This window comes from Curtobacterium sp. MCBD17_008, assembly GCF_003234475.1.
GTDB lineage: Bacteria > Actinomycetota > Actinomycetes > Actinomycetales > Microbacteriaceae > Curtobacterium.
In genome coordinates this window covers 112,327-163,359 of record NZ_QKTK01000009.1, presented here as the reverse complement: position 1 = coordinate 163,359, position 51,033 = coordinate 112,327, and the positions used below count along the sequence as shown (strand labels likewise).

52 protein-coding genes, 1 tRNA gene and 1 pseudogene (1 of these 54 only partly in view) are annotated in these 51,033 nt (G+C 71.7%); 34 read left to right on the top strand and 20 right to left on the bottom strand.

The annotated features are described in order from the left end of the window. Positions 1-128: 128 nt before the first annotated feature. The 4 genes from DEI95_RS10465 to DEI95_RS10450 all read right to left on the bottom strand — a co-directional run bounded on the left by DEI95_RS10465 (position 129) and on the right by DEI95_RS10450 (position 3,975). Positions 129-1,427 (bottom strand): PT domain-containing protein, encoded by a 1,299-nt coding sequence (locus DEI95_RS10465; RefSeq protein WP_181436274.1) that lies wholly within the window; start codon positions 1,425-1,427, stop codon positions 129-131. Between the two features lie 200 nt (positions 1,428-1,627). Then, positions 1,628-3,013 (bottom strand): adenylosuccinate lyase, encoded by a 1,386-nt coding sequence (purB, locus tag DEI95_RS10460; RefSeq protein ID WP_111060177.1) that lies wholly within the window; start codon positions 3,011-3,013, stop codon positions 1,628-1,630. Continuing rightward, positions 3,010-3,522, bottom strand: coding sequence for a low molecular weight protein-tyrosine-phosphatase (locus DEI95_RS10455; RefSeq protein ID WP_110823933.1), 513 nt, complete (start codon positions 3,520-3,522; stop codon positions 3,010-3,012). Before DEI95_RS10455 ends, purB begins: the two co-directional genes overlap by 4 nt. Positions 3,523-3,573: 51 nt before the next feature. Then, positions 3,574-3,975 (bottom strand): phage holin family protein, encoded by a 402-nt coding sequence (locus DEI95_RS10450; RefSeq protein ID WP_111060176.1) that lies wholly within the window; start codon positions 3,973-3,975, stop codon positions 3,574-3,576. A gap of 52 nt (positions 3,976-4,027) precedes the next feature. Between DEI95_RS10450 and DEI95_RS10445 the strand changes: the two genes are divergently transcribed. The 6 genes from DEI95_RS10445 (at position 4,028) to DEI95_RS10420 (ending at position 10,553) form a co-directional block, all read left to right on the top strand. Then, positions 4,028-5,125: a histidinol-phosphate transaminase gene (locus DEI95_RS10445; RefSeq protein WP_110823125.1), complete on the top strand. Its 1,098-nt coding sequence runs from the start codon at positions 4,028-4,030 to the stop codon at positions 5,123-5,125. 5 nt (positions 5,126-5,130) lie between these two features. After that, positions 5,131-6,267 carry a thiamine pyrophosphate-dependent dehydrogenase E1 component subunit alpha gene (locus DEI95_RS10440; protein ID WP_111060175.1) on the top strand — a complete coding sequence of 379 codons (1,137 nt, stop codon included), beginning with the start codon at positions 5,131-5,133 and terminating at the stop codon, positions 6,265-6,267. A gap of 86 nt (positions 6,268-6,353) precedes the next feature. Then, positions 6,354-7,313 carry an alpha-ketoacid dehydrogenase subunit beta gene (locus DEI95_RS10435; RefSeq protein ID WP_110823934.1) on the top strand — a complete coding sequence of 320 codons (960 nt, stop codon included), beginning with the start codon at positions 6,354-6,356 and terminating at the stop codon, positions 7,311-7,313. 44 nt (positions 7,314-7,357) lie between these two features. After that, positions 7,358-8,953, top strand: a complete 1,596-nt coding sequence (locus DEI95_RS10430; protein ID WP_111060174.1) for a dihydrolipoamide acetyltransferase family protein — start codon at positions 7,358-7,360, stop codon at positions 8,951-8,953. Between the two features lie 121 nt (positions 8,954-9,074). Next, positions 9,075-9,650 carry a GNAT family N-acetyltransferase gene (locus DEI95_RS10425; RefSeq protein WP_111060173.1) on the top strand — a complete coding sequence of 192 codons (576 nt, stop codon included), beginning with the start codon at positions 9,075-9,077 and terminating at the stop codon, positions 9,648-9,650. A gap of 168 nt (positions 9,651-9,818) precedes the next feature. Then, positions 9,819-10,553 carry a GntR family transcriptional regulator gene (locus DEI95_RS10420; RefSeq protein ID WP_110823133.1) on the top strand — a complete coding sequence of 245 codons (735 nt, stop codon included), beginning with the start codon at positions 9,819-9,821 and terminating at the stop codon, positions 10,551-10,553. A 7-nt stretch (positions 10,554-10,560) separates the two neighbouring features. Here DEI95_RS10420 and DEI95_RS10415 read toward each other — a convergent pair whose 3' ends face one another. Continuing rightward, the gene (locus DEI95_RS10415; protein WP_110823135.1) at positions 10,561-11,013 is read right to left on the bottom strand and encodes a PTS glucose transporter subunit IIA; all 453 of its coding nucleotides are present in this window, start codon (positions 11,011-11,013) and stop codon (positions 10,561-10,563) included. Then, positions 11,010-11,246: a glucose PTS transporter subunit EIIB gene (locus DEI95_RS10410; protein WP_110823137.1), complete on the bottom strand. Its 237-nt coding sequence runs from the start codon at positions 11,244-11,246 to the stop codon at positions 11,010-11,012. The genes DEI95_RS10415 and DEI95_RS10410 overlap by 4 nt, the downstream gene beginning before the upstream one ends. Positions 11,247-11,424: 178 nt before the next feature. On the opposite strand from DEI95_RS10410, the gene DEI95_RS10405 reads away from it, so the two are divergent. The 13 genes from DEI95_RS10405 (at position 11,425) to DEI95_RS10345 (ending at position 23,224) form a co-directional block, all read left to right on the top strand. Continuing rightward, a complete protein-coding gene (locus DEI95_RS10405) occupies positions 11,425-12,693 on the top strand; it encodes a PTS transporter subunit EIIC (RefSeq protein ID WP_110823139.1) in 1,269 nt (422 codons plus the stop codon). Between the two features lie 121 nt (positions 12,694-12,814). Further along, positions 12,815-13,729, top strand: a complete 915-nt coding sequence (locus DEI95_RS10400; RefSeq protein WP_111060172.1) for a metal ABC transporter solute-binding protein, Zn/Mn family — start codon at positions 12,815-12,817, stop codon at positions 13,727-13,729. Then, on the top strand, positions 13,726-14,619 hold the full coding sequence (locus DEI95_RS10395; protein ID WP_110823143.1) for a metal ABC transporter ATP-binding protein: 894 nt from the start codon (positions 13,726-13,728) through the stop codon (positions 14,617-14,619). Before DEI95_RS10400 ends, DEI95_RS10395 begins: the two co-directional genes overlap by 4 nt. Then, the gene (locus DEI95_RS10390; RefSeq protein WP_110823145.1) at positions 14,619-15,539 is read left to right on the top strand and encodes a metal ABC transporter permease; all 921 of its coding nucleotides are present in this window, start codon (positions 14,619-14,621) and stop codon (positions 15,537-15,539) included. The genes DEI95_RS10395 and DEI95_RS10390 overlap by 1 nt, the downstream gene beginning before the upstream one ends. After that, positions 15,536-15,958 (top strand): Fur family transcriptional regulator, encoded by a 423-nt coding sequence (locus DEI95_RS10385; protein WP_110823147.1) that lies wholly within the window; start codon positions 15,536-15,538, stop codon positions 15,956-15,958. Before DEI95_RS10390 ends, DEI95_RS10385 begins: the two co-directional genes overlap by 4 nt. Positions 15,959-15,968: 10 nt before the next feature. Beyond that, complete coding sequence (locus tag DEI95_RS10380) at positions 15,969-16,655, top strand: alpha/beta fold hydrolase (RefSeq protein WP_111060194.1); 687 nt, start codon at positions 15,969-15,971, stop codon at positions 16,653-16,655. A gap of 74 nt (positions 16,656-16,729) precedes the next feature. After that, positions 16,730-18,178, top strand: coding sequence for a lipase maturation factor family protein (locus tag DEI95_RS10375; protein ID WP_111060171.1), 1,449 nt, complete (start codon positions 16,730-16,732; stop codon positions 18,176-18,178). Between the two features lie 344 nt (positions 18,179-18,522). Then, positions 18,523-18,759 (top strand): 50S ribosomal protein L28, encoded by a 237-nt coding sequence (gene rpmB, locus DEI95_RS10370; protein WP_110823151.1) that lies wholly within the window; start codon positions 18,523-18,525, stop codon positions 18,757-18,759. Continuing rightward, entirely contained in the window at positions 18,759-18,929 is a 171-nt protein-coding gene (gene rpmG / locus DEI95_RS10365; protein WP_110823153.1) for a 50S ribosomal protein L33, read from the top strand. Before rpmB ends, rpmG begins: the two co-directional genes overlap by 1 nt. A gap of 3 nt (positions 18,930-18,932) precedes the next feature. After that, on the top strand, positions 18,933-19,238 hold the full coding sequence (gene rpsN, locus DEI95_RS10360; protein WP_111050903.1) for a 30S ribosomal protein S14: 306 nt from the start codon (positions 18,933-18,935) through the stop codon (positions 19,236-19,238). Positions 19,239-19,542: 304 nt separating this feature from the next. After that, positions 19,543-19,830, top strand: coding sequence for an HU family DNA-binding protein (locus tag DEI95_RS10355; protein WP_110823157.1), 288 nt, complete (start codon positions 19,543-19,545; stop codon positions 19,828-19,830). Positions 19,831-19,940: 110 nt separating this feature from the next. Continuing rightward, complete coding sequence (locus DEI95_RS10350; RefSeq protein WP_111060170.1) at positions 19,941-21,905, top strand: cytochrome c oxidase assembly protein; 1,965 nt, start codon at positions 19,941-19,943, stop codon at positions 21,903-21,905. Next, a complete protein-coding gene (locus DEI95_RS10345) occupies positions 21,902-23,224 on the top strand; it encodes an ATP-dependent RecD-like DNA helicase (RefSeq protein ID WP_110823161.1) in 1,323 nt (440 codons plus the stop codon). Before DEI95_RS10350 ends, DEI95_RS10345 begins: the two co-directional genes overlap by 4 nt. 54 nt (positions 23,225-23,278) lie before the next feature. On the opposite strand, the gene DEI95_RS10340 is transcribed toward DEI95_RS10345, so the two are convergent. After that, complete coding sequence (locus tag DEI95_RS10340) at positions 23,279-23,725, bottom strand: DUF4383 domain-containing protein (protein ID WP_110823163.1); 447 nt, start codon at positions 23,723-23,725, stop codon at positions 23,279-23,281. Between the two features lie 247 nt (positions 23,726-23,972). Here DEI95_RS10340 and DEI95_RS10335 point away from each other — a divergent pair, with 247 nt between their 5' ends. Both DEI95_RS10335 and DEI95_RS10330 read left to right on the top strand, forming a co-directional pair. After that, positions 23,973-24,884 (top strand): phosphatase PAP2 family protein, encoded by a 912-nt coding sequence (locus DEI95_RS10335; protein WP_181420404.1) that lies wholly within the window; start codon positions 23,973-23,975, stop codon positions 24,882-24,884. Positions 24,885-25,041: 157 nt separating this feature from the next. Beyond that, positions 25,042-26,181, top strand: a complete 1,140-nt coding sequence (locus DEI95_RS10330; RefSeq protein WP_110890625.1) for a CE1758 family FMN-dependent luciferase-like monooxygenase — start codon at positions 25,042-25,044, stop codon at positions 26,179-26,181. 104 nt (positions 26,182-26,285) lie between these two features. Here DEI95_RS10330 and DEI95_RS10325 read toward each other — a convergent pair whose 3' ends face one another. Both DEI95_RS10325 and DEI95_RS10320 read right to left on the bottom strand, forming a co-directional pair. After that, complete coding sequence (locus tag DEI95_RS10325) at positions 26,286-26,672, bottom strand: multidrug efflux SMR transporter (RefSeq protein WP_110890626.1); 387 nt, start codon at positions 26,670-26,672, stop codon at positions 26,286-26,288. Then, a complete protein-coding gene (locus DEI95_RS10320; protein ID WP_110823171.1) occupies positions 26,672-26,986 on the bottom strand; it encodes a multidrug efflux SMR transporter in 315 nt (104 codons plus the stop codon). Before DEI95_RS10320 ends, DEI95_RS10325 begins: the two co-directional genes overlap by 1 nt. A gap of 89 nt (positions 26,987-27,075) precedes the next feature. On the opposite strand from DEI95_RS10320, the gene DEI95_RS10315 reads away from it, so the two are divergent. The 4 genes from DEI95_RS10315 to DEI95_RS10300 all read left to right on the top strand — a co-directional run bounded on the left by DEI95_RS10315 (position 27,076) and on the right by DEI95_RS10300 (position 30,975). Beyond that, the gene (locus DEI95_RS10315; RefSeq protein WP_110823173.1) at positions 27,076-27,657 is read left to right on the top strand and encodes a TetR/AcrR family transcriptional regulator; all 582 of its coding nucleotides are present in this window, start codon (positions 27,076-27,078) and stop codon (positions 27,655-27,657) included. Positions 27,658-27,784: 127 nt separating this feature from the next. Then, positions 27,785-28,804, top strand: a complete 1,020-nt coding sequence (locus DEI95_RS10310; protein ID WP_181419441.1) for a permease — start codon at positions 27,785-27,787, stop codon at positions 28,802-28,804. Continuing rightward, positions 28,791-29,576 carry a TIGR03943 family putative permease subunit gene (locus tag DEI95_RS10305; RefSeq protein WP_110823175.1) on the top strand — a complete coding sequence of 262 codons (786 nt, stop codon included), beginning with the start codon at positions 28,791-28,793 and terminating at the stop codon, positions 29,574-29,576. The genes DEI95_RS10310 and DEI95_RS10305 overlap by 14 nt, the downstream gene beginning before the upstream one ends. Continuing rightward, entirely contained in the window at positions 29,566-30,975 is a 1,410-nt protein-coding gene (locus DEI95_RS10300; protein WP_111060169.1) for a hypothetical protein, read from the top strand. The genes DEI95_RS10305 and DEI95_RS10300 overlap by 11 nt, the downstream gene beginning before the upstream one ends. Before the next feature lie 46 nt (positions 30,976-31,021). Here DEI95_RS10300 and DEI95_RS10295 read toward each other — a convergent pair whose 3' ends face one another. The 3 genes from DEI95_RS10295 to DEI95_RS10285 all read right to left on the bottom strand — a co-directional run bounded on the left by DEI95_RS10295 (position 31,022) and on the right by DEI95_RS10285 (position 34,359). Then, on the bottom strand, positions 31,022-31,984 hold the full coding sequence (locus DEI95_RS10295) for a helix-turn-helix transcriptional regulator (protein WP_110823179.1): 963 nt from the start codon (positions 31,982-31,984) through the stop codon (positions 31,022-31,024). 217 nt (positions 31,985-32,201) lie between these two features. After that, positions 32,202-33,248, bottom strand: a complete 1,047-nt coding sequence (locus tag DEI95_RS10290) for an NAD(P)-dependent alcohol dehydrogenase (RefSeq protein WP_111060168.1) — start codon at positions 33,246-33,248, stop codon at positions 32,202-32,204. 112 nt (positions 33,249-33,360) lie between these two features. Beyond that, the gene (locus DEI95_RS10285) at positions 33,361-34,359 is read right to left on the bottom strand and encodes a LacI family DNA-binding transcriptional regulator (RefSeq protein ID WP_220036649.1); all 999 of its coding nucleotides are present in this window, start codon (positions 34,357-34,359) and stop codon (positions 33,361-33,363) included. A gap of 167 nt (positions 34,360-34,526) precedes the next feature. On the opposite strand from DEI95_RS10285, the gene DEI95_RS10280 reads away from it, so the two are divergent. Beyond that, a complete protein-coding gene (locus DEI95_RS10280) occupies positions 34,527-40,448 on the top strand; it encodes a GH92 family glycosyl hydrolase (protein WP_220036648.1) in 5,922 nt (1,973 codons plus the stop codon). A 250-nt stretch (positions 40,449-40,698) separates the two neighbouring features. On the opposite strand, the gene DEI95_RS10270 is transcribed toward DEI95_RS10280, so the two are convergent. Then, entirely contained in the window at positions 40,699-41,808 is a 1,110-nt protein-coding gene (locus DEI95_RS10270; RefSeq protein ID WP_111060167.1) for a glycerate kinase, read from the bottom strand. Between the two features lie 120 nt (positions 41,809-41,928). Further along, the gene (locus DEI95_RS10265; RefSeq protein WP_110823185.1) at positions 41,929-42,657 is read right to left on the bottom strand and encodes an NYN domain-containing protein; all 729 of its coding nucleotides are present in this window, start codon (positions 42,655-42,657) and stop codon (positions 41,929-41,931) included. Positions 42,658-42,773: 116 nt separating this feature from the next. Here DEI95_RS10265 and DEI95_RS10260 point away from each other — a divergent pair, with 116 nt between their 5' ends. Continuing rightward, entirely contained in the window at positions 42,774-43,616 is an 843-nt protein-coding gene (locus DEI95_RS10260; RefSeq protein WP_111060166.1) for a formate/nitrite transporter family protein, read from the top strand. A gap of 26 nt (positions 43,617-43,642) precedes the next feature. Here DEI95_RS10260 and DEI95_RS10255 read toward each other — a convergent pair whose 3' ends face one another. Next, the gene (locus DEI95_RS10255; RefSeq protein WP_111060165.1) at positions 43,643-44,773 is read right to left on the bottom strand and encodes an FAD-dependent oxidoreductase; all 1,131 of its coding nucleotides are present in this window, start codon (positions 44,771-44,773) and stop codon (positions 43,643-43,645) included. 76 nt (positions 44,774-44,849) lie between these two features. Between DEI95_RS10255 and DEI95_RS17105 the strand changes: the two are divergent. Further along, positions 44,850-44,906 (top strand): annotated as a pseudogene (locus DEI95_RS17105) (hypothetical protein); the annotation flags it as partial. On the opposite strand, the gene DEI95_RS10245 reads toward DEI95_RS17105, so the two are convergent. Next, on the bottom strand, positions 44,885-45,466 hold the full coding sequence (locus DEI95_RS10245) for a TetR/AcrR family transcriptional regulator (RefSeq protein WP_111060164.1): 582 nt from the start codon (positions 45,464-45,466) through the stop codon (positions 44,885-44,887). The pseudogene DEI95_RS17105 and the gene DEI95_RS10245 overlap by 22 nt on opposite strands. Positions 45,467-45,574: 108 nt before the next feature. Here DEI95_RS10245 and DEI95_RS10240 point away from each other — a divergent pair, with 108 nt between their 5' ends. Then, complete coding sequence (locus tag DEI95_RS10240) at positions 45,575-45,937, top strand: DUF4267 domain-containing protein (protein ID WP_111060163.1); 363 nt, start codon at positions 45,575-45,577, stop codon at positions 45,935-45,937. A gap of 83 nt (positions 45,938-46,020) precedes the next feature. After that, on the top strand, positions 46,021-46,485 hold the full coding sequence (locus DEI95_RS10235; protein WP_111060162.1) for an ester cyclase: 465 nt from the start codon (positions 46,021-46,023) through the stop codon (positions 46,483-46,485). A gap of 178 nt (positions 46,486-46,663) precedes the next feature. Here the strand turns inward: DEI95_RS10235 and DEI95_RS10230 are convergent, their stop codons facing one another. Beyond that, positions 46,664-46,858, bottom strand: coding sequence for a hypothetical protein (locus DEI95_RS10230; RefSeq protein ID WP_110823197.1), 195 nt, complete (start codon positions 46,856-46,858; stop codon positions 46,664-46,666). Between the two features lie 182 nt (positions 46,859-47,040). Here DEI95_RS10230 and DEI95_RS10225 point away from each other — a divergent pair, with 182 nt between their 5' ends. Further along, positions 47,041-47,556 carry a DUF6578 domain-containing protein gene (locus DEI95_RS10225; protein WP_146243645.1) on the top strand — a complete coding sequence of 172 codons (516 nt, stop codon included), beginning with the start codon at positions 47,041-47,043 and terminating at the stop codon, positions 47,554-47,556. Between the two features lie 630 nt (positions 47,557-48,186). On the opposite strand, the gene DEI95_RS10215 is transcribed toward DEI95_RS10225, so the two are convergent. Both DEI95_RS10215 and DEI95_RS10210 read right to left on the bottom strand, forming a co-directional pair. Next, on the bottom strand, positions 48,187-48,420 hold the full coding sequence (locus DEI95_RS10215) for a hypothetical protein (protein ID WP_110823201.1): 234 nt from the start codon (positions 48,418-48,420) through the stop codon (positions 48,187-48,189). Then, on the bottom strand, positions 48,420-48,653 hold the full coding sequence (locus DEI95_RS10210) for a hypothetical protein (RefSeq protein WP_146243644.1): 234 nt from the start codon (positions 48,651-48,653) through the stop codon (positions 48,420-48,422). Before DEI95_RS10210 ends, DEI95_RS10215 begins: the two co-directional genes overlap by 1 nt. 82 nt (positions 48,654-48,735) lie before the next feature. Here DEI95_RS10210 and DEI95_RS10205 point away from each other — a divergent pair, with 82 nt between their 5' ends. Next, positions 48,736-49,290 (top strand): GNAT family N-acetyltransferase, encoded by a 555-nt coding sequence (locus DEI95_RS10205; protein ID WP_111060158.1) that lies wholly within the window; start codon positions 48,736-48,738, stop codon positions 49,288-49,290. A gap of 108 nt (positions 49,291-49,398) precedes the next feature. Continuing rightward, complete coding sequence (locus DEI95_RS10200; RefSeq protein WP_111060157.1) at positions 49,399-49,929, top strand: hypothetical protein; 531 nt, start codon at positions 49,399-49,401, stop codon at positions 49,927-49,929. A gap of 203 nt (positions 49,930-50,132) precedes the next feature. On the opposite strand, the gene DEI95_RS10195 is transcribed toward DEI95_RS10200, so the two are convergent. After that, positions 50,133-50,203 (bottom strand) — tRNA-Gly (locus DEI95_RS10195). A gap of 217 nt (positions 50,204-50,420) precedes the next feature. Here DEI95_RS10195 and DEI95_RS10190 point away from each other — a divergent pair. Beyond that, a protein-coding gene (locus DEI95_RS10190; protein ID WP_111060156.1) for a DUF6177 family protein crosses the window boundary here: on the top strand, positions 50,421-51,033 show its 5' portion. The gene runs 461 nt beyond the window's last position; only the first 613 of its 1,074 coding nucleotides appear in the window; the start codon lies at positions 50,421-50,423; the stop codon falls past the right edge of the window.

Sequence of the window (51,033 nt, the reverse complement as noted above, 5' to 3'; positions counted from 1 at the left end):
GGCCGGGGCCGGGGCCGGGGTGAGCGTGCCGGTCAGCACGACGGCGACCACCCCGGCGCACACGACGGCCACGGCGGCGGCGACCAGGGTCGCGCGCCGTCGTGGGTCGGTCGGGAGGCTCGGCACGGTCAGCCGGTGAAGGTCGCCCGCCCCGGCACGGGCGTGGCGACGGGTGCGACCACACCGTCGGTGATGCGGATGCCCGGGGCCGCGACCTGGCCGGACGCGGTGCCGAGGAGCTCGAGGTTCCCCGGCCCGGGCACGGTCCCCGCGGGGAGGACGACCGTGGCGGTGAAGGCACCCTCGGCATCGGCGACCGGCCCGACCGGGAACACGGCGCCGGTCTCGCTCACCGTCAGGGACACGCTGATCCTCTCACCCGGGGCGAAGCCGGACCCGGAGACGGCGAACCCGGTGCTCGTCGCCTCGGCGACCGTGAGCTCGGGGTCCGCGACCGTCGCCGTGGCGGTCGGCTGCGGCGTGAAGTAGGTCGTCGTGTCGTCGAAGCGGAGGCTCGCGATGTGGGCGTCGGCAGCGGCAGCGGCAGCGGCGTCGGCGTCGGCCGTGGCGCGGAAGGCCGCGGCACCCTCGGCAGCGCCGCCCTCCGTCACCTGCGGGAGGAGGCGACGGAGCGTGTCGTCGAGCGGGGTCGTCGGCGCGGTCGGAGCGCTCGTGGGGGCGTCCGTCGGCGCTGCCGTCGGTGCGTCGGTCGGCGCGGTGGTGGGCGCGTCCGTCGGCTCGGTGCCCGGCGCCTCGGTGCCGGGCTCCTCGGTGCCGGGCTCCTCGGTGCCGGGCTCGACCGTGCCCGGGTCGATCGACAGGATGTCGCTGCCGATGAGCGCGACGAAGTACCCCGTCACGACGCGGTGGTCCGACGCGAGGTCGGCCGCGAGCTCGGACGTCGTCTCCTCGCCGGAGTCGGTGTAGGCCCAGGTGGTGTCCGCGCCGTGCAGGCCCTCGAGGGCGAAAGCCGTCGTCGCGAGCACGTCCGGGTCGGACTCGTCGGCGACGATGAGCCCGACGAGGGCGTTGTCCCCGGTCGCCGCCGTCGCGTCCGCCACGACCGACTGCAGCAGCTCGGGGACGACGGGCCGCGTGGTCGGGTGCAGGAGGAACACGCTCGAGTCGTCGTGGACCGTCAGACCGTCCTGGCCGAAGTCGACCACGTCGTCGAGCGAGCGGGCGGCGTCGCCGGACTCGAAGGCCCCGCCGAACCAGGACCACCCGTCGGGCAGGCTCAGGTCCGTCGACTCCGGCGCGAGGCGAGCGAAGTCGTCGGCCCCGTCCGCCCAGGTGACGACCGGCGGGAGGGCGGCGAACGACGTGGCGCCGGAGACGGAGGGGACGAGCCCGGCGGTGACACCGAGGACGGTGGCGCCGACGGCGGCTGCGGCGATGCGGGAGCGGAGCACGGGGTGGGGGTCCATCCTGTCGAGCGAGCGGGGCACGTCAGCACTGCCGCCCCCGTGCTGAGCAGTACTCAGCGAGGTGAACCTAGCAGCAACCTGAGCACCCGTGAAGGCCACGGGTCCGGCGCTGCTGTGCCGAGCCTCCCGTCCGACCGCGGAGACGACGACGGCGGCGGGACGCACCGGTGCGACCCGCCGCCGTCGCGACGCCGTGCGGCTCAGACGTCCAGGTGGTCGACCAGCTCGTCCGCCAGGCCCGTGTAACCGGCCGGCGTCAGGTTCGTCAGCCGGGCCTTCGCACCGTCGGAGATGTCCAGGCCGTTCACGAAGGCGACCAGGTCGTCGCGTCCGATCCGCTTGCCGCGCGTGAGCTCCTTGAGCATCGCGTACGGGTCCTCGATGTCGGACTGCCCGGCGGTCACCTCGGCGCGGATCACGGTCTGGATCGCCTCCGCGAGCACCTCCCAGTTGCCGTCGAGGTCCTCGGCCAGGCGGGTCTCGTTGACCGCGATCTCGCCGAGCCCACGGCGCAGGTTGTCGAGCGCCAGGAGCGAGTGCCCGAACGCGACGCCGATGTTCCGCTGCGTGGTCGAGTCGGTCAGGTCACGCTGCAGGCGGCTCGTGACGAGGGTCTCGGACAGTGTCGAGAACAGCGCCGACGAGATCTCGAGGTTCGCCTCGGCGTTCTCGAACCGGATCGGGTTGATCTTGTGCGGCATCGTCGACGACCCCGTGGCGCCGGCCACCGGGATCTGCGTGAAGTACCCCATCGAGATGTAGGTCCACACGTCGGTCGCCAGGTTGTGCAGGATCCGGTTCGTGTGGCGGACCCGGTCGTACAACTCGGCCTGCCAGTCGTGCGACTCGATCTGCGTGGTCAGCGGGTTCCACGTCAGGCCGAGGCCCTCGACGAACTCCCGGGACAGCGCGGGCCAGTCGGCCTCGGGGTCCGCGGCCAGGTGCGCGGAGAACGTGCCGGTCGCGCCGGAGAACTTGCCGAGGTACTCGCCGCGCTCGACCTGGGACAGGACGCGCTCCAGCCGGTAGACCACGACCGCGATCTCCTTGCCGAGCGTCGTCGGCGTCGCGGGCTGGCCGTGCGTGTGCGAGAGCATCGGGACGGCGCGGAGGCTCGTGGCCATCTCGCGCAGGCGCTCCACGACCGCACGGGCGGACGGCAGCCACACCTGCTCGACGGCGTCGCGCACGGTGAGGGCGTACGACAGGTTGTTGACGTCCTCGCTGGTCGCCGCGAAGTGGGTGAGCTCGGCGACGGCGTCGAGGCCGAGGTCGCTGAGTCGACGGCGGACGAAGTACTCGACCGCCTTGACGTCGTGACGGGTCGTCGCCTCGATCTCGGCGAGCTCCGCGATCTGGGCCTGCCCGAAGTCGTCGACGATCGCGCGGAGAGCGGCCTTGTCGTCGACCGAGAGCGGCGAGGTGGTGAACATCGCGTGGTCGGTGAGGAAGACGAGCCACTCGACCTCGACCCGGATCCGGGCACGGTTGAGACCGGCCTCGGACAGGTGCTCGCCCACCGTGTGCACGATCGGGTAGTAGCGCCCGTCGAGCGGGCTGATCGGCTGCGGGGGAAGGGGGGTCATGGGGCTCCCTGGCGGACTGCCGGCTCGAGCTGGTGGAAGAGCGCCCGGCAGGCCCGTTCGACCGTGCTGAGCACCCGGTCGAACTCGTGTCGGTCCGCGTAGTACGGGTCCGGCACGTCGGCCTGCTGGGGCCAGGCGTCGTCGTACCGCAACAGGAGCGTCACCTTGGCGGCGTCGTCCATGGTCGGGGCCCACGAGCGCAGGATGCGTTCGTGGGAGCGGTCGAGTGCGACCACCAGGTCGAGGTCCGGGAACCGGTCCGGGTCGAACTGACGGGCGCGATGCCTGCTGCCATCGTATCCGCGCGCTGCGAGCGCTGCGATCGTGCGCTCGTCGGCGGGTTCGCCGACGTGCCAGTCCCCGGTGCCCGCGGACACGACCACGAACCGGTCCGCCATGCCGGCATCGGCGGCGATCTGCGCGAAGACGATCTCGGCCATGGGGGACCGGCAGATGTTGCCGCTGCAGACGAAGGAGACACGGAAGGGCGACGGGGCGCCGGCGTCCATGGTCATGTGCACATCATGGCGCAGCCGGGGTGCGGACGCGACGCCCGTCCGTCAGGCGCGACCGCGACCGCCGAGCACCGGGCGGGCGACGAGTCCGACCAGCCAGGAGCACACCGCGAGCACGAAGGCGCCGACGATGCCCCAGCCGAAGGACTCCACCGACAGGCCGAAGCCCAGCGCGGTGGACACCCCCGCGACGATGAGCAGCAGGACGCCGTTCACGACGAACGAGATGAGCCCGAGCGTCAGCACGTAGAGCGGGAACGCCACGATCCGGATGAGCGTGCCGACGACGGCGTTCACGATGCCGAAGACGAACGCGACGAGCAGGTAGGTCAGGACGGTCTGGACGGGGCCGGCGTCCCCGAAGGCGTCGACGGACACCCCCGCGACGACGAGCGTGGTGAGCCACAGGGCGACGGCGTTGACGACGAGCCGGACGATGAACCGCATGCACCCATGATGCCGGTCCTGCCCGCGAGACTGCCGCCGGTACGCTGACCCGGTGACCGACAGCCCCGTCCACATCAGACCCGAGATCGCGGTCCTCCCGCCCTACAAGCAGGGACGCCAGGCCGCGCCGGACGCCCTCAAGCTCTCGAGCAACGAGAACCCCTTCCCGCCGCTGCCCGGCGTGGTCGAGGCCGTGCAGGCGCAGACGTCGTACAACCGCTACCCGGACGCCACCGCGCTCGCCGTCCGGGCGGTGCTCGCGAACCGGTTCGGCGTCACGGTCGACGAGGTGCACGTCGCCCCGGGCAGCGTGGCGATCCTGCACGAGCTGGCGAAGGCCACCTCCGGTCCCGGCGACGAAGTCGTGTACGCCTGGCGCTCGTTCGAGGCGTACCCGGGCGTCGTCACGGTCGCCGGCGCGACGAGCGTGCAGGTGCCGAACCGGCCCGACGGCGGGCACGACCTCGACGCGATGGCGGCGGCGGTCACCGAGCGGACGCGCATGGTGCTCGTGTGCACCCCGAACAACCCCACGGGACCGATCGTCACCGGGGCGGAGTTCGAGTCGTTCATGGCGCAGGTGCCGTCCTCGGTGCTCGTGGTGCTCGACGAGGCGTACGCCGAGTTCGTCACCGACGTGGACGCCGTCCGCGGTCCGGCGCTGCTCGAGCGGTACCCGAACCTCGTGGTGCTCCGGACCTTCTCCAAGGCGTACGGCCTCGCGGGCCTGCGGGTCGGGTACGCACTCGGACCGGCATACGTCCTCGACGCCGTCCGTGCGTGCGCCATCCCGCTGTCCGTGACGGCGCAGGGTCAGGCGGCCGCGCTGGCCAGTCTGGAGCGCGAGGGCGAGCTGCTCGAACGGGTCGCCGAGCTCGCCGACCGACGGGACCGGATCCGCGCTGGGCTGCTCGCGCAGGGCTGGGACGTGCCGGAGGCGCAGGGCAACTTCGTGTGGCTGCCGACGGGCGAGCACACGGCGGTCGTGGCCGAGGCCCTCGAGCACGCCGGGCTCATCGTCCGGGCCTTCGCGCCCGAGGGCATCCGTGTCTCGATCGGCGAGCACGAGGCTGTCGCAAAGCTCCTCGAAACCACGGGTGCCGTTGTGGGACGTCTCACAACGGGGGCTTCGGACCGGCCGGTACGCTGACCGACATGTTGTTCCGCGCCGCGGCTCCTGCGACGACCCCCGTCCAGCTCCTCGACCCCGAGGGCCGGTTCGTGGAGACCGACGAGAACGCCGAACTCGCCGCCGTCGCACAGGCCCTCCCCGACGAGACCCTCCTCGCCATGCACCGTCAGATGGTGCTCACCCGACGCTTCGACCACGCCGCCGCGAACCTGCAGCGCACCGGTCAGCTCGGGCTCTGGGCGCCGAGCCACGGGCAGGAGGCGGCGCAGGTCGGTTCCGCGTTCGCGCTCCGCCCGCAGGACCACGTCTTCCCCTCGTACCGCGAGCACGCCGTCGTCCTGCAGCGCGGGGTCGACCCGATGGAGATCATCTCGCTCTTCCGCGGGCAGGCCCACGGCAACTGGGACCCGGACGAGCGCGGCAACACGCACATCTACACGCTCGTCATCGGCGCGCAGACGCTGCACGCCACCGGCTACGCGATGGGCCAGGCGCTCGACGGCGTCGTCGGCACGGGCGACCCGACGGTCGACGAGTGCTCGATCGTGTACTTCGGCGACGGCGCGACCAGCCAGGGTGACGTGAACGAGGCGTACGTGTTCGCCGCGTCGCACACCGCCCCGGTCGTCTTCTTCCTGCAGAACAACCACTGGGCCATCTCGGTGCCGGTGTCGGTGCAGTCGCCGACCCCGCTCGTCGACCGGCCGCGCGGCTTCGGCATCCCGAGCATCCGGGTGGACGGCAACGACGTGCTGGCCTCGTACGCGGCCAGCGTCATCGCGACCGAGCACGCCCGGACCGGGCAGGGCCCGGCGTTCGTCGAGGCGGACACCTACCGCATCGGCGCGCACACGAGCTCGGACGACCCGACCCGGTACCGTGCCGACGACGAGCTCGCCGGTTGGGTCGCCCGCGACCCGATCACCCGGTCCGAGGCGTACCTCCGCAGCCGTGGCGCCACCGACGCCCAGTTCGCGGAGTTCGACGACGAGGGCGAGCAGATCGCCGTCGACGTGCGCACCCGCACGAACGCCCTCCAGGACCCGCCGATGGAAGCGATGTTCGACAACGTGTACCGGGAGCCGCACCCGCGCATCGACGAGCAGCGCGCGTGGCTCCGGGACTACGAGGCCGGCCAGGACGCAGGAGCCCACGCATGAGCACGACCGAGCAGCTCTTCGACTACACGCTGCGCGCGCACCCGGGCGCCGGCGAGGTCCCCGCGGACCCGACCCCGACCCTCCCGATGGCCAAGGCGCTGAACGCCGGCCTGGCGAAGGCGATGGAGGCGGACGACAAGGTCCTGCTGATGGGCGAGGACATCGGCCGTCTCGGCGGCGTCTTCCGCATCACCGAGGGCCTGCAGGACCGTTTCGGCGCCGACCGTGTGCGGGACACCCCGCTCGCGGAGTCCGGCATCGTCGGCACCGCGATCGGACTCGCCCTGCGCGGCTACCGTCCGGTGATCGAGATCCAGTTCGACGGCTTCGTCTGGCCGGCGTTCAACCAGATCACCTCGCAGCTCGCGAAGATGGCGAACCGCCTGCCGGCGCACATGTCGCTGCCGATCGTCATCCGCATCCCCTACGGCGGTCACATCGGCGCGATCGAGCACCACCAGGAGAGCCCGGAGGCGTACTTCGCGCACACCCCGGGCTTGCGCGTCGTGAGCCCGAGCACCCCGAACGACGCCTACTGGATGATCCAGGAGGCCATCGCGTCGAAGGACCCGGTGGTGTTCTTCGAGCCGAAGTCGCGCTACTGGCCGAAGGGGCAGGTCGACCTCGTCGACGGCCACGTGCCGATGCACACGACCCGCGTCGCCCGCACCGGCACCGAGGTCACGCTCGTCGGTCACGGCGCGATGGTCGCGACGCTCATGCAGGCCGCCGACATCGCCGAGGCCGAGGGCACGAGCTGCGAGGTCGTCGACCTCCGCTCGATCTCGCCGATCGACTGGGAGCCGCTGCTCGCCTCGGTGCGCAAGACCGGTCGCCTGGTGATCGCGCAGGAGGACTCGGGCTTCATCAGCGTCGGCAGCGAGATCGCCGCGACCGTCGCCGAGCGGGCGTTCTACACGCTGCAGGCACCGCCGCTGCGGGTCTCCGGGTTCGACGTCCCGTTCCCGCAGTCCAAGCTCGAGCACTTCCACCTGCCGGACGCCGACCGCGTCCTCGAGGCCGTCGACCGCGCCCTCGCCTACTGACCCGCACCGCACCCGTACGAACGAACCCTGCTGAAGGAGCCGACGTGGCCGTCGCCGAATTCCCCCTGCCCGACGTGGGGGAGGGCCTGACCGAGGCCGAGATCGTCCAGTGGCGCGTCGCCCCCGGCGACGAGATCGCCGTGGACCAGGTGCTCGTCGAGATCGAGACCGCGAAGTCGCTCGTCGAGCTCCCGTCGCCGTTCTCCGGCACCGTGACCGGGCTGCTCGTCGCCGAGGGCGACACGGTGGAGGTCGGCAAGCCGATCATCCGCGTCGAGTCCGACGCGACCGCGGGCGTGCCGGGAGGACCGGCACCCGTCGCCGACGCAGCCCCCGTCGCGCAGACCTCCGTCGCGCAGACCCCCGTCGCGCAGACCCCCGCTCCGGCTGCCCCCGCTCCGGCCGCACCGGCTCCCGCGCCGGCCTCGGCTGCGCCGGCACAGACCGCCGCCGTCCCCGCGCCCGCCGCTGCCCCGGCCGCTGCCGCCGCACCGACGGCCCCCGCTGCGCCCGCACAGGTCGCCGTCGACGCCGGCGTGGTCGGCACGGACGAGGGCTCCGGCGCCGTCCTCGTCGGCTACGGGTCCGCGACCTCCGCACCGTCCCGCCGCAAGCCGGGTGCCCGCCGGGCCGCAGCGGCCGCGGCGCAGGCGAGCCGGGCCTCCAGTCGGGAGGCCGACCTCGACCTGGTGACCGACGACGGCGAGGCCACCACCGCCGACGCCGTCGCCGCGCAGGGCCGGCGCCCCGCCCGCCCGACGATGCCGAGCGGCTCGGCGCTGCAGGTCATGGCGAAGCCGCCGATCCGGAAGCTCGCGAAGGACCTGGACGTCGACCTGACGACGGTCGTCCCCACCGGGCTCGCCGGCGAGGTCACGCGGGACGACGTGATCCGGCACGCGAAGCAGGCCAGCGTGTTCCGCAACATCGAGACGCCGGAGTGGGGCGGTGTCCGCCAGGAGACCATCCCGGTGAAGGGCGTCCGCAAGGCCATCGCGACCGCGATGACGACCTCGGCGTTCACCGCACCGCACGTGTCGCTGTTCGTGGACGTCGACGCGACCCGCACGATGGAGTTCGTCAAGCGCCTCAAGGAGTCGCCGACGTTCGCCGGGGTGAAGGTGTCCCCGCTGCTCGTGATGGCGAAGGCCGTGATCTGGGCCGTCCGGCGCAACCGCTCGGTGAACTCGTCGTGGACCGACCGCGAGATCATCGTCCACCACTTCGTGAACCTCGGGTTCGCCGCGGCCACCCCGCGCGGGCTCCTCGTGCCGAACATCAAGGACGCGCAGGACATGTCGCTCCTCGAGCTCGCCAAGGCGATCGAGGAGATGACCCTGACCGCGCGTGACGGCAAGACGAGCCCCGCGCAGATGGCCGACGGCACGATCACGATCACGAACATCGGCGTCTTCGGCATGGACACCGGTACGCCCATCCTCAACCCGGGCGAGGTCGCCATCGTCGCCATGGGCACGATCAAGCCGAAGCCGTGGGTCGTCGACGGGGACGTGCGGTCGCGCATGGTGACGACGATCGGCGCCTCGTTCGACCACCGTGTGGTGGACGGCGACGTGGCCTCGCGGTTCGTGCACGACGTCGCCTCGGTCCTCGAGGAGCCGGCGCTCCTGCTGGACTGACCTCCCGGACACCGGAGCGCGACGCTGCTCCGTCCCGGCCGGGCCGGTCGTCGTGGTCCGGGTCGCGCGGTCCCGGTGTGCCGTCCTCGCCGTTGTCGGCGGCGCGGGGGAAGATCGAGCCATGGTCCACCAGCTGCTCGTCCCGCAGCAGGAGATCCGGACGGGTCGCCTGGTGCTCACCCCCGTCACGCCCGCGGACATCGACGCGGTGCACGAGCTCTTCTCGGACGCCCGCACCTGGACGCACCTCCCCGCCGGACGGCACACCTCCCGGGCCCAGACCGAGGACCTCGTGCAGCGGAAGATCGGCGGTCGGGTGCGGTACGGGCTCGGCTCGTGGGTCGCGCGGGCGGCGGACTCCCGCGCCTTCATCGGGCTCGGCGGGGTCGACCGCACCGCCGGCGGCGTGTGGAACCTCGGGTACCGGCTCGCCCCGGAACACCACGGGTACGGCTACGCGACCGAGCTCGCACGGGCTGCGGTGGACGCCGCGCGCGACGTGCGCCCCGAGCTCCCGGTCACGGGCCGGGTCCTCACGAACAACCCCGCCTCGGCTCGGGTGCTGGCCCGCGTCGGGCTGACGCAGGTCTGGCAGGGTCCGTCGGCGGCCGCCGGGTCGGACGACGTGGAGTGCCAGGCGTGGAGCGACCGCGAGCTGACGCGGGACCAGCTCGACTGGCTCATCGCCAACGCGTAGCGGTGCCGCGGTGCCGCGGTCACGCGTCGGACCGCACGGCGCCCCAGCCGACCGTGCCTATCGTGCCTATCGTCGACCGGGCTCCGTTGGACCGTGCAGCGTCGGACGGTACTGTGGAGGGACTGGTCATGTCCGCACAGGACCACCGCCGCAGCCCGAGGAGCCCGCTTGTCCCGCCGCATCACCGAGGGTGCTGAACCGAAGCACCAGCAGCTGCGGCGGATCCTGCTCGACCTCATCACCACGCGACTGGCGCCCGGTGCCGCGATCCCCTCGGAGCGCCAGCTCATCGCCGAGTACGGCGTCTCCCGCATCACGGTCCGGGAGGCCCTCGGGCAGCTCGTGAACGAGGGGCACCTCGAGCGCGTGCGTGGCAAGGGAACGTTCGTCGCGCACCGCCCGATGCAGTCGACGCTGCACCTCGCCTCGTTCACCGAGGAGATGCGGGCGATGGGGCACGTGCCGACGACGGTGGTGCTGGTCCGCGAGGAGCGGGAACCGCCGGCCGCGACGGTCGCCGCGCTCCGGCTGGCCGAGGGCGAGGCCGCGTACCACCTCAAGCGACTGCGGATGGCTGACGGTGCGCCCGTCTCCGTCGACGACGCCTGGCTCGCCGCCGCGGTCTTCCCCGGCCTGCTCGACCACGACCTGTCGGGCTCGGTGTACTCGATCGCCGCCGACGTGTACGGGCACCCGATCGACCGGGCGCAGCAGACGGTCGCGGCGAACCCGGCCGCGGACGAGATCGCGACGCTCCTGGGCACACGGACCGGAGCGCCCCTGCTCGAGTTCGACCGGGTGTCCTACTCGGGCACCCGGCCGGTCGAGCACGCGCGCAGTTGGTACCGGTCGGACCGGTACCGGGTGCAGATGGAGGTGACGGCCGCGCGGGCGATCGCCTGACCGGCCGTCAGACCTCGAACAGCCCGTCCCCGGTGGCGACGTCGCTGCCGACGGTGTCCTGCGGGACCGAGTCCGGCGTGGACCCGAGCACGACGACCGGCACGACGGGGGAGTAGCCCGCGGCGATGATCGCCGACGGGACGAAGCGCACGACGGGGTCACCGGCCGCGACGGTGTCGCCCTCGGCGGCGAGCAGTTCGAACCCCTCGCCCTTGAGCTTCACCGTGTCGATGCCGACGTGCACGAGGACGTCGGTCCCGGCCGCACCCTGCAGGGCGAACGCGTGCGGGTGCAGCTTGACGATGGTCCCGTCGACCGGGGCGACCGCGGTGACCGGGCCGGTCACGGCGGACGGGTCGACCGCGACGCCCGCGCCGACGAGCTGCTCGGCGAACACCGGGTCCGGCACGTCGGCGAGTGCGACGACCGGTCCGGCGAACGGCGTGCGGACGACCGTCACAGTTCGTCCTGGATGTCCTGCGCGAGGTTGTCGGCGATCGGGCCGACGATGACCTGCCAGCCGGTACCGCCTCCGACGACGGCCTGGGCGCCGGCGGCCTTGAGGGCGTCCTTGTCGACCAGGTCGCCGTCCTCGACCTCGACGCGGAGGCGGGTGATGCAGCCCTCGACCTCGTCGATGTTGTCGGTTCCGCCGAGTGCGGCGATGATGTCGGCTGCCTTGATGTCGGCCATCTGTTTCCTCCTCGTTACGGGTTCGCTCACAGGTTGACACGACCGTCGTGGTCATCGACACTACGAACTGGTCATGACCGGACAGGACCGGACCTGGCGACACTGCCGAGGGTACCTGCGCCGACCACACGACTCAACTCACCCCGACCAGCTCCACCCGATGACGAGAGGACCGCCGATGAGCACCGCTGCCCCCACCGACGTGCCGGAGAAGAAGACGCCGAAGAAGCAGAGCAAGCTCTTCGCCAACGCCCAGCGGCTCGGCCGCAGTCTGCTCCTCCCGATCGCGGTCATGCCCGCGGCCGGCATCCTCCTCCGCCTCGGTCAGTCCGACATGCTCGGCGCCATCCCGGGCTTCGAGCAGGGCGCGACGATCATCGCCGCGGCGGGCAACGGTGTCTTCACCTGGCTCCCGCTGCTCTTCGCGGTCGGCATCGCGATCGGCTGGGCGAAGAAGTCGGACGGCACGACGGCACTCGCCGCGGTCGTCGGCTACATGGTCATGTACCAGGTGTTCGCGGCCATGTCGCCGATCGTGCTCGCCGGTGTCGAGGACGCGAACGGCAACCAGGCGACCATCAACTTCGGTGTCCTCGGCGGCATCGTGATGGGCCTCGTCTCCGCGGTCCTCTGGCAGCGCTTCCACCGGACGAAGATGCCCGACTTCCTCGGGTTCTTCTCGGGCCGTCGTCTCGTGCCGATCCTGACCGCCGCCGCCGCACTGGTCATCGCCGTGGTCATGTCGTTCTTCTACCGGTACTTCGACATCGCGCTGACCTGGGCCGGGCAGACCGTCGCGGACAACGCCGTCCTCGGTGGTGGCGTGTTCGGGTTCGTCAACCGCATGCTCATCCCGGTCGGCCTGCACCAGCTGCTCAACTTCTTCCCGTGGTTCCAGCTCGGCAGCTTCACCGGTGCCGACGGCACGATCGTCCACGGTGACATCCCGCGCTTCCTCGCGGGCGACCCGACGGCGGGCATCTTCCAGACCGGCTTCTTCCCGATCATGATGTTCGCGCTCCCGGCCGGGGCCCTGGCGATCTGGCGGAACGCCAAGCCGCAGAATCGCAAGCTCGTCGGCGGCATCATGCTCTCGGCCGCGCTGACGTCGTTCGTCACCGGCATCACCGAGCCGCTCGAGTACTCGTTCATGTTCGTGGCGTTCCCGCTCTACGTCATCCACGCGGTCCTCACCGGGACCTCGCTCGCGCTGGTGAACGCCCTCGGCATCAACGACGGGTTCTCGTTCTCGGCGGGGGCGATCGACTACGTGCTCAACTTCGGCAAGGCGGACGGGGCGATCTGGCTCATCCCGATCGGCCTGGCGTACGCGGTCGTCTACTACTTCCTCTTCAGTTTCGTGATCAAGAAGTGGAACCTCCGCACCCCGGGGCGCGAGGAGGACACGATCGCCGAGAACTCGATCGACGCGGCGACCAAGCCGTAGCCGTCGGGACCGCCCACCGGGAGGCCCGTCACCAGCTGGTGACGGGCCTCCCGTCGGTCCGTGGACTGCCCGGTGCTCGCGCTTTTGACAACCGTTATCACCTGGCGCTAGCGTCCTCCCCATGCACTCCCGCCGCCTCCTCGCCCTGCCGCTCGTCGTCGGCGCCGCCGCGCTCGCCCTGACCGGCTGCGCCACCTCCTCCACGCCCTCCGACGACAGCAGCGACGGCACGATCCGCGTCGTCGCCTCGACGAACGTCTACGGCTCGATCGTCGAGACGATCGGCGGCGACCACGTCGACGTGACGAGCGTCCTCGAGGACCCGTCCCAGGACCCGCACTCGTTCGAGTCGAGCGCGAAGACGCAGCTCGCCGTGTCAAAGGCCGACCTGCTCATCGAGAACGGCGGCGGCTACGACGACTTCATGACGACGCTCGCGAAGTCGTCGAACACGGAGGCCGACCTGATCAACGCCGTCGACGTCTCCGGGCTCGACTCGGGCGGCTCCGACGAGTTCAACGAGCACGTGTTCTACAGCTACCCGGCCATGGTGAAGCTCGTCGACGAGGTCGCGAAGCGCCTCAGCGACCTCGATGGGGCGGACAAGAGCACGTTCGCCACGAACGCCGACGCACTCACCGAGAAGCTGCAGGACCTCGAGTCGCAGACCGCCGACATCGCGCGGACGGTCGACGGGGACAAGGTCGCCTACACCGAGCCGGTGCCGGGCTACCTGTTCGACGCGATGGGCCTCGACAACGTGACCCCCGGTGACTTCTCAGAGGCGATCGAGGAGGGCGACGACGTCCCGCCGGCAGCGCTCAACGACACGCTCAAGCTCTTCACGGACGGCGGTGCGGAGCTCCTCGCCGTCAACGAGCAGACCTCCAGCCCGGAGACCGAACAGGTCCAGAAGGCCGCCGAGGACGCCGGTGTCCCGGTGGTCGGTGTGACGGAGACGCTCCCGAAGGGGGAGGATTACGTCTCGTGGCAGCAGGCGAACATCGACGCGGTGCAGGCGGCACTGACGAAGTGACGACGGTCCAGGAGCCGAACCGGACCGCCACTGCCGCGCGCAGTGGCGGTCCCGCTGTGCTCGCGCTCCGCCAGGCCGGGCTTTCGTACGGGAGCCGCGCGCTCTGGGACGGCCTCGACCTGGACGTGGCACCGGGTGAGTTCGTCGCGGTCCTCGGACCGAACGGTGCGGGCAAGACCTCGTTGCTCCGGACCGTGCTCGGCCAGCAGCGTCTGACGAGCGGCTCGATGTCGTTCCTCGGACGACCGGTCCGCCGGGGGCACCGGAAGATCGGGTACATCCCGCAGCAGCGGCTCATGGAGTCCGGCACCCCCCTGCGTGCCCGCGACATGATCGCGCAGGGCGTGACAGGGCACCGCTGGGGCCTCCGACCCGAGCGGAAGGCCGAGCGCGAGCGCATCGACCGGATCGTCCACGAGGTCGGTGCCACCGAGTTCGCCGACGCACCCGTCGCCGAGCTGTCCGGCGGCGAGCAGCAGCGCACCCGTGTCGGCCAGGCGATCGCCGCCGACCCCGCGCTCCTGCTGTGCGACGAGCCCCTCATCTCGCTCGACCTCCGGCACCAGCGCGGCGTCACCGAGCTCATCGACCGGCAGCGCCGTCAGCAGGGCGCCGCGGTGCTGTTCGTCACCCACGACGTCAACCCGATCCTCGACGTCGTCGACCGGGTGCTCTACATCGCCGGCGGACGCTTCCGGATCGGCGCTCCCGACGAGGTCCTCCGCGCCGACGTGCTCAGCGACCTGTACGGCACGCCCGTCGACGTCGTCCGCACGATGGGTCGGATCGTCATCGTCGGCGCGAGCGACGCGCACGACACCGCGGGCGTCGGCCACCACCACTGTGAACCAGCCCCGCACGGGGTCGGCCCGGACGAAGGACGGTTCTGATGGACCTCTGGTCGACCGTCTTCTCGTTCCAGGACTACGGCGAGCTGCTCGTGCTCGTGCGGAACTCGATCCTCGCGGGCGCCGTGCTCGGTGTCGTCGGCGGGCTCATCGGGCCGTTCGTCGTCGCCCGGAACATGCCCTTCGCCGTGCACGGCATCAGCGAGCTGTCCTTCGCCGGTGCCAGCGCCTCCCTGTTGCTCGGCGTCAACGTCGTCAGCGGCTCCGTGGTGGGGTCGCTCGTCGCCGCGCTGCTCATCGGGCTGCTCGGCAGCCGTGCCCGCGACCGCAACTCGATCATCGCGGTGCTCATGCCGTTCGGCCTCGGCCTCGGGATCCTCTGCCTGGCGCTGTACAAGGGCCGGGCGGCGAACAAGTTCGGCCTGCTCACCGGCCAGATCGTGTCCGTCGACAACCCGCAGCTCGGGTTCCTCGTGCTCATCTCGGCCGTCGTCGTCATCACCCTCGTCGTGATCTGGCGCCCGCTGATGTTCTCGTCCGTCGACCCGGACGTCGCAGCCGCCGCCGGGATCCCGGTCCGCACGCTCGGGCTCGTGTTCATGCTCGTGCTCGGCCTGGCCACGGCGGTGTCCGTGCAGATCGTCGGGGCGCTCCTCGTGCTCTCGCTCCTCGTCACGCCGGCGGCCGCGGCCCTGCGGGTGACCGTCAACCCGGTGCTGGTCCCGCTGCTCTCCGTCGTGTTCGCGGTGACGTCGGTGGTCGGCGGCATCCTGCTGGCACTGGGCGGCGGCCTGCCGATCAGCCCGTACGTGACGACCATCTCGTTCCTCATCTGGGTCGTCTGTCGGGTCATCGGCGCCCGGCGGGAACGCCGGGGACGCGACCGGGTGACGGACCGCGAGCAACAGACCGGTGGCGGGACGAGCCTCCCGGCCACCACGAAGGAAGGGGTCACAGCATGAACGCCGTGCAGAAGCCACGACGCAACACCTGGCAGCGCGAAGCGGTCCGCGGCGCCCTCTCCGAGACCGAGGGGTTCGTCAGCGCGCAGGCGCTGCACGCGCACCTGCGCGACGGCGGGTCGACGATCGGCCTCGCGACCGTGTACCGGGCGCTCTCCGACCTGGCGAACGACGGGGACGCGGACTCGCTGCAGCAGGACGGCGAATCGCTGTACCGGGCCTGCACGACCGACAAGCACCACCACCACCTCATCTGCCGGGTGTGCGGCCGGACGGTCGAGATCCAGGCCGACCCGGTGGAGGAGTGGGCCCGTGCGACGGCCGCGGCGAACGGCTTCTCGAACGCCAGCCACGTGGTCGACGTCTTCGGCGAGTGCGACGTCTGCACCGCCCGTGCCGCTGTCCGTGGTGGCGCGTAGTCTCCCGGACATGCACGTCGTCCTCGTCCCCGGGTTCTGGCTCGACGCGAGCGCGTGGGACGACGTCGTCCCGGTCCTCCGGGCCGCCGGCCACAGCGTCGATGCGGTGACCCGGAACGGGGCGACGCTCGACGAGCAGGTGGCCGACCTCGTCCGACGTCTCGACGCCGCACCGGAACCCGTCGTGCTCGTGGGCCACTCGGGCGCGGGCCCGATCGCCGCCATGGCCGCCGACCGACGCCCCGGCCGGGTGCGGCACCTGGTGTACGTCGACACCTTCCCCGGCCCCGAGGGCGGGTGCGTCAACGACGAGCTGCCGGTCGTCGACGGACAGGTCCCGCTGCCGCCCTGGGACGTCTGGGAACCCGCGACCGTCCGCGACATGACGCCGGAGGTCCGCGCGGACCTCGAGCGTCGGGCGGTCGCCGAACCCGCGCGGGTGGCCTCCGACCGGTTCCACTACACCGACCCGGCCCGGCACCGGATCCCGGCGACGGTCATCACGTGCGAGATCGCGGCGGACGAGCTGGCCGGCATGGTCGCCGACCACCAGGCCTGGGCCGCGGAACTCGTCGCGACCGAGGAACTCGAGATCGTCGGGCTGCACGCCGGGCACTGGCCGATGCTCACGGTCCCGCGGGAGCTCGGTGCGCTGATGGTGCAGGCGCTGGCGCCGCGCGCGACCGACGGCGTCTAGCCGGGCGGCCACCGGACGGCCGGACCGCGCGGACCAGGACGCACCCGCGGAGACGCCCGCGTAGCGTCCGGCGCGTGGACCTGCAGACGTGGACGAGCTGGGCGGGCGCGGAGGACTACGACGTCGCCCGCTTCGTGCTCCAGCGCGGGGTGGCGGCGATCGCGTGCCTGGCGTTCCTGTCCGCCGTCGCGCAGTTCCCGGCGCTCCTCGGTGAGCGGGGTCTGCTCCCGGTCCCGCGGTTCATGGAGCGGCGGTACGCGCAGACCCTGCCCGTCGTCTGGCGGTGGTGGCGGTACACCGACCGGCGTCTACGGATCCTGGCCGGGAGCGGGGCCGTCCTGTCGGCCGGCATCGTCGTCGGGCTGCCGCAACGGGGGCCGGCGTGGGTGCCGGTCCTGTGCTTCCTGCTGCTCTGGCTCGCCTACCTGTCGATCTCCGACGTCGGGCAGACCTTCTACGGGTTCGGGTGGGAGTCACTCCTGCTCGAGTCGTTGTTCGTCGTCGCGTTCCTCGGTTCGGACGAGGTCGCGCCGCCGATCGTCGTCCTCGTCGCGATCCGGTGGCTGGTGTTCCGGCTCGAGTTCGGCGCCGGGATGATCAAGATGCGCGGCGACCGGTCGTGGCGGGACCTGACGGCGCTGTACTACCACCACGAGACACAGCCGATGCCGAACCCGATGTCCCGGACGGCGCACCTGCTGCCCCGTCCCGTGCACCGACTGGAGACCCTGGGCAGTCACGTCGTCCAGCTCGGCGTCCCGTTCCTGCTCTTCGCCCCGCAGCCGGTCGCCTCGATCGCGGCGGCGCTCGTGCTGCTCACCCAGGTGTGGCTCGTCGTCACGGGCAACTTCGCCTGGCTCAACTGGATCACCCTGGTGCTGACGTTCGCCGCGATCGACGACCGTTCCGTGGCGACGGTGTTGCCGTTCCTCCAGGGCATCGCGGAGACCGGACCGACCGCGACCCCGGCGTGGTTCGTGGGACTGACGGTCGTGGTCGGCCTGCTGCTGCTCGTGCTGTCCTGGCCCTCGGCGAAGAACCTGGTGTCGCGGCGGCAGCTCATGAACGCCTCCTTCAACCGGTGGCACCTCGCCAACGCCTACGGTGCCTTCGGCAGCGTGACGCAGGAGCGGGACGAGGTCATCGTCGAGGGGACCCTGGCGGAGGACCCGGACGAGGACGACTGGTCCCCCTACGAGTTCAAGGGGAAGCCCGGTGACCCGCGGCGGCGTCCGGCCCAGTTCGCGCCGTACCACCTGCGGCTCGACTGGCTCATGTGGTTCCTGGCGCTCGGAGCGGACGACGGGTGGTTCCGGGTGTTCGTCCTGCGACTGCTCGAGGCCGACCGGCCGACGCTCCGGCTGCTCCGACACGACCCGTTCGACGGGCAGCGGCCGAGGTGGGTGCGGGCGCGGGTCTTCCGGTACCGCTTCGCGACCAGGGCGGAGCGGCGAGCGACCGGTCTCTACTGGATCCGACAGGAACGCGGGCTGCTCCTGCCGCCATCCGGTCTGCGGCGCTGAGCCGGCCGGTCCCGGCGGGACCCGGCGGGCACGGACGGGAGGCCCGGCTTGCGACGCGCCCGGCGGTCGCGTAACGTGAGTGGCTGGTTCTCCGCGCCTGCGCGGAGCACCCGTTGTTCTGCCCTCCGACCGTCGCGAACGCCGCGGTCGCGTGGTGCCGGATCCGAGCCTCCAGGCCCGACTGAACCTCCGGGTTCAGCTGGGTCGCCGGGAGCCGGCACGCCGGTCTGGGCGGTGCGCACAACCCCCTCGCTCAGCCACCTCCGGTGGTGCAGCGCGTGCGCGCCAGGCAAGTGACCTTGGGTGCAGCCGATCGGCTGCACGGTATTCATCAGGAGGAAACCATGGCTGCAGTGTGCCAGGTGACCGGCGCCGTTCCCGGCTTCGGACACGCCATCTCGCACTCGCACCGTCGGACGAAGCGTCGCTTCGACCCGAACGTGCAGAAGAAGACCTACTACGTGCCGTCGCTGCGTCGTAACGTGACGCTCAACGTCAGCGCCAAGGGCATCAAGGTGATCGACGCTCGTGGCATCGAGTCCGTCGTGGCGGGCATCCTCGCCCGTGGGGAGAAGATCTGATGGCGAAGCGCGGTCAGGACATCCGTCCGATCATCAAGCTCCGTTCCACCGCGGGTACCGGGTTCACGTACGTGACGAAGAAGAACCGCCGGAACAACCCCGACCGTCTCGTGCTGAAGAAGTACGACCCGGTCATCCGCAAGCACGTCGACTTCCGTGAGGAGCGCTGAGTCATGGCGAAGAAGAGCAAGATCGCGAAGAACAACCAGCGCGCCGTCGTCATCGAGCGCTACGCCGAGCGTCGCCTCGAGCTGAAGAAGGCCCTCGTGGACCCGAACGGCACCGACGAGTCCCGTGAGGCCGCCCGCGTCGGCCTGCAGAAGCTGCCGCGCGACGCGTCGCCGGTCCGCTACCGCAACCGTGACGCCATCGACGGCCGACCCCGTGGCCACCTCGGTGAGTTCGGCATCAGCCGTGTCCGCTTCCGCGACATGGCCCACCGTGGCGAACTGCCGGGCATCACGAAGAGCTCCTGGTAAGCACCAGCACCCCCGACGCCCCCGCGACCTCCCGAGGTCGTGGGGGCGTCGTCGTCGTGCGGGAGGCGTGCGCTGCGGGCGACGAACCACACATCGGTCGTCACATCCGCCCCACCAGTCCCTCCTGTTGCTCCGCAGGCCCGGAAAACCGGGCGAGTCGACGGGAAACCCCGGGACCGGCTGGTAGGTTCATCACCGGTTCCACGGGCCCTCGGCCCGCCGGGCCTGCAGCACGGGACAACCGTCCCGGGCATTCGGACGTCCGCGTCCGACCCATACGCAAGAAGTCCGAGGAGGACATCCAATGGCTGACAAGTCACTGAACCGCACCGAGCTCGTCGCTGCCGTCGCCGCCGAGTCCGGCCAGAGCCAGGCCACCGTCAACGGCGTCGTCGACGCGCTCTTCGCCGTCGTCGGCAAGTCCGTCGCGGACGACACCAAGGTCACGATCCCGGGCTGGATCGCCTTCGAGAAGACCCACCGCGCCGCGCGCACCGGTCGCAACCCGCAGACGGGTGAGGCCATCGAGATCGCCGCGAGCGACTCGGTCAAGGTCAGCGCCGGCAGCAAGCTCAAGGCGTCGGTCAAGTAAGACCCCGCAAGCTCCACGGAAGGGACGGCGTCCGCGCCGTCCCTTCCGTCGTTCCCACAGCAGGCCGGCGTGGTCGTCGGCGTGCCCGGGGCAGCGCCTAGGCTTGACGGGTGAACCGCATCGCGCGCATCGCCGGCCCCGGCGTCCTGTTGCTCGTGGCGTTCGTGTCCCTGCTCGTGGCGCTCGTCGTCGGTGGTGGAGCCGATGCCGCGCTCATCGCCGACCCCGGCGCCGTCGTCCGCTTCGGACTGCCGCTCGCGCGCATGCTGGTCGACCTCTCGGCGGCCGCGACCATCGGCGGACTCGCGCTCGCCACGATCGGCCTGTCCCGCACCGCGCCGGAGTGGGACCGCGCGATCGACGTCGCCGCCGGGGCAGCCGGTGTCTGGACCGTCACCGCGGCAGTCACCACCTTCTTCACCTACCTCAGCGTCGCGGGCGGGGCCGTCAGCCTCGACGCCGGCTTCGGGCAGTCGATGGGCGTGTTCCTCACGGGCACCGACCTCGGGCTCGCCTGGCTGACGACCGTGCTCGTCGCGGCGGTCGTCACGGTGCTGTGCTTCGCGGTGCGGTCCCGGGGGATGGTCGCGCTCACCACGGCGGTCTCGCTCATCGGCCTCGTCCCGCTCACGCAGCAGGGACACGCAGCCGGCACCGCGAGCCACGACGCAGCGGTCACCGCGCTCGGCCTGCACCTGGTCGGGGCAGCGCTGTGGGTCGGCGGACTCGTCATGCTCGTGCTCGTCCGCGACGTCCTGCCCGGCGCACGCCTGGCCGCCGTGGTCGGCCGGTACTCCAGCGTCGCCCTCGGGTGCTTCGTGCTCGTCGCCGTCTCGGGTGTCGTCTCCGCCCAGATCCGGATCGGGGCGTTCGACGAACTCGGCAGCCCGTACGGCGTCCTGGTGCTCGTCAAGGTGGGCGCCATCGTCGCGATGGGGGTCATCGGGGCGGTGCACCGTCGCCGGGCGATCGCGTCACTCACGACCAGCCCGGCGCGCGTCCGGCCGTTCTGGACCCTCGTGGTCGTCGAGCTCGCCGTGATGGGGGTCGCGTCCGGGTTCGCCGCCGCCCTCGGCCGGACCGCCACCCCGGCCGGGCAGGTCGCACTGAGCAAGACCAGCGACCCGACCCCGGCCGAGATCCTGACCGACGACCCGCTCCCGGCCGCACCCGGGACGTGGGGGTGGCTCACGAACTGGAACGTCGACCTCTTCTGGCTCATGGCGGCGGTGTTGCTCGTCGCCGCGTACGCCGCCGGGGTCGTCCGCCTGCGCCGGCAGGGCCGTGCCTGGCCCGTCCGCCGGTCCGTCGCCGCCGGCATCGCGATCGTGGCGCTCGTCGTCGCGACCTCCGGTGCGCTCCACACCTACGACCGCTTCCTGGTCTCCGCGAACGTCGGCGCCCACGTGCTGCTCGGCCTCGTCGTGCCCGCGCTCGTCTGGGCGGCAGCGCCCGTCCAACTCATCCGCGCGGCCGTGCTGCCGCGGGAGGACGACAGCGCCGGCGTCCGCGAGTGGACCGCCGTCCTCGTCGACAACGCCGTCGTCCGCTACCTCGTCCAGCCGTTCCCGGCGTTCGTGCTGCTCGCCGGCATCTGGTGGGGCCTCTACGCCACCGACGTGCTCCGCTGGTCCGTCAGCGACGCGACGGGCCGCACCGTCGTGGACCTCGTGTTCCTGGTCGTCGGCCTCCTCGCGCTGCCCACGCTCCTCACGCCGGTCGCCATCGGTGCCCGCCGTCCGTCGACTGCGGCGTTCCTGGTGCGCGGCGCCGGAGCCGTCGTGGTCGCCGCGGGCACGGTGTCGCTCGGGATCGCCATGCAGGGGCCGCTCGGGCTGCTGCAGGCGTCCTGGTTCGGAGCGATGGGCCGGACCTGGGGACCGGACCCGCTCGTCGACCAGGCGCGGGGCGGTGCCGTGCTCATCGTCGCCGGGGTGCTCGTGGTGGTGACCGTGGTGGTGGTCGGACTCGTGCGCCTCCGCCGCACGCAGCAGACCGGCGGGGACGCCCTGGCGGGACCGCACACGGGCCTCCCGGCCGTGGCACCCGTCCCGAGCGGGTCGAGCGCACCGTGAGCGTCGAACTCTCCGCGGAGCAGCGCGCCGTCTTCGAGTACATCGAGTCGACCCGCGACCACGTCTTCATCACCGGCCGCGCCGGCACCGGCAAGTCGACGCTGCTCAACCACCTGTCGTGGAACACTGAGAAGCAGGTCGTGATCTGCGCGCCCACCGGGGTCGCTGCGCTGAACGTCGGCGGACAGACCATCCACTCGCTGTTCCGCCTGCCGATCGGCCTGATCGCCGACGCCGAGCTGCGGCAGGGGCCCGACACCCGCAAGCTCCTCAACACCATCGACACCCTGGTCATCGACGAGGTCTCGATGGTGAACGCGGACCTGCTCGACGCCATGGACCGGTCGTTGCGCAAGGCCCGCGGACGCCAGTCCGAGGCGTTCGGCGGCGTGCAGGTCGTCATGTTCGGCGACCCGTACCAGCTGCCGCCGGTGCCCGGTGACGGCGACGAGCGTGCCTACTTCACCGACCACTACCGGTCGATGTGGTTCTTCGACGCGAAGGTGTGGCTCGAGGCCGAACTGCACATCATCGAGCTCGCGACGGTGCACCGCCAGCGCGACGACGCCTTCGCCGCCATGCTCACGGCCGTCCGCCACGGCCGCGTCACCGCCGACGTCGCGGGGCAGCTCAACGCCGCCGGCGCCCGTCCTGCCCCGGACGACGCCATCACCCTCGCCACGCGGAACGACACCGTGGCGCGGATCAACAAGGCCGCCCTCGAACGGCTGCCCGGCAAGCTGAAGACCGCCAGGGCCGACGTCAACGGCGACTTCGGCGGGCGGAACTTCCCCGCGGACGAAGCGCTCGAACTCAAGCCGGGCGCGCACGTCATGTTCCTCCGGAACGACCCGGACCAGCGCTGGGTGAACGGCACGCTCGGCATCGTGCGGAGCATCCGGGACACGGTCTGGGTCAGCGTCGACGGCGAGGACTTCGAGGTGCAGCCCTCGGTGTGGGAGAAGTTCAAGTACTCCTACGACCCGGACAAGAAGGAACTGAAGAAGGACACCGTGGGGGAGTTCCAGCAGTTCCCCCTCCGGCTCGCCTGGGCGGTCACGATCCACAAGTCGCAGGGCAGCACCTACGACCGTGCGGTGGTGGACCTCGGCAACCGGGTGTTCAGCGCGGGCCAGACCTACGTGGCGCTGTCGCGGTTGACGTCACTCGACGGGCTGTACCTGACGCGCCCCCTCCGCCCGGCGGACATCATCGTCGACCTGGACGTGCGGCGGTTCATGTCCGAGTCACCCCGCGTCGTCGCGACCCAGCTCGAGGCGCCGAAGCCCGCCGGGACGCCGGAGTCCGACGCCTCCTGAACGACGACGCCCGCCTGCCTGATCGGCAGACGGGCGTCGTCGTGGAGGTACGGGTCAGGCGCGGGCCGCACGCAGCGCGCGGAGGTTCTCCTTGTCGGCACCCAGCGCGGTGAGGACCAGGACGACGCCGACGATCGCGTGGAAGACGTTGTCCGTCGTGTTCAGCGCGAGGACGTTCGCCGAGGTGGCCGAGAACACGAAGCCGTAGACGGCGAGCACGAGCAGCACGACACCGATGACCAGGTTCACCGCACGGGACCCGATCGTGTTGCCGAGGCCCACGATGAAGAACGCGGCGGCCAGGAGCGCCCAGATCGCGCACAGCGCGGGGTTCAGCATGAAGGAGTTCCAGAGGAACCCACCCTCGCGGCTGAAGAACTGTCCACCGTTGTCCTGGGCGAAGAAGAAGCCCAGGAAGCCCCAGATCGCGAACAACGTGCCGGCGGTCATCGCCAGTGCGCGGTTCGGCGAGGCGGTGATGCCCGGTTCCTTGATGGCCACTTCGGTCTCCTCTTCCTGCGCGACGATCGCGCTGTACGGCTGCCCGCCACCGCGACCTGTGTCACGCTGTCCGGAGGCGTGCTGTCCGGACACCTGTCGCAGGAGGGCCGTGGCCCCGCTCCGGAGGCCGGTGCTCCCAGCTCCCGACGGGCGCTGCAACGGTATCGTGTCGGACCCCGACCGACCGAATCGCTTCCCGCCCAGCAGGCGGACGGCGAGACCGACGACGATGACTCCGAGGAGGACGATGCCCGTGATCCGGACCCCCGAGCGCACCGCGCCGGAGTCCCGCGACGACGGACGTGGACCGAGCGTGTCCCGGAGGTTCCGGTGGGCGCTGCTCGCGGCTCTGGGGTTCGTGATCGTGCCTTCCGTCTACGCGGTCGCGGTGTTGACGCCGACGGGGCAGCGGATCGAGGACGCCGCACTCGGCGGTGTCCGCGAGTCCGACCTGTTCGGGTCGGACACCGCCCTCAACGTCATCTCGGTCCCGGTGATCCTGCTGTTGGTCGTCGTGATCGCCGCCGTCGCGTTCGCACGCAGGCGGCTCGCCGTGGGGCTCGGAGCGGGCTTCGTGGTGCTCGCGTCCGCGGCCACCTCGACGTTGCTCAAGCGTATCGCCGAGCGCCCGGAGATCGCCCAGTCACCGACGCCCAACTCGTTCCCGTCCGGGCACGCGACCATCGCCCTCGCCGCGCTCTTCGCCGTGCTCATGGTCACGCCGCGACGTCTCCGGCCGGTGGTCCTGGTCGTGGGAGCGGTGTACGCCGTCTTCGTCGCGAACCAGACGGTGGTGTACGGCTGGCACCGGGTGAGCGACATCATCGGTGCGTGTGCGGTCGCCCTGTTCTGGCTCGGTCTCGTCCGGGCGGTCGGGCCGGCCGTCGACCGGGGCACGCGGGGGGACCGTGACGGGCATCGCGGCCCGCGCCGGGTCGTCACGGTCGTGCTGCTGCTCGCGGTCGCCGCGACGGTCCTCGTCGGGGTGGTCGCCCTGCTCGTGGGGACGACCGGCGGCGACCACGGGGCGATGCTCCTCGCCGGGCGCATGGCCTCGTCGGCGGGCGTCCTCGCCGTCATCACCGCGGTGTGGCTGGCGGACGGGATGCACACCGTGCCGCGCACGACCCGTCCGGACGGGCCGGCCGTCCGCGTCTGAAGCGACCGGTGCCTCCTGGCCGTCGCCGCCCGCGCCTGGCGGGGACGCCCGCCCGCGCCTGGCGGGAATGCCGTGACGTGCGCTACGTTGTACCCGTCAGTTCGATGCAAACGCATAGAACGGCACGGAAGCCAGCACACGACGGAGGCGGCGCATCATGCAGTTCGGGATCTTCACGGTCAGTGACGTCACGACCGACCCCACCACGGGAACCACGCCGGACGACACCCAGCGTGTCCGGGACATCCTGACCATCGCGCAGCACGCGGACCAGGCCGGTCTCGACGTCTTCGCGACCGGCGAGCACCACAACCCGCCGTTCGTCGCGTCGAGCCCCACGACGATGCTCGGCTACCTCGCCGGCGTCACGAAGGACATCACCCTCTCGACGTCGACCACGCTCGTGACGACGAACGACCCGGTGCGGATCGCCGAGGAGTACGCGATGCTCCAGGTCATCTCCGACGGCCGCATGGACCTCATGATGGGCCGCGGCAACACCGGCCCCGTCTACCCCTGGTTCGGCAAGGACATCCGGCAGGGCCTCAACCTGGCGGTCGAGAACTACGCGCTCATCCGGCAGCTCTGGGAGAACGAGGTCGTCGACTGGCAGGGGCAGTTCCGCACACCGCTGCAGGGCTTCACCTCGACGCCGCGTCCGCTCGACGGCGTGGCGCCCTTCGTCTGGCACGGGTCGATCCGCACCCCGGAGATCGCCGAGCAGGCCGCCTACTACGGCGACGGCTTCTTCCACAACAACATCTTCTGGCCCATCCAGCACACCGAGCAGATGGTCGGGCTGTACCGCCAGCGCTACGAGCACCACGGTCACGGGCGCGCGGACCAGGCGATCGTCGGCCTCGGCGGGCAGTTCTTCGCCCGGAAGAACTCGCAGGACGCCTGGGGCGAGTTCCGTCCCTACTTCGACAACGCCCCGGTGTACGGCCACGGCCCCTCGATGGAGGACTTCACCGCGCAGACGCCGCTCACCGTCGGCTCGCCGCAGCAGGTCATCGACCGGTACGCGACCATGAAGGACCACGTCGGGCACTACCAGCGCCAGCTCTTCCTCATCGACCACGCGGGCCTGCCGCTCAAGACGGTGCTCGAGCAGATCGACATCCTGGCCGAGGACATCGTCCCGGAGCTCCGCCGCATCAACGAGGCCGACCGCCCCGAACACGTGCCGGCGAACCCGCCGACGCACCTCGAGCGGGTGGCGGCCGCCCAGGCGGCCGGCACTGCCGGCGCCGATCACGTCGCGGCGCTCGACGAGTGGACCGGCGCCTCGGTCTGATCGGTCCGGGGGCGACCTGACGGCCGGGAGGCCCGGTGCCAGCTGGCACCGGGCCTCCCGTCCGTCGTCTGCTCGCGCGGGCGGCGCCACGGCCCTGCCGCGGCTCAGCGGGTGGTGTCCGCCGCCCGCTCCGGCCGCGCCGTCCGCCGAGCCGAGCCGCGCGGCGGGGCCGGACGCGCGGGCACGAGCTTGAGGCCCACGACGCAGCCGACGATGCCCGCGATGAAGACCACGCGCAGGACGGTGACCGGTTCGGCACCGGTCGCCATGCCCCACAGGACGGTGAGGGCCGCGCCGGTGCCGGTCCACACCGCGTAGGCGGTGCTGATCGGGATGTGCCGGAGCACGTACCCGAAGGCACCCAGGCTCAGGACGATCGTGACCGCGAAGACGAGCGTCGGGCCGAGCCGGGTGAACCCGTCGCTCTCGCCGAGGGCGGTGGCCCAGACGGTCTCGAACGCGGCGCTGACGAACAGGACGACCCAGGCCATCAGCTCACGACCTTGAGTCCGACGACGCACGCGACCAGGCCGAGGACCAGCGCGATCCGGGCGACGGACGCGGCCTCCTGCCGACGGGCGATCGCGACGAGGACGGTCAGTGACGCCCCGATGCCGACCCAGACGGCGTAGGCGGTGCCGACCGGGATCTCCTTCATGGCGAACGCGAGCCCGACCATGCTCAGGGCCATACCGGCGACGAAGACGATCGTCGGCACCACCCGCTTGAACCCGTTCGACGCGCCGAGTGCGGTGGCCCAGACGGCCTCGAGCACGCCCGACAGCACCAGGACGACCCATGCCATGTGCTCCTCCGATCCGAAGTCGTACGAGTGTGCGACTTCACGACCCCCAGTTCTAGCACGAAGTCGTACGACTGTGCGAACATTGTCGGATGGCGCGCAGCATCGACCTCGGGGAACGCCGTCGGACCGTCTCCGAGGCCGCCCACCGGGTCCTGGCCCGTGACGGCCTGGGCGCACTGTCCGTCCGGAACGTCGCCGCCGAGGCCGGACTGCCGCCGAGCACCGTCCGGTACGCGTTCCCGACCCAGGCGAGCGTCCGCGAGCACGCCATCGCGTTGGTCTTCGACCGCACGCGCGAGCGCATCGCCGCCATCCCGGACGACCTGCCGGTCCGGGACCGCGTGCGCGCCGTGCTCGTCGAACTGCTGCCGCTCGACGCCGAGCGGGTGGTCGAACTCGACGTCTACCTGGCGCTCGGGAACGCCGCGCTCACCGACCGGGAGCTCCGGCCGACGCTCGACCGCGTCGTGGCCGAGATGCGGGAGTGGTGCGAGCGCGTCCTCACGATGCTCGGCGTGCCCGAGGAGGACCGCGAGTACGAGGCGCAGCGGCTGCACGCCCTCATCGACGGCCTCGCGATGCACGTCGCCCGGCTCGAGCCCGGCGCGGCGGGGGACCGGGCGATCACGGTCCTCGACCGGCACGTGGACGGACTCACGACGACACGCTGACCGCACCGCCGCACCGCCGCACCGCCGCGCCGGGGTCGGCCGCCGTGGATGAGGGGTCTCCGCCGTCGGGCAGGGCACGGGCCCGCCGGTCGGGGTCCTCGGCGCCCGGTTCGCCTATCCTGTCCGGGTGACGAGCACCCGCGCCCGCCCCGTCACGACGCGCTCCCGCAGCCTCACCGGTCCCGGTCTGGTGCTCGCCGCCGTCGTGGCGCTCCTCGCCGTCCGCATCGTCTCCCCGGCGGTCGGCACCGCGGGGCTGCCGGACGTGCTGCAGGACTTCCTGACGCTCGCGATCAGCGTCGTCGTCGAGTCCCTGCCGTTCGTCGTGCTCGGCATCGTCCTGTCGATCGTCGTCGAGGTGTGGGTCCCACACGGCGTCCTCGAGCGGATCCTGCCGACCCGGCCGATCCCGCGCCGAGCCGTGATCTCCCTGATCGGCATGCTCTTCCCCGTGTGCGAGTGCGGCAACGTCCCGCTCGCGCGCGGCCTCATGCTCCGCGGGTTCACCCCGGCCGAGGCGGTCACGTTCCTCGTCGCGGCACCCATCCTCAACCCGCTCGTCATCATCAGCACCGCGCAGGCGTTCGGGTGGTCCGGGTGGATCCTCCCCGCCCGGATCGTCGGCGGCTTCGTCGTCGCGAACCTCGTCGGCTGGATCGTCGCCGCACACCGCCGACCCGCCGACCTGCTCCTCCCCGCGTTCGAGGCCCGGTGCCGCGCGGCCGTCGGTGCCCCACCGGTGCGCGACAAGTGGCGGGAGAGCGCGTCGCACTTCGGTGGCGAGACCGCGACGATGATGCCGGCCCTGTTCGTCGGTGCGGGTCTGGCGGCGGCGATCCAGGTCGCGGTGCCGCGGAGCACCCTCGTCGCGGTGGGGGCGAACCCGGTGCTGTCGGTGCTGGCGATGATCCTCCTCGCGATGACCGTGTCGCTCTGTTCCAACGTGGACGCCTTCTTCGCGCTGTCCTTCGCGTCGACGTTCCTGCCGGGGTCGATCACCGCGTTCCTCATCATCGGGCCGATCATCGACGTCAAGATGATCGCCCTCCTCCGCACGACGTTCCGGGCACGCTTCCTGGTGCTGCTCGCCGTCGTCTGTGTCCTGTTCGCCGCGACCGTCGGGTTGGTGATGAATGTCCTCGTCTGAGCGCACCGTGCTGCGCCGCACCCTGCTCGGTCTCGGGTCGGTGCTGGCCGTGGCCGTCGGCACCCTGTGGCTCGGCATCGCCGACCACCTCGACCTGTACATCAACCCCCGCTACGCCACCTTCACCCTCGTGCTCGCCGCCGTCGCCGTGCCCGCGTCGATCGCGGGGCTCGTCGTGGTCGCCCGCCACGGCGCCCACGCGCACGACGGTGACCCGGAACCGCGGCCGGCCGAGGGCGGGCGCCTGCTGCACGTGGTGCTCGGGTCCGTCGCGGCGCTCGTCACGATCGGCACCGTCGTGGCGATGCTCGTCCTGCCGCCGACCACCCTCTCCGCCCGGACCGCCCAGCAGCGAAGCGTCGGGTCGGCCTCGCTGTCCGACGCGACGGGTGCCGGTGCGCCGGTGACGCTCCTGGGCAGCGAGTCCGTCGACACGTCCGAGTACGGCGTGAAGGACTGGGCGGCGCTCATCCGGCAGACGACCGACACGACCGCGCTCGTCGGCCGCAAGCTCACCCTGACCGGGTTCGTCGTCCCGGGGTCCGACGGGTCTTTCACGCTCACTCGCTTCGTGGTCAGCTGCTGCGCCGTCGACGCCCAGCCGGTCGGCATCGGCGTGACGACCGACGACGCCTCCCCGCAGGAGGGCGAGTGGGTCCGGGTCGAGGGTGCCCTCGCCGCGAACCCGGACACCGCCTCGGACGCCCGCCTCGTCATCCGCGCGGCCCGGGTCAGCCCGGTCGAGCAGCCCTCGGACCCGTATGAGTACTGAGTCCCGTCCGCGTCGCCCGGTCGCGCACCGCTTCCGTCGCCGCTTCGTCGCCACGGTCCTGGTGCTCGCCGTCATCGCTGCGCTCGCCGCCGTGGTGGGGACGCAGCAGGGGCCCCGGCTGCGCTCGGTGTCCTACGACGCCGGCGACCTCGTCACCCGACCGGCGCAGCGGGTCATCCTCACCGCGAACCAGGCCGTACAGCAGGTGCCCGCGTCCGCCGTGCGCGTCCGCCCCGCGGCGCCGTTCTCGGTCACGTCGAGCGGCAACACCGTCGCCGTCGAGTTCGCCGGACCGCTCGCCTACGACCGCGAGTACACGCTCACCGTCCGCGGGGTGCGGGCACCCGGACAGGCTGCGACGTCGGAACTGCGCACGACGATCCGCACCGGGACCACGGACGTCCTGGCCGTGGTGCCGGGGACGGACGGCGGTCCGGACAGCATCGTCCGCCGGGGCCTCGGCGCCGCGGGCTCGCGGACCGTGTACCGCGCGCAGGGCATAACGGAGTACGCCGGCCTGGCCCGCTCCCTCGTCGTGCTCCGGGACGACCGGGACGGCGGGTCCGCCATCGACATCGTGCCGCTCGCGGGCGGGGTGCAGGACGACGCCGTGCCCGTCGAACGCCTGTCGATGCCGAGTTCCCGCGGCTCCGCGAAGGCCCTGCACGCGGCCGACGACGGCTCCTCGTTCGGGTTCGTGTACGCCGACACGTCCTCCGGGCGCTCCGAGGACGTCGGCCTGTACGTCGTCGACCTCACCGGCACGCACCAGCCCGAACCCGTCGCCGCCGACGGCACCCCGACGGCCGGGGCGACCCCGATCTCCGTGGCGCAGTGGGCGTACGTGCCCCGGACCGCGAGCGCCCTCGTCCGGACCGGCGCCGACGACCTCGTGCTCGTCGACATGAGCGGTCGGAACGACGCCGTCCGGCTGGGGTCGGCGACCTACCTGCACGGCTTCGTCGGCTCCGGCACGACCGCCGTCGTCGAGACCGGCAACGGGATCGTCCAGCTCGACCTGACCGACGGCGAGCGGACGGACCTGCCGGCACCGGCGGCCAGCACCGACTCGGCGTACCTCGGGCGGATCGCCCCGATCGCGGAGGACGTCTACCTGCGGGTGGTGGGCTCGGTCCGCGAGGACGGGACCCTGGCCGCGCGCATCCTGCGGGTGGACGGGGCACGGGCTTCCCGGCTCGCGGTGACCGTGCCCGACGACGCGAGCATCACCGCGGTCTGCCCGTCGCCGAACGGGCAGTTCGTCGCCGTGGCGACGCAGTCGTCCGACGGTGCGCTCGTCAGCGTGGTCGATGCGACCTCGGGCGCGCTCGAGGCCTCGCTGGCCGGGACCGCGATCGACTGGTGCAGCGCGCTGCCGACGGGCGACGAGGTCGGCTGAGGCACCGGCACCGGCACCGGCACCGGCACCGGCACCGGCCGACCGGTCAGTGCCGCAGCGTCTGCCGCGGGTACTCGCCGAACCGGTTCAGGTACTCGCCGGAGAACCGCCCCATGTGGCTGAACCCCCACCGCGAGGCGATCTCCGCGACCGAGGCCGACCCCGGCTCGGCCGCCAGCAGGTCCGCCCGGACGTGCCGCAGGCGGACCTCACGCAGGTAGTTCATCGGGGTGCGGTCGAGCGTCCGCTGGAACGACTCCTGCAGTGCCCGGACGCTCAGGTCGGCGGCGCGGGCGATGTCCGACACGCTGAGGGGCTCGCCGGCGTGCTCGTGCAGGAACTCCACCGCGGCGCGGAGTCGTGCGTTGCGGCGCTCGCCGTACCCGTCCGGCTGCGTCTCGCCCTGGAACCGGTACAGCCCGAACAGGGACCGAGCGACGTCGCGCTGCGCCTCGTGCCACGCGAGCGACGAGGGGCCGTCGACCCGGAGCGAGCGGACGGCGGCGGCGACGGAGCCGCGCCAGACCTCGATGGCCGCGGCCGTCGGTGGCGTCCGGCGGTCGAACGCGAGGGTGCCGTCGACCAGGAACTGCTCGGCGGCCACGTCGAGCACGAGGTCCCGGCGCAGGTGGACGAGGCGCTGGTCCCAGTCCTCGTACTCCATCTCGAAGCGCTGCTCGACCGGGAAGAGGGTCGGGACGCCCGGCTGCATGCGGACCTCGTCCCGGCCGACGTCCACCCGGGCGCGACCGGCGTCGATCCACTGCACGACGACCTCGCCCTCGACGGCGACGTCGCCGCGGAGGTGGCCGTGCATCTGGGAGCGACGGATGCTCATCCGGTCGTCACCGACGCCGACGTACTTGTACCAGTAGTCACGGTCGATCGGCGAGGAGTACCAGGCGCGCCCGGCGTACATGCCGGCGAGGTCCTGGATCGCGCCACCCGTGTCGGTCCCCGACACCGCGACGATGGCGGCGGCGGGTGCCGGGGTCTCCGGAGTCGTCATGCTCTCACCTTCTCCCGGAGCGGCGTCCGGATGCGAGTCGCCCGGCGCGGTGTGCCCCGGTGGACGGCGTTCCGTGGACCTTCGGGGGCGGGTACGGAGGTTCCGGTCAGGATCGCGACGGGGTCGGAGCCGGTCGGGAGGCCCGTCACCAGCAGGTGGCGGGCCTCCCGTCCGGTGCGTCCCGGCCGGCGACCGCCGGGCGGGAGGGGAGGCGTCGTCAGGCGAGCGTGGCGGCGTCGATGACGAAGCGGTAGCGGACGTCCGAGCTCAGGACGCGCTCGTAGGCCTCGTTCACCTGGTCGGCGCTGATGAGCTCGGTCTCCGGCAGGATGCCGTGCTCGGCGCAGAAGTCGAGCATCTCCTGGGTCTCGCGGATGCCGCCGATGGACGAGCCCGCCCAGCTGCGGCGGCCCGGGAGCAGCGCGAACGCCGGGACCTCGAGGGGCTCGGACGGCGCCCCGACGTTGACCATCGTGCCGTCGACCTTGAGCAGGCTCAGGTGTGCGGCCATGTCGATCTTCGCCGAGACGGTGTTGATGATGAGGTCGAACGAGCCGCGCAGCTCCTCGAACGTCTCCGGGTCCTTCGTCGCGTAGTGGGCCTTCGCGCCGAACTTCAGCGAGTCCTCCTTCTTGGAGGTCGTCTGCGACAGGACGGTGACCTCGGCACCCAGGGCGGCGGCGATCTTGACGCCCATGTGGCCGAGTCCGCCGAGGCCGACGATCGCGACCTGCATGCCGGGTCCGGCGTTCCAGTGGTGCAGCGGCGAGTACAGCGTGATGCCGGCGCAGAGCAGCGGCGCGACCCGCTCGATGTCGAGCGACTCGGGGACGCGGAGGACGAAGTCCTGGTCGACGACGACGGCCTGCGAGTAGCCGCCCTGCGTGATGGTGCCGTCGGCGCGGTCGACCGAGGCGTAGGTGCCGGTGTTGCCCTGCAGGCAGTACTGCTCCTGGCCGGCGAGGCACTGCTCGCACTCGCGGCAGGAGTTCACCATGCAGCCGACGCCGACGAGGTCGCCGACGCGGTGCTTCGTGACGTCGGAGCCGACCTCGGAGACGTGGCCGACGATCTCGTGACCGACGACCTGCGGGTACTCGATGCCGCCCCACTCGCCGCGGACGGTGTGGATGTCGGAGTGGCAGATGCCGGCGTAGTCGATGTCGATCATGACGTCGCCGGGCAGGAGGTCGCGGCGCTCGATGGTGGTCTTGACGAGCGGTTCGGTCGCGGACGGTGCCGCGTACGCGTTGACGGTGCGCAAGGGTCTCCTCGTGGGGTGGGGATGACGGGCCGGGTGCGGCCCACCGTCGATCCTGCCCCCGTCGCCCGACCTGAGACAGGTACGGACGGAGCACCCCTCGCGGTCCGGGCGGTCAGCGGGCCGTGCTGCTGGAGGCCCGGACGACCAACCGCACCGGCTGCACGTGGTGCCGCGGGGGCCCGTCGTCGCCGGCGATGCGTGCCAGGAGCTCCTCGGCCCCGACCCGGCCCATGGCGTCCGGATCGGAGGCGATGACCGTGATGCCGAGGACGTCCGCGAGGTCGAAATCGTCGAAGCCGACCAGGGCGGGCCGGTCCGTGCGGTCGACGAGTGCGCGGAGTGCCCCGGTCGTGATCCGGTTGTTCGTGGTGACGATCGCGGTCGGCGGCTCCGGGGCGTCGACCAGGTCGCGCACGGCACGCGAGGCCTCGTCGAGGTCGTGCGAGTCACTGCGCACCCACCGTTGCCAGTCCGGCACGCCGGCCGCGCGCATGGCGTCGCCGAACGCGTGCACGCGCTCGCGGTGGGTCGACAGCCGGCTGAGGTCGCCGACCAGGCCGATGCGGCGGTGTCCGCGTTCGAGCAGGTGCTCGACCGCGGTCTGGATGCCGCCGGCGTTGTCGAGGACGACCGAGTCGGCGTCGACGTCCGCCGGTGCGCGGTCGAGGAACACCACGGGCGTGCCGAGGGCGCGCTCCCGGGCGATCAGGGAGTGGTCGTCGTCGGCGGACACGACGAGCAGGCCGCTGACGCGGCGTTCGACGAGCTGCGCCACGAGGGTGCGCTCCCGGTCGGCGTCCTCGTCGTTCGAGGTGGACAGCAGGCTCAGCCCCGGTGCGCGGAGTGCGCGCTCGGCGCCCCGCGCGATGCGTGAGTAGAAGGGGTTCGCGACGTCGCCGGTGACCAGCCCGATCGTGGCGGACCGTCCACCGGCGCGGAACTCGCGCGCGAGCGTGTTCGGGCGGAACCCGAGCTCGGCGGCGACGGTCAGGACCCGTGCCGCGGTGTCGGCGGCGACGTACCGCTCGCCGTTCACCACGCGTGAGACCGTCTTCATGCTGACGCCGGAGCGCTCGGCGACGGCGCGCAGCGTGGGTCGCTCGGTGCTCACCCCGTCATCGTACGGTTGTCCGGTTTGCTGGGCGTTCCTTGACACGACTCACACGGAACCGTTAGAAACGTCGGGTGTGACAACGCTGTCATGGTCGACGCGGCGTCACTCCTCCCCAATCTCGGAAGGTGACGATGTCGTCATTCGGTTCCCGGCGCAGCCGGACCATGCACCAGATCAGCGGTCGGCGCGGCGGGTTCGGGACCCGCGCCACGGCCGTCGTGCTCGGGGCGGCGCTCGCCGCATCGGGTGCGCTCCTCGGGGCCGTGCCGGCGCAGGCCGCGTCCGGACCCTTCACCACCTCCTTCGAGGCGGGGGACACGGCACCCCTCGCGAACACCCCGCTGACGCCGTCGACGACCGTCACCGGGTCGACGCTGCCGCCCGGGAGCCTCCTCGGTCACGTCACGGGCGTCACCGCCGACGCCGAGAACCCGCCGAACGAGGTCGCCGCCAGCCTGGCGGACGGGAACGCCGGCTCGAAGTGGCTCGCCTTCCGGAACACCGGCGTCGTCACCTACCGGCTCGACCAGCCCGAGACGCTGCGGGCGTACTCGCTCACGAGCGCCAACGACGCCCCCGGCCGTGACCCGTCGGCGTGGACGCTCGAGGGCTCGACGGACGGCACCACGTGGACCACGGTGGACACGCAGACCGCGCAGACCTTCAGCGGCCGTGGGAAGACGAACACGTACACCGCGGCGACGCCCGGCTCGTACGACCGGTACCGCCTCCGCATCACGAAGAACAGCGGCGACGGGATCACCCAGCTCGCCGATTGGAGCATCTCCGACGGCTCGACCACCCCGCCCCCGCCCAGCCCGATGGTGACCCGGGTCGGCAACGGGCCGGTCTCCGGACTGAACATCCGCTCGACCGTCGGGTTCAGCGGGACCAAGGCGCTCCGCTACGCCGGCGCCCACGTCGCCGCCGGCCCGGCGAGCGCGACGAACGTCCTCTACGAACACGTCGCCATGCCGATCACCGCGGACAGCGAGCTGAGCTACAAGCTCTTCCCCGAGCTGAACGGGGACACCACCTACCCGGCGACCTACGCCGCGGTCGACCTGCAGCTCACCGACGGCTCGCTCGTGTCCGCGGACCCGCAGGTCACCGACGAGAACGGCAACCGTGTCTCGGCGGAGGCCCTCGGTGCCGGCAAGGTCTTCTTCGTCGACCAGTGGAACTCCATCCGGATCCCGCTCGGCGCACTCGCCGGCAAGACCGTCGACAAGGTGCTGTTCACGTACGACGACGACGCCGCGGGCACCAGCGCGTCGACGAAGTTCCAGGGCTGGGTGGACGACATCCGCATCGACCCGGCGGCCGAGCGCATCGACGGCTCGAGCCTGACGGACTACGTCGACACCCGCCGCGGCACGAACTCCTCCGGCGGCTTCTCGCGGGGCAACAACATCCCCGCCGCGGCCGTCCCGAACGGCTTCAACTTCTGGACGCCGATGACGGACGCGTCGAGCCAGTCGTGGGAGTACTCGTGGCAGTCCGACAACGACGCCGACAACCTGCCGCGCCTGGAGGGCATCGGCATCTCCCACGAGCCGAGCCCGTGGATGGGTGACCGCAACCAGCTCGCGATCATGCCGTCGACCTCGGGCGCGACGCCGAACGCCTCCCTCGACTCCCGTGGACTCGCGTTCGACCACGCCGACGAGGTCGCCCGACCGGACCTGTACTCCGTGAAGACCACGTCCGGGACGGTGGCCGAGGTCACCCCGAGCGACCACGGCGCCGTGCTCCGGTTCGCCTTCCCGGCGAGCAGCGGCAGCGTCGTCCTCGACAACGTCGGCTCCGACGAGCGCACCTCGATCACGATGGGCGACGACGGCACCGTGACCGGGTGGACCGAGGGCGGCTCCGGCCTGTCCGTCGGAGCCACGCGGATGTTCTTCGCCGGTCGGTTCGACACGGACCCGTCCGGCACCGGCACCGCCGCGGGCGACCGCAGCAGCGCCCGCTACGCCTCGTTCTCCGGGCTGACCGGCGACCACGTCGTCGAGCTCCGCCTCGCCACCTCGTTCATCTCCCTCGACCAGGCGCGGCACAACGCCGACCTCGAGCTCTCCGGCAAGTCGTTCGAGCAGGTCCAGCAGGCCGCCGCCGCCCAGTGGAACGAGCGGCTCGGTGTCGTCACCGTGCCGCAGTCCGCCGCGAGCGACACGCAGCTCCAGGCGCTCTACGGCTCGCTCTACCGGATGAACCTCTACCCGAACTCGCAGCACGAGAACGCCGGCACCGCCGGGGCACCCGTCTGGGAGCACGCCAGCCCGAACGTCGCCCCGAAGGGCGCGGCGACCGCCACCACGACGAACGCCGTCGTGAAGGCCGGCAAGGTCTACGTCAACAACGGCTTCTGGGACACCTACCGCACGGTCTGGCCGCTCTACTCGATGCTCTACCCGGACGTCGCGCAGGAGCTCGTCGACGGGTTCGTCCAGCAGTACCGCGACGGCGGATGGACGCCGCGCTGGTCCTCGCCGGGCTACGCCGACCTGATGACCGGCACGAGCTCCGACGTCGCCTTCGCGACCGCGTACCTCGACGGTGCGGTGGACACGAAGACCGCGCTCGAGGCCTTCGACGCCGGGTACAAGAACGCCACGACCGTCTCGACCGACGTCTCCGGCGCCGGACGCAAGGCGCTCGACCAGTCCGCCTTCCTCGGCTACGTGCCGGACTCGCTCCACGAGAGCGTCTCGTGGGGGCTCGAGGGCACGATCAACGACCACGGTCTCGCGGAGATGGCCGAGGCGTTGGCGAAGGACCCGGCCACGCCCGCCGACCGCGTCCAGGACTTGGAGACCGCCGCGGCGTACCTGCACGACCGGGCGGAGGACTACGTCAACCTGTTCGACGCGGACGCCGGGTTCTTCCAGGGCCGGAACGCCGACGGGTCGTTCGAGGTCCCGGCGGACGAGTTCGACCCGGCCGAGTGGGGCGGCGCCTTCACCGAGACGGACGGCTGGAACTTCGCCTTCCACGCCCCGTTCGACGTGCAGGGCCTCGCCGGCCTGTACGGCGGTGACGAGCAGCTCATCGCCAAGCTCAAGGAGTTCTACGCAACCCCCGAGACGGCCGAGAACGTCGGCTCCTACGGCGGGCAGATCCACGAGATGCTCGAAGCGCGGTCGGTCCGCATGGGCCAGCTCGGCATGAGCAACCAGGTCTCGCACCACATCCCCTACATCGCGGCAGCTGCCGGCGACCCCTCGCTCACGCAGCAGGTCGTCCGCGAGAGCATGCGACGCCTGTTCGTCGGCAGCGACATCGGGCAGGGCTACACCGGGGACGAGGACAACGGCGAGATGTCGTCGTGGTTCGTGTTCTCGGCGCTCGGCCTCTACCCGCTCGCCCAGGGCTCCGGTCAGTACACGATCGGTTCGCCGCTCTTCTCGCAGGCGACCGTGCACCTGCCCGGAGGCGACCTGCGCGTGAACGCGGCGGGCAACAGCGCGCAGAACGTCTACGTGCAGTCGGCCTCGTTCGACGGGAAGCCCCTGGACCGTGCGGTCATCGCGCAGTCCGCCATCGCGAAGGGCGGCACGCTCGACTTCCGCATGGGGTCGACCGCGTCGAACTGGGGTGCCGGCAAGACCCAGGGTGCCGAGGGGCTCGACGCCCCGGCTGTCGCGCCGAAGCCGCTCGTCGACGCCACGACCTCCGGCTTCGGGGTCATGACGAGCGACGACGACACCGCCGTCGGCGCACTGACCGACGACGAGTCCCTCACCGCGACGACCTTCTCGAGCGCCACCCCGGCGATCACGTGGAAGTCGTCGCAGGGCCCGGTGACCGTCGACCAGTACACGCTCACCACCGCGGCGAGCGGCGGCCAGCCCACCTCGTGGAAGCTCGAGGGCTCCAGCGACGGCAGCACGTGGGTGCCGCTGTCGACCGTCGCGAAGAGCACCTTCGACGCGCCGCTCCAGACCCGTCCGACCACGATCGAGCACCCTGCCGCGCTGACCTGGTACCGCCTGTCGGTCACCGGGACGAGCACGGGGAAGGCGCCGTCGATCGGGGAGTTCGAACTCCTCGCCGACAGCAGCAAGACCACCAGCGCGTTCGCCGTCGAACCGACGCCCGGGCTCACCGAGGAGGTCGGGCAGTCGTTCACGGGTGACCTCGCCGCGATCACCGGACCGGGCACCGAGGCGTCCGACTACACGGTGACGGTCGACTGGCAGGACGGGTCGGACCCCCAGCAGGTGACGCCGACGAGGTCGGCGCTCGGTGCCTGGGAGGTGCCCGGCGAGCACACCTTCACGACGGTCGGCGAGCACACCGTGCACGTCGTCGTCCGCTCCGGCACGGAGATGGCGAGCACCGACGTCCCGGTGACGGTCTCGCGCACCGCACCGAGCCTCCAGGGCGCGTTCGACAACGTCTGCCTCGGTGACCCGGGACAGGCCGCGAACTGCGACTTCGGCGGCCGCGGGTTCTCCCGATCGGCGCTCGCCGCCGACGGGTTCGTCCAGGGCACGACGAACACCGTGCCGGGGACCGACCTGACGTTCGACCTGCCCGCCGTGGAGCCCGGCGAGCCGGACAACGCGACCGGGAACGGCCAGACCATCCCGGTCCCGACGGGCACGGACATCACCGAGCTCGCCGTCATCGGCACCGCCAACGAGCGGGCGCAGCAGACCGTCGGCACGATCCGGTACTCCGACGGGACCACCGCCGACCTGCCGATCGAGTTCGGCGACTGGGCGGCCTCGCTCGCGACGCCGCGGTTCGGGAACACGGTCGTCGCGTCGAGCGACCACCGCACCGTCGGGGTGAACGGCAGCGACCGGATCGCGGCAGGGGTCTTCGCGACCCCCGTCACCACCGTGCCCGCCGGCAAGCAGGCCGTGTCGATCACCCTGCCGACCCAGACCGGCTCGCCGTCGAGCGCAGGACGGATCCACGTCTTCGCGATCGCGACGAACGGCACCCGGGTGCCGACGACAGCGCTCACGGCCACGGCCGGTGCGCGCCTGAGCGGCACCGCCGGCGAGGAGGTCTCGGGCACGCTCGCGACCGCCACCGGCGGCACGATCGGGACCGGCACCACGACCGCCACCGTGAACTGGGGCGACGGGTCCCCGCTCGAGGAGGCGACCGTCACGGTCACCGACGGCACCGCGACCGTCACCGGTGCGCACACCTACGCGACGGCGGGCAGCCGGGAGGCCGTGGTCACGGTCGACGACGGCACCGGCAGCGCGAGCGTGCGGACCCCGGTCGAGATCGCGGCGGCTCCGGTGTGGACGCCGACGCTCACCACCTCGGCCGGGTCGGGGGTCCGTCCGCGGGCCGCCGTGCACGTCACGGGTGCCGGCTTCGCCGCCGGTGAGACCGTCACGGTGACCGTCGACGGAGAGGGCACCGGCACCACCGCGGTCGTCGCAGCCGACGGGTCGGTCGCCTTCGACGTCACGGCTCCGGGTCGTCCGGGCAGCCACAGCGTCTCGGCGATCGGTGACCGGTCGGCGACCCTGGCGACCGTGGCCTTCCAGGTGGTCGTCCCCGGCAACGGCGGGGGCAACGGCGGCGGGAACGGCGGCGGCTCCGGGAACGGGGGCGGCAACGGCGGCGGCAACGGCGGTCCGGGGCACGGCGGCGGCCACGGCTCGTGGGCGCCGGAGTTCCGGCTCCTCGCCGAGGCCGGCACCGAGGGCACCGTCGTCGGCTACTCCGGCAGCGGCTTCGCACCGAACGAGCGCGTCACCCTCACCCTGCACAGCAAGCCCCTCGCGCTCGGCACGGTCACCGCGAACGCCGACGGCGTCCTCAGCGGCACCTTCACGGTCCCGTCGGCAGCACGGCCCGGTGCCCACGAGGTGCAGGCGCGCGGTGCGACGTCGGCGGTCACGGTGAGCGCTGCGTTCCGGGTCCTCGCCCGGCCCGCAGCGGACGCCGGACGCGCACCGGCCGAGCCCGGGCGCTGGGGCGGCCTGGCCTCCACCGGGTCCGACGTCGACCCGGCCCGCTGGGGCCTCGTCGCCGGAGCGCTCGTGCTGCTCGGCGCCGGGATCACCGCGACCGCCGCGGTCGTGCGGCGTCGTCGGAGTCGGCTCGGGTAGCGGCGGATGACGGACGGGAGGCCCGGTGCAAGCTGGTACCGGGCCTCCCGTCCGTCTGTGCGCGCGTCGTGCGCGTCGTGGCCGTCGCTCGCTGTCGCGCGTCCGGGGCCGGCTCCGGACCCGTGGTCCCTCCGCTCGTCCTGCGGCTGCTCGCTCGCCCGGACGTGAGCGCGGGCGAGCGCGAGCGCGAGCGCGAGCGCGAGCGTGGGCCGGGCGCGGGCGCTGGCGCGAGCGCGGGCGACCGCCGAGGTCAGCCCTGGGCGCGCGCCATCCGCTCGCCGGCGATGCGCGCGAAGCGCAGCGGGTCGCGGAGTGCATCGTCGGGCTCGCCCGTCGTCTGCGTCGCGATGACCGTGAGCGAGGCCGCGATCGAGAACGCGTCCAGGCGGGCAGCGACGTCGCCCGCGACGAGCGCGACCGGCGTCCCGGCCGCGGCCGCGATCGCCGTGACCACCGTCGGGGTCTTGCCGGCCGCCGTCTGCCCGTCGAAGCGCCCCTCGCCGGTGACCACGAGGTCGGCGGCGGCCACGGCGTCCGCGAGGCCGAGCGCCTCCGCGACCGCTCCCGCGCCGCTCCCGACTCGTGCGCCCCACGCGAGGAGGCCGAATCCCGTCCCGCCGGCGGCCCCGGCGCCCGGTGTCGCCGGGTCGATCTCGGGGAAGTGCGCTGCCCAGCGGGCGAGACGTGTCTCGTGCACGGGGACGCGATCGGGGGTCACGCCCTTCTGCGGGCCGAACACGGCGGCTGCGCCTGCAGGACCGAGCAACGGTGACGTCACGTCGCTGAGCACGGTGACGCCGAGCGGGGGGAGCGGACGCAGCGACGTGCGGTCGACCGCGGCCACGTGGTCGAGCAGGGTGCCGCCGGTGGCGCTCGTGGCGTCGGCGTCGGCGCTGTCGTCCAGCGCGATCCCGAGTCCGAGCGCCCGGAGCGCCCCGATCCCGCCGTCCGTCGAGGCGCTGCCGCCGATGCCGAGCAGGAGGCCGGTCGCCCCGGCGTCGAGCGCGGCCGCCACCGCCTGCCCGAAGCCGGTCGTGTGCGCGGAGTCGGGCTCCGGCTCGTCGAGCAGACCGACCCCGCTCGTCGCCGCGAGTTCGACGACCGCGCGGCCGTCCGGCAGCTGGAGCCAGGCCGCGTCGACGAGGCGACCGTCCGGTCCGGTCACCCGCACCGGCACGCGCTCACTGCCGGGGACGGCGGCGGCGAAGGCGTCGATCGTGCCCTCCCCACCGTCGGCCATCGGGAGGAGGACGAGCTCGTCGTCGGGCCGTTCGGTCCGCCAGCCCTCCGCGACGGCCGCGGCGATGTCGGCCGCGGACGCGGTGCCCTTGAAGGAGTCCGGTGCGATGACGACGCGCATGGGGTCACGCTACCGGCGCCGAGGGGCCCGATCTCGCGCTGGGGCGCACGGTGGAGAAAAGGAAGACCCGGCGCCAGAGACGCCGGGTGGGTGGCTCCAGTATGACACACATCACGAGTGTCACCAACCGGTAGGGCGCCGAAGCCGCCCGACCTCTTCTGGCAGTTGGACATCGCTGAAGTCCTCCGGCCGCAAGGTGTACCACCAGTGCCCACCGACACCGGCGGCGGAGTCCCCACGCAGCCGTCCGGCAGTCGGGCCCGGGGTCGGGTTGACCATGCCGACCTGAACGAGGGTCCGGGCATGCGCCACCGGGAAGGCCAGATCGCTGTCGTTGCTGACGACGATGGCGGCGTCGACGCGCCCGTCGAGCACGTCGATGAGGAGGTGAGAGGCAACGTTGACGTCCGACCCCTTCTCCTCACGCCGGGCGACCGACACGATGAACGATGCGCCTGGGACGTCCGCCCCGTCTGCGTCTTTCACTTGTACGGGCCAGTCCGAGCGTGCGAGTGTCGGGCGGCCACGGCGGTCCGGAACGGCGAGCGGCGCTGCTGTCACGCGGGTCACGAAGTTCCCGAAAGCAAGCTCGTCGACGCTCCGCGCCGCAGCGAGGGCCCTGAGGTAGGTGTCCTGATCACGCTGCCCGCTGACGTTCCCGACACCGCTGATACGCGCTGTGCAGAAGACCACGCGCTCCAGAACCGCACCGCGCCATCCAGATCGGGCCACGAGCCGTTCACCGAAGGAGCGGAGGTCGAGCCACCTCCACCCGGTTGAAGCGCGTCCGCAGAGGCCCCTACCGCCGTAGTAGAGGTTGAAGCCGTCGACGTAGAGTCCCACCCGCATCCCCGAACGGTAGTTGCCCACACGAGCTCGCCACGGGACTTGTGGAGAACCGCGCATGTGATGATCCGCGTACCCCTCGGCACCGCGCACATCACCCTCCGCCTACCGTTGCCGTCATGACCGACGACCGACGCCGTGAACTCGGCTCCACCGACGCACCCGTGGAGGACGAGCTCGCCGAGTCCTTCGACGCGACCATCGAGGAGGGCGCCGAGCGGCTCCAGCGGACGACCCGTGCCGTCCTCGTCACCGGTTTCTTCGGCGGCCTCGAGGTCGGCCTCGGCGTGATGGCGTACCTGGCGGTCCTCACCGAGACCGACAGTCACCTGCTCGCCGGACTCGCGTTCGGCATCGGCTTCATCGCCCTGCACCTGGCGCACAGCGAGCTCTTCACCGAGAACTTCCTCATGCCGGTCGCGGCCGTGGTCGCCCGCGAGGGGACCGTGCTGCAGCTCGTGAAGCTCTGGGGCGGCACGCTCCTGGCGAACCTGGCGGGCGGCTGGCTCTTCATGTGGCTCGTCGTGCACGCGTTCCCGCAGTGGCACGTCACCCTGGCGGAGTCGGCCCGGCACTTCATCGACGCGCCGTTCGGCCTGCAGAGCATCGTGCTCGCCGTCCTCGGTGGCAGCACCATCACGCTGATGACCCGCATGCAGCAGGGCACCGACTCGGACCCGGCGAAGCTCGTGGCCGCCGTCGCGGGCGGCTTCCTGCTCGCCGGCCTGCAGCTCTTCCACTCGATCCTGGACTCGCTGCTCGTGTTCGGCGCGATCCAGTCCGGCGAGGACATCACGTACGGGCAGTGGTTCGGGTGGTTCGGCTACACGCTGCTGTTCAACGTCCTCGGCGGGCTGGTGCTCGTGACGGCACTGCGGCTGCTCCGCACGAAGGAGCTCATGCAGGACCGGCGCCACGGCTCCCAAGACGACCCGGAGCGCGCCGACCACGAGCAGAGCTGACGCGCGGCGGTACCCGAGTGGACGGCTCAGAGCGTGAACCGCGGATGCGGCGCCCCGCCGGTCGCCAGGTCCGCGAGCATCTCCCCGAGCACCGGCGCGAACTTGAACCCGTGCCCGGAGAACCCGGTCGCGACGGTCAGCGGTCCGCGGCGGTCCATCACGAAGTCGTCGCTCGGGGAGTTGTCGTACAGGCAGCTGATCAGCGCTGGAGCCGTGGCGTCGACGCCCGGCACGAACCGGGCCACGTACGCCTGCAGCCGCTCGACTTCGGCGGCGACCGGTGTCCGGTCGCGAGCGTCGGGGTCGACGACCGGGCCGATGCCGTGGAACCCGACCTTCACTCCCTCGCCCGGCGTCAGCAGGCCGTACACGTCCCAGCCGTCGAGTGGGTAGTGCACGAACGACGGCCACGCGTCGTCCGGCAGGTGGCTGGGGAAGTGCGCCGGCTGCTCCTGCGTGACCCGGATGGCCGGGAGGCTCGCCCCGCGTCCGGCGAACACCTCGCCGACCAGCGTGGGCGCCCAGGAACCGACCGCCGCCACGACGCTCGGCGTCGTCACCGCGGTTCCGTCGTCGAGGTGGACGGTCACGGTGTCGCCGTGGTCGTCGAGCCCCGTCACCCGTACCCCGAAGCGGAGGGCCGCTCCGTCGGACGCGGCCAGGTCGAGCAGCGCCTCGATCGTCTCGGCCGATCGGATCCGGCCGGCGGTGCCGTGCGCGAGCACATGACCCTCGAACGCCAGTCCCAGCCAGCGGGCCGCGGCCTCGTCGAGGTCGAGTCGCTCGAACGGCACGCCGGCACACTCGAGTGCGTGCGCGATCGCGTCGATGACCTCGGGCCGACCGTGGTCGACGGCCCCGGTGCGGTCGAGCAGGGTCCGACCGGACGCGGCCTCGAGCGCTGCCCAGGCGTCCCAGGCGCGCTGCGCGAGGGTGACGTAGTCCGGCTCGGTGTAGCCCATCCGGAAGATCCGCGTCGCTCCGTGTGAGGAGCCGTGCTCGTGCCCGCGGTCGTGTTGTTCCACGAGCAAGACCTGCTCCCCGCGAGCAGCCAGGGACCGGGCCGCTGCGGCGCCGACGACACCTCCGCCGATGACGACGTGGTCGAGCTGCGACGTCGACTGAGTGGAGCGTTGTCCTGCCGGGGCGTGGGGCATGCCTTAACAGTAGGGCGTCCGTCAGGGCGGAGGTGGTCCGCTCGACGCGGCGCTCGTCCGACGCGACGCCGTCGATCCCGGCTTCCTCAGCCGATCAGCGGACGGGTCTTCCTACGAACTGGTGGGGGTGTGACCGCCACTCGCTCGTCCTGCTCCCGAGCCTCCGCTCAGCGCTCGATGCGCGTGGTCGAGTCGCGCACGCGACCGCGCTGCGGGTAACCGCTTGCTGTTCTCCAGGGTCGCCAGACCGTGGACCGTCGCCCAGGCCACCTCGGCTTCGGTGTCGTCGGGGTCGGGGAACGCCGCGCGGACCCCGGCGAAGGCGCGTTTGAGCGCGTCCGGGCCGCGTCCGGAACCGAACTCGAGGCCCGACGGCATCGAGAACATCGCCTCGTAGACGCGCGGTTGGTCGGCGGCGAAGTCGAGGTAGGCCCGCATCCGCTCCAGTGGCTCCGCGGGTACGCCCTCGAGTGCTGTTGCGATCGCTTCGAACCCGGCGAGCGCGACGGCGTCGATGAGCGCCTGGCGGCCGCCGGCGAACGCGGAGTAGATCACCGGCTGGGTCACCCCGATCTCGGACGCGAGCCGACGCATGGTGACGGCTTCCCACCCCTCGGCTTCCGCGACCTTGCGAGCCGCCCGGAGGATCTGGTCGCGCCGGAGATCGAGGTCAGGAGCAGGTCGTGGAGACATGCACCAAGGGTAGCAGTAAGCTGTTACATAACAGCGGTAGACAAACTCTCGCGCGGTCGTTACCTTCGTAGGAGAACAGCGTTATCCAACGTCAGGAAGGCTCCTCCCATGGTCATCACCGCCCTCGTCGTCGCAGTCCTCGGCTGTCTCTTCATCCTCTTCATCGGCGGCCGGTTCCTCGTGGCTCCAGCGCTCGCCACCGCCGGGTTCGGCGTCGCTGAGGACCGGCGGCGAGCATTCACGAGCATCAAGGGCGTCCGCGACATCACCTCCGGCATCGTGCCGCTGGTGGTCCTGCTGGTCGCCGACCCGCACGTGTTCGGCTGGGCGCTCCTCGCCGCCGCGATCACGCCGATCGGCGATGCCGTCATCGTCGTCACGAACGGCGGAACCCTCCGCCAGGCCCTCGGCGTGCACGCGGCGACGGCACTCGTGCTCGTCATCGCAGGCCTCGTCCTCGCACTCGGCTAGATCGGACGCCACTCCTCGCGGCTCGGCCGCCCCGCCACCCGCCCATCCCCCACCCTGCTCCACCACCACGAAAGGCAACACGCATGCGCACCACGAACGAGCACGACAACACCGACGGCACCGCCACCGAGGACGTCGTGCGGGCCTTCTACGAGCCCTTCCGCACGGGAGACACCACCGTCTACGACGAGGTCCTGGCGGAGGACTGGACGGACCTGCCCCTCGCACCCGGCCAGCAGCAGGGCCCCGCCGGCATGGCCGCTCAGATCGCGCTCTTCCGCCACGCGATGCCCGACTACGCCGTCGAGCACCAGGACGTCATCGTCCAGGGCGACAAGGTCGCCGTCCGCAACACCGTCTCGGGCACGCACCAGGGTGCCTTCATGGGACACGAACCCACCGGCAAGCGCATCGAGATGCGCACCATGGACGTGCACCAGGTGCGCGACGGGAAGATCGTCACCACATGGCACCTCGAGGACTTCGCCGGCCTCATGAGCCAGCTCAACGCCCCTGCAGACGCCCCGACCCCGGCACCCTGGGGCTGAACCGGGTCACCTCCGGAGGGCAGGAACTCATCTCGAGTTCCTGCCCTCTCCGCGTGCCTGCCCTGCGGAACACAGCCTGTCCGCACTGCTGGGGATGTTCGTCGACGACGTGGCGCTCATCCGCCGCGACGCCCTCGACTCCGGCTTCCTCAGACGATCCGCGGCCGACGGTCCGTCCCTATGGCCGGCGCAACCCGCGGATGAGCAGCGCGCTGCACACCAGCATCACTCCCGAAAGCAGCACGGCACTCCCGAGGATGGCTGCCGATGTGCTCCCCGCCACGAAGGACACGAGGATGCCGATGACGGCGAGCGGAGCGCCGATGAGCAGGCCCACGAGGTCGGCGGCTCCCTGCTGTTGTGGCTTGTTCATCCGTTCAGGCTAGCGGCGGACAAGAAGGCGTATCCGACCGCTCAGTACCCGTATCGGTCGCCGATCGGCTACCGACCGTTCGGCCTGATGCCGTTCGGGGCGCCACTCGTCGTCCAGGCGAGTCCTACGCTGGGCGCATGCTCCTGAGTGGTGGGTCCGAGCAGCACCGATCGGAACACCGCGTGCTCACGCGCCGTCAGTACGAAGCGATCTTCGGAGCGCCTGCAGGCATCACGGTTCCGTCAACGAGAGCGGGCGTTCCGGTGCCCGCGGTGCCGCCCGAGGACTTCGTTCCAGAGCCGGCGGTGGGGGAAGTGGATGTGTGGTTGCCCGAGTGGCAGGTCGACGCGGACGGCTTCGACGTCGCCGTGGGGGAACGCATCCGGTGGTCGCTGGTCGAGATGGATCAGCGATGGGTCGACCGACCCCTCACCGAGCCGAGGAGCGTGTCACTCCAGCTCGACTTCACCGCCGAGGACCGCGACGACGCGGACCAACTGACTTGGCATGACGTCACCGGGACGGTCACCCGCATCGACCAGGTCTCAGCTCGCTACGTCAGCTCCCGCGACCCAGCAGAGGGTGGCGCGCGCATGCCAGAGGCTGGTGGTGCACAGCAGCACAGCGTGTCCTCACTCTGGGATCGCCGACCCCATCACGGCGCGATCACGAGCTGGATCGTCCGCGTCCAGACCTGATCGCAGCGATCCTCCTTCGCCCACGCGTCGCCTGGAGCAGCAAGGATGCTGACCGCTGTGTCCACGAGGGCTCCGGTCAGGATCCGCTACCGGATGTTCCGTGCCCACGACGCTCGTGACCGTGCTGCCCGTCGCCTCGGTGCGCACACGAACGGGAGGAGGAGTGCGGGGCTCAGGCACAGACCGACGCCGGTCCCCGCGATCACCGTCAGCGTCCAGTCGTCCTCGAGGAACGTCACCTGCTGTCCCGTCGGTCCTGTCAGTGTGCAGTCGGTGCCGAGTGGCCAGGACGACGGAGTCACACTGCCTCCGACCTCTTCCTCGAATCGTGCACCGACGACGGACGGGTCGTGTCCCGAGCAGCCCGAACCGTGGTCCCCACCGACGAGACTGCCGTGGGCTGCGACAAGAGCGAACGCGAAGAGGAATGCGCCGGTGACCACGGCCGAACCCGTGAGGACCCAGAATCGCCCCCCACCGAGGAGCCGACGGCGTGCGGGCCCGGCGATCACATCGTCGAGCCCAGAGCATCGGTGCGGACACAGTCCGGCGACCACTGCGCTCGCTTGCTGTCATCGGCACCTGCTCCGAGACTCATCGACTCGGTCGACGCGTGGTCGCGAGATCCGGTCACCGCCACGACCCGTGGTCCGGCAGGAACCCTGTGACCGCCAGGACGACGAACAGGGTCCCGATGGCCGCCATGACGATCCCGATAAACCGGACGAAGCCTGGCGTCAACGGGCGTCCGTTCGCGAGCTGGTCGCCGCCCAGCTTCTGCGCCCACTGGTTGAAGATCGCGATCGTCAGACCCCACAGTGCGGCGACGGCTCCGCCGATCCCGAAGATGAGTTGCGGGTTCATCAACCTCTCCGGCGTGCGAGCTGGTTGCGGAGGTTCCGGACGAACACCGCTTCAAGACCGACCGCGATGACGAACCCGACGACGGCGAACGCGATGTGGCCCGGGTCCCGACCTGAGGTGAGCGCGATGACCGGCAGCGCGACCACGATGACGCCGCAGACCACGACGTTGAAGACGGCCCCGATCACCCCGCCGGGGGTGCGGCCGGTGCGTTGCATCCAAGGTGTGGGCATGTCTCAGATCCTATTGAGAGGCGGCGTGCTGCCGTTCTGAGCACACCGCACTGCTGCGGAGCGGGCTGCGTACCGTAGGTGCATGACGGTGACCCTGACCAGGACCGACCCGGAGGGCCAGGACCGGGAGGCCCTGATCGCCTTCCACACGTCGGCGGAGTTCCCCTTCCACGTGCGCGCTCGGCCGGGGCGGGCGGACATGGAGCGTGTCCTCGACGCCGGCACCTTCCGCGACGAGGACCACGAGTCGTGGTGGATCGATGACCATGACGCCGGTCGGATCGGTCTGGTCGTGCTCGAAGACCTGCAAGAGCCGTCGCCACTGCTTGATCTCCGGCTCGCGCCCGCTTTCCGTGGGCAGGGTCTGGGCGTGGTCGCGCTCCGCGCGGTGACCGATCACGTCTTCCGCGCGATGCCGGCCGTGCCACGGCTCGAGGGCCAGACGCGCGAAGACAACATCGCCATGCGCCGGGTGTTCCTCCGTGCCGGGTGGGTGAAGGAAGCGCACTACCGGGAGTCGTGGCCGGTCGAGGGCGGGCCTGCGCTGGCGTCGGCGGCGTACGCGGTGCTCCGCCGCGATTGGGAGACCGGTACGACCACGACGTTCGTGTGGGATGACGTCACACTCACGGACTGACGCCAGCAGAGGAGCGGCCGGCGTGAGCCAGCGCGCGGCGATGCTCGGTGACGACACCGACACGGCTGGGAAGCCGTACCGCCGGGTGGTCGTGCCAAGCTGTCGGTCATGGGGTGGACGAAGCAGTTGCCGACGTGGATCGTCGGAGTCATCATGGCGGTCCTGTTCGCCGCGCTGTGGTTCGCGTTCACGTTCGTCACCGCGCCGGAACTCGGCATCGGAGCTCGAGCGCTCGTGTCTGCATTGGTCGGGGCACTGTATGGCGTCGGGATGGGGCTGTGGCTCGGGCGGACACGACGCGGGTACGGCGGGATAGCACGACGACCCGACTTCGGCCGGGCCGTCCGCCGCGGCACCGTTCCGGCCGACGTGGACGTGGACGAGTGGCGGCGCGCGGTGGAGCACCATCAGCGGCAGTACTCGCCACTGCGCTGGGCGGCGCCGCTGCTGTACCTGCCGATGACCGCCCTCGCCATCTGGCTCGCGGTCACCGGTCAGCCGCTGTTCTGGATCGGTGCGGTCTTCTTCCTCGCCGTGTTCATCGGCACCGCTGTCACCACTCCACGAGTGCTCCGGAAGACGGAGACGATGCTCGCCGAGCTCGACCGACGGAAGAGCGTGCAGCAGACCGTCCGGTGACGGTCGTCGGTCGCCGCCACGGCGAGACTCCGGTCGCACCGAGGATGGACATCCCCCGTTGCCCTGGCCTCGGCATGGAGTTCGTATGTCCCGAGAGTCAACAGGGAGCGGTTCCGCTCGGAAGCCAGCGGGGGAGGGGGTGAGTCTCAGCCGAATCGAGAGAAGAATGACCGCGCTGAGCAGCGACACCGGTCGAGAAACGGAGCGAGTGACGGGAATCGAACCCGCGCTACCAGCTTGGGAAGCTGGAGTTCTACCATTGAACTACACTCGCGCATCCCGTCGAACGGGACCGCACCAGCCTAGCGGATGATCCGCTGGATGCCAGCCGAGCGCTCCCGCGAGCCGCGGGGCGGACGTGTTCCGCGCCTCCCGGCCGCCCCTGTCTCTCCGCTGTGAGCCGCCGTCCTCCGCGGACACTCCCGGACGCCGTGTGTACCGTCCAAGAGGACCAAGCGAGTGTCAGCACGACCGAACCGAGGAGGAACCGGATGGTCAGGCATCCCCTCATCGACGACGTGGTCGGACCGGCCATCGTGGTGGATTCGAGCGCCCCGGTCGTCTGGCTGACGGAGTCCTTCGACTCGCTGCTGCGTCGTGCGTCCGCCTCCGGTCGCACGGTCGTCCTGCGGACCGGCCCGGAGGCTGCGCTCACCCCCGCCCTCCGGCACGCGCTCGGCACCCACGGTGCCGCGTGGTCGGTCCGCGGGCCGGACGGCGAGCTCCGCGACGGGCGCACCGGCGTGCCCGCCGCCGGCATCGAGGACTTCGTCGAGCACGGACCGGAACTGCTCGGCGACCCGTCGCCGGAGCACCGGGAGGCCCGGGGCTCGGTCCGGCAGATCAGCATCGACCTCACGCTCCGCCACCACGACGAGCGGTCGGTGGACATCGGTTCCGCGATCGAGGCACTCTGCGCCGCCGTCGACACCTGCCCGACACGGTGGGGGACCTCCGAGCCGCTCACCTCTGCCTGGGACCGCTGGGTCGTCACGCAGTACGCGAAGCACGAGTCGCCGGGCATCAGCACCTCCTACGCCGTCGGCGACGGCATCTCCGCCACGATGACGGCCCACCTGACCGACGGGGTCGTCGTCGAGACGA

Bases quoted from the DNA above. Each gene is read 5' to 3' on its own strand.
- DEI95_RS10235 (WP_111060162.1), top strand. From the start codon at position 46,021: ATGCGCACCACGAACGAGCACGACAACACCGACGGCACCGCCACCGAG.
- DEI95_RS10455 (WP_110823933.1), bottom strand. From the start codon at position 3,522: ATGGACGCCGGCGCCCCGTCGCCCTTCCGTGTCTCCTTCGTCTGCAGC.
- DEI95_RS10280 (WP_220036648.1), top strand. From the start codon at position 34,527: ATGCACCAGATCAGCGGTCGGCGCGGCGGGTTCGGGACCCGCGCCACG.
- purB (WP_111060177.1), bottom strand. From the start codon at position 3,013: ATGACCCCCCTTCCCCCGCAGCCGATCAGCCCGCTCGACGGGCGCTAC.
- DEI95_RS10255 (WP_111060165.1), bottom strand. From the start codon at position 44,773: ATGCCCCACGCCCCGGCAGGACAACGCTCCACTCAGTCGACGTCGCAG.
- DEI95_RS10205 (WP_111060158.1), top strand. From the start codon at position 48,736: ATGACGGTGACCCTGACCAGGACCGACCCGGAGGGCCAGGACCGGGAG.
- DEI95_RS10440 (WP_111060175.1), top strand. From the start codon at position 5,131: ATGTTGTTCCGCGCCGCGGCTCCTGCGACGACCCCCGTCCAGCTCCTC.
- rpmB (WP_110823151.1), top strand. From the start codon at position 18,523: ATGGCTGCAGTGTGCCAGGTGACCGGCGCCGTTCCCGGCTTCGGACAC.
- DEI95_RS10325 (WP_110890626.1), bottom strand. From the start codon at position 26,672: ATGGCCTGGGTCGTCCTGTTCGTCAGCGCCGCGTTCGAGACCGTCTGG.
- DEI95_RS10385 (WP_110823147.1), top strand. From the start codon at position 15,536: ATGAACGCCGTGCAGAAGCCACGACGCAACACCTGGCAGCGCGAAGCG.
- DEI95_RS10215 (WP_110823201.1), bottom strand. From the start codon at position 48,420: ATGAACCCGCAACTCATCTTCGGGATCGGCGGAGCCGTCGCCGCACTG.
- rpmG (WP_110823153.1), top strand. From the start codon at position 18,759: ATGGCGAAGCGCGGTCAGGACATCCGTCCGATCATCAAGCTCCGTTCC.
- DEI95_RS10260 (WP_111060166.1), top strand. From the start codon at position 42,774: ATGACCGACGACCGACGCCGTGAACTCGGCTCCACCGACGCACCCGTG.
- DEI95_RS10200 (WP_111060157.1), top strand. From the start codon at position 49,399: ATGGGGTGGACGAAGCAGTTGCCGACGTGGATCGTCGGAGTCATCATG.
- DEI95_RS10265 (WP_110823185.1), bottom strand. From the start codon at position 42,657: ATGCGGGTGGGACTCTACGTCGACGGCTTCAACCTCTACTACGGCGGT.
- DEI95_RS10355 (WP_110823157.1), top strand. From the start codon at position 19,543: ATGGCTGACAAGTCACTGAACCGCACCGAGCTCGTCGCTGCCGTCGCC.
- DEI95_RS10320 (WP_110823171.1), bottom strand. From the start codon at position 26,986: ATGGCATGGGTCGTCCTGGTGCTGTCGGGCGTGCTCGAGGCCGTCTGG.
- DEI95_RS10245 (WP_111060164.1), bottom strand. From the start codon at position 45,466: ATGTCTCCACGACCTGCTCCTGACCTCGATCTCCGGCGCGACCAGATC.
- DEI95_RS10405 (WP_110823139.1), top strand. From the start codon at position 11,425: ATGAGCACCGCTGCCCCCACCGACGTGCCGGAGAAGAAGACGCCGAAG.
- DEI95_RS10230 (WP_110823197.1), bottom strand. From the start codon at position 46,858: ATGAACAAGCCACAACAGCAGGGAGCCGCCGACCTCGTGGGCCTGCTC.
- DEI95_RS10425 (WP_111060173.1), top strand. From the start codon at position 9,075: ATGGTCCACCAGCTGCTCGTCCCGCAGCAGGAGATCCGGACGGGTCGC.
- DEI95_RS10390 (WP_110823145.1), top strand. From the start codon at position 14,619: ATGGACCTCTGGTCGACCGTCTTCTCGTTCCAGGACTACGGCGAGCTG.
- DEI95_RS10335 (WP_181420404.1), top strand. From the start codon at position 23,973: ATGCCCGTGATCCGGACCCCCGAGCGCACCGCGCCGGAGTCCCGCGAC.
- DEI95_RS10270 (WP_111060167.1), bottom strand. From the start codon at position 41,808: ATGCGCGTCGTCATCGCACCGGACTCCTTCAAGGGCACCGCGTCCGCG.
- DEI95_RS10450 (WP_111060176.1), bottom strand. From the start codon at position 3,975: ATGCGGTTCATCGTCCGGCTCGTCGTCAACGCCGTCGCCCTGTGGCTC.
- DEI95_RS10300 (WP_111060169.1), top strand. From the start codon at position 29,566: ATGAGTACTGAGTCCCGTCCGCGTCGCCCGGTCGCGCACCGCTTCCGT.
- DEI95_RS10465 (WP_181436274.1), bottom strand. From the start codon at position 1,427: ATGGACCCCCACCCCGTGCTCCGCTCCCGCATCGCCGCAGCCGCCGTC.
- DEI95_RS10305 (WP_110823175.1), top strand. From the start codon at position 28,791: ATGTCCTCGTCTGAGCGCACCGTGCTGCGCCGCACCCTGCTCGGTCTC.
- DEI95_RS10410 (WP_110823137.1), bottom strand. From the start codon at position 11,246: ATGGCCGACATCAAGGCAGCCGACATCATCGCCGCACTCGGCGGAACC.
- DEI95_RS10240 (WP_111060163.1), top strand. From the start codon at position 45,575: ATGGTCATCACCGCCCTCGTCGTCGCAGTCCTCGGCTGTCTCTTCATC.
- DEI95_RS10330 (WP_110890625.1), top strand. From the start codon at position 25,042: ATGCAGTTCGGGATCTTCACGGTCAGTGACGTCACGACCGACCCCACC.
- DEI95_RS10315 (WP_110823173.1), top strand. From the start codon at position 27,076: ATGGCGCGCAGCATCGACCTCGGGGAACGCCGTCGGACCGTCTCCGAG.
- DEI95_RS10210 (WP_146243644.1), bottom strand. From the start codon at position 48,653: ATGCCCACACCTTGGATGCAACGCACCGGCCGCACCCCCGGCGGGGTG.
- rpsN (WP_111050903.1), top strand. From the start codon at position 18,933: ATGGCGAAGAAGAGCAAGATCGCGAAGAACAACCAGCGCGCCGTCGTC.
- DEI95_RS10295 (WP_110823179.1), bottom strand. From the start codon at position 31,984: ATGACGACTCCGGAGACCCCGGCACCCGCCGCCGCCATCGTCGCGGTG.
- DEI95_RS10435 (WP_110823934.1), top strand. From the start codon at position 6,354: ATGGCCAAGGCGCTGAACGCCGGCCTGGCGAAGGCGATGGAGGCGGAC.
- DEI95_RS10400 (WP_111060172.1), top strand. From the start codon at position 12,815: ATGCACTCCCGCCGCCTCCTCGCCCTGCCGCTCGTCGTCGGCGCCGCC.
- DEI95_RS10380 (WP_111060194.1), top strand. From the start codon at position 15,969: ATGCACGTCGTCCTCGTCCCCGGGTTCTGGCTCGACGCGAGCGCGTGG.